The organism is Shewanella aquimarina, from assembly GCF_023349185.1.
Classification (GTDB): Bacteria; Pseudomonadota; Gammaproteobacteria; order Enterobacterales; family Shewanellaceae; genus Shewanella; species Shewanella aquimarina.
Genome location: NZ_JAKIKY010000010.1, coordinates 113,721 through 171,391, shown reverse-complemented (window position 1 = coordinate 171,391; position 57,671 = coordinate 113,721). Strand labels below are relative to the sequence as shown.

55 protein-coding genes are annotated in these 57,671 nt (G+C 52.1%); 15 read left to right on the top strand and 40 right to left on the bottom strand.

Annotated features, from left to right (window positions below; genetic code table 11):
* Window positions 1–26 precede the first annotated feature (26 nt).
* The 17 genes from glmU to ubiG form a co-directional block, all read right to left on the bottom strand.
* On the bottom strand, window positions 27–1,391 hold the full coding sequence (gene glmU, locus L2731_RS13760; protein WP_239853813.1) for a bifunctional UDP-N-acetylglucosamine diphosphorylase/glucosamine-1-phosphate N-acetyltransferase GlmU: 1,365 nt from the start codon (window positions 1,389–1,391) through the stop codon (window positions 27–29).
* 109 nt (window positions 1,392–1,500) lie between these two features.
* A complete protein-coding gene (locus tag L2731_RS13755) occupies window positions 1,501–1,854 on the bottom strand; it encodes a DsrE/DsrF/TusD sulfur relay family protein (protein WP_041509594.1) in 354 nt (117 codons plus the stop codon).
* A 166-nt stretch (window positions 1,855–2,020) separates the two neighbouring features.
* The gene (locus L2731_RS13750; protein ID WP_011867635.1) at window positions 2,021–2,449 is read right to left on the bottom strand and encodes a F0F1 ATP synthase subunit epsilon; all 429 of its coding nucleotides are present in this window, start codon (window positions 2,447–2,449) and stop codon (window positions 2,021–2,023) included.
* A gap of 33 nt (window positions 2,450–2,482) precedes the next feature.
* Window positions 2,483–3,859: a F0F1 ATP synthase subunit beta gene (gene atpD / locus L2731_RS13745; protein WP_041509595.1), complete on the bottom strand. Its 1,377-nt coding sequence runs from the start codon at window positions 3,857–3,859 to the stop codon at window positions 2,483–2,485.
* Between the two features lie 35 nt (window positions 3,860–3,894).
* Window positions 3,895–4,755, bottom strand: a complete 861-nt coding sequence (gene atpG / locus L2731_RS13740; protein WP_041509596.1) for a F0F1 ATP synthase subunit gamma — start codon at window positions 4,753–4,755, stop codon at window positions 3,895–3,897.
* Between the two features lie 49 nt (window positions 4,756–4,804).
* Window positions 4,805–6,346 (bottom strand): F0F1 ATP synthase subunit alpha, encoded by a 1,542-nt coding sequence (gene atpA / locus L2731_RS13735; RefSeq protein ID WP_041509597.1) that lies wholly within the window; start codon window positions 6,344–6,346, stop codon window positions 4,805–4,807.
* A gap of 14 nt (window positions 6,347–6,360) precedes the next feature.
* Window positions 6,361–6,894, bottom strand: a complete 534-nt coding sequence (gene atpH / locus L2731_RS13730) for a F0F1 ATP synthase subunit delta (protein ID WP_041509598.1) — start codon at window positions 6,892–6,894, stop codon at window positions 6,361–6,363.
* Between the two features lie 14 nt (window positions 6,895–6,908).
* Complete coding sequence (gene atpF, locus L2731_RS13725; protein WP_041509599.1) at window positions 6,909–7,379, bottom strand: F0F1 ATP synthase subunit B; 471 nt, start codon at window positions 7,377–7,379, stop codon at window positions 6,909–6,911.
* Window positions 7,380–7,416: 37 nt separating this feature from the next.
* Window positions 7,417–7,668, bottom strand: a complete 252-nt coding sequence (gene atpE, locus L2731_RS13720; protein WP_011639455.1) for a F0F1 ATP synthase subunit C — start codon at window positions 7,666–7,668, stop codon at window positions 7,417–7,419.
* 70 nt (window positions 7,669–7,738) lie between these two features.
* Entirely contained in the window at window positions 7,739–8,533 is a 795-nt protein-coding gene (gene atpB / locus L2731_RS13715) for a F0F1 ATP synthase subunit A (RefSeq protein ID WP_041509600.1), read from the bottom strand.
* Between the two features lie 12 nt (window positions 8,534–8,545).
* Window positions 8,546–8,929, bottom strand: a complete 384-nt coding sequence (locus tag L2731_RS13710; RefSeq protein ID WP_249253672.1) for an ATP synthase subunit I — start codon at window positions 8,927–8,929, stop codon at window positions 8,546–8,548.
* Between the two features lie 225 nt (window positions 8,930–9,154).
* A complete protein-coding gene (locus tag L2731_RS13705; RefSeq protein WP_249253670.1) occupies window positions 9,155–10,033 on the bottom strand; it encodes a ParB/RepB/Spo0J family partition protein in 879 nt (292 codons plus the stop codon).
* A gap of 10 nt (window positions 10,034–10,043) precedes the next feature.
* On the bottom strand, window positions 10,044–10,832 hold the full coding sequence (locus tag L2731_RS13700; RefSeq protein ID WP_041509601.1) for a ParA family protein: 789 nt from the start codon (window positions 10,830–10,832) through the stop codon (window positions 10,044–10,046).
* 259 nt (window positions 10,833–11,091) lie between these two features.
* The gene (gene rsmG, locus L2731_RS13695) at window positions 11,092–11,715 is read right to left on the bottom strand and encodes a 16S rRNA (guanine(527)-N(7))-methyltransferase RsmG (RefSeq protein WP_249253668.1); all 624 of its coding nucleotides are present in this window, start codon (window positions 11,713–11,715) and stop codon (window positions 11,092–11,094) included.
* Between the two features lie 102 nt (window positions 11,716–11,817).
* Window positions 11,818–13,707 carry a tRNA uridine-5-carboxymethylaminomethyl(34) synthesis enzyme MnmG gene (gene mnmG, locus L2731_RS13690; RefSeq protein ID WP_249253666.1) on the bottom strand — a complete coding sequence of 630 codons (1,890 nt, stop codon included), beginning with the start codon at window positions 13,705–13,707 and terminating at the stop codon, window positions 11,818–11,820.
* A 479-nt stretch (window positions 13,708–14,186) separates the two neighbouring features.
* The gene (gene mioC, locus L2731_RS13685; RefSeq protein WP_239882165.1) at window positions 14,187–14,627 is read right to left on the bottom strand and encodes an FMN-binding protein MioC; all 441 of its coding nucleotides are present in this window, start codon (window positions 14,625–14,627) and stop codon (window positions 14,187–14,189) included.
* Between the two features lie 246 nt (window positions 14,628–14,873).
* Window positions 14,874–15,656, bottom strand: coding sequence for a bifunctional 2-polyprenyl-6-hydroxyphenol methylase/3-demethylubiquinol 3-O-methyltransferase UbiG (ubiG, locus tag L2731_RS13680; protein ID WP_249253664.1), 783 nt, complete (start codon window positions 15,654–15,656; stop codon window positions 14,874–14,876).
* A gap of 204 nt (window positions 15,657–15,860) precedes the next feature.
* Between ubiG and L2731_RS13675 the strand changes: the two genes are divergently transcribed.
* Entirely contained in the window at window positions 15,861–16,829 is a 969-nt protein-coding gene (locus tag L2731_RS13675) for a nucleoside hydrolase (protein ID WP_249253662.1), read from the top strand.
* Window positions 16,830–16,866: 37 nt separating this feature from the next.
* On the opposite strand, the gene L2731_RS13670 is transcribed toward L2731_RS13675, so the two are convergent.
* Complete coding sequence (locus L2731_RS13670; protein WP_249253659.1) at window positions 16,867–17,508, bottom strand: LysE family translocator; 642 nt, start codon at window positions 17,506–17,508, stop codon at window positions 16,867–16,869.
* A gap of 224 nt (window positions 17,509–17,732) precedes the next feature.
* Here L2731_RS13670 and L2731_RS13665 point away from each other — a divergent pair, with 224 nt between their 5' ends.
* Window positions 17,733–18,431, top strand: coding sequence for a sulfotransferase (locus L2731_RS13665; RefSeq protein WP_249253657.1), 699 nt, complete (start codon window positions 17,733–17,735; stop codon window positions 18,429–18,431).
* Between the two features lie 93 nt (window positions 18,432–18,524).
* Entirely contained in the window at window positions 18,525–20,975 is a 2,451-nt protein-coding gene (locus L2731_RS13660; RefSeq protein ID WP_249253655.1) for a helicase-related protein, read from the top strand.
* A 400-nt stretch (window positions 20,976–21,375) separates the two neighbouring features.
* On the opposite strand, the gene mnmE is transcribed toward L2731_RS13660, so the two are convergent.
* The 5 genes from mnmE to rpmH all read right to left on the bottom strand — a co-directional run bounded on the left by mnmE (window position 21,376) and on the right by rpmH (window position 25,204).
* Window positions 21,376–22,737: a tRNA uridine-5-carboxymethylaminomethyl(34) synthesis GTPase MnmE gene (gene mnmE, locus L2731_RS13655; protein ID WP_249253653.1), complete on the bottom strand. Its 1,362-nt coding sequence runs from the start codon at window positions 22,735–22,737 to the stop codon at window positions 21,376–21,378.
* 104 nt (window positions 22,738–22,841) lie between these two features.
* Entirely contained in the window at window positions 22,842–24,470 is a 1,629-nt protein-coding gene (gene yidC / locus L2731_RS13650) for a membrane protein insertase YidC (RefSeq protein WP_249253651.1), read from the bottom strand.
* A gap of 3 nt (window positions 24,471–24,473) precedes the next feature.
* On the bottom strand, window positions 24,474–24,728 hold the full coding sequence (gene yidD / locus L2731_RS13645; RefSeq protein ID WP_011867657.1) for a membrane protein insertion efficiency factor YidD: 255 nt from the start codon (window positions 24,726–24,728) through the stop codon (window positions 24,474–24,476).
* Complete coding sequence (gene rnpA, locus L2731_RS13640; protein WP_152619114.1) at window positions 24,695–25,051, bottom strand: ribonuclease P protein component; 357 nt, start codon at window positions 25,049–25,051, stop codon at window positions 24,695–24,697. Before rnpA ends, yidD begins: the two co-directional genes overlap by 34 nt.
* A 15-nt stretch (window positions 25,052–25,066) precedes the next feature.
* Window positions 25,067–25,204, bottom strand: coding sequence for a 50S ribosomal protein L34 (gene rpmH / locus L2731_RS13635; protein WP_011867659.1), 138 nt, complete (start codon window positions 25,202–25,204; stop codon window positions 25,067–25,069).
* Between the two features lie 442 nt (window positions 25,205–25,646).
* Between rpmH and dnaA the strand changes: the two genes are divergently transcribed.
* The 4 genes from dnaA to gyrB all read left to right on the top strand — a co-directional run bounded on the left by dnaA (window position 25,647) and on the right by gyrB (window position 31,739).
* Complete coding sequence (gene dnaA, locus L2731_RS13630) at window positions 25,647–27,029, top strand: chromosomal replication initiator protein DnaA (RefSeq protein ID WP_249253649.1); 1,383 nt, start codon at window positions 25,647–25,649, stop codon at window positions 27,027–27,029.
* 20 nt (window positions 27,030–27,049) lie between these two features.
* A complete protein-coding gene (dnaN, locus tag L2731_RS13625; protein ID WP_239853839.1) occupies window positions 27,050–28,150 on the top strand; it encodes a DNA polymerase III subunit beta in 1,101 nt (366 codons plus the stop codon).
* A gap of 72 nt (window positions 28,151–28,222) precedes the next feature.
* Window positions 28,223–29,305, top strand: coding sequence for a DNA replication/repair protein RecF (gene recF / locus L2731_RS13620; protein ID WP_249253647.1), 1,083 nt, complete (start codon window positions 28,223–28,225; stop codon window positions 29,303–29,305).
* A gap of 16 nt (window positions 29,306–29,321) precedes the next feature.
* On the top strand, window positions 29,322–31,739 hold the full coding sequence (gyrB, locus tag L2731_RS13615; RefSeq protein WP_239853841.1) for a DNA topoisomerase (ATP-hydrolyzing) subunit B: 2,418 nt from the start codon (window positions 29,322–29,324) through the stop codon (window positions 31,737–31,739).
* Between the two features lie 98 nt (window positions 31,740–31,837).
* On the opposite strand, the gene pxpA is transcribed toward gyrB, so the two are convergent.
* From pxpA to glyQ, 5 genes are all read right to left on the bottom strand, one after another.
* Window positions 31,838–32,566, bottom strand: a complete 729-nt coding sequence (gene pxpA, locus L2731_RS13610) for a 5-oxoprolinase subunit PxpA (RefSeq protein WP_239853843.1) — start codon at window positions 32,564–32,566, stop codon at window positions 31,838–31,840.
* Window positions 32,556–33,488, bottom strand: coding sequence for a 5-oxoprolinase subunit C family protein (locus L2731_RS13605; protein WP_249253645.1), 933 nt, complete (start codon window positions 33,486–33,488; stop codon window positions 32,556–32,558). Before L2731_RS13605 ends, pxpA begins: the two co-directional genes overlap by 11 nt.
* A complete protein-coding gene (gene pxpB / locus L2731_RS13600) occupies window positions 33,485–34,147 on the bottom strand; it encodes a 5-oxoprolinase subunit PxpB (RefSeq protein WP_249253705.1) in 663 nt (220 codons plus the stop codon). The genes L2731_RS13605 and pxpB overlap by 4 nt, the downstream gene beginning before the upstream one ends.
* Before the next feature lie 124 nt (window positions 34,148–34,271).
* Window positions 34,272–36,341, bottom strand: coding sequence for a glycine--tRNA ligase subunit beta (glyS, locus tag L2731_RS13595; protein ID WP_249253643.1), 2,070 nt, complete (start codon window positions 36,339–36,341; stop codon window positions 34,272–34,274).
* Between the two features lie 12 nt (window positions 36,342–36,353).
* On the bottom strand, window positions 36,354–37,259 hold the full coding sequence (glyQ, locus tag L2731_RS13590; RefSeq protein WP_011863820.1) for a glycine--tRNA ligase subunit alpha: 906 nt from the start codon (window positions 37,257–37,259) through the stop codon (window positions 36,354–36,356).
* Between the two features lie 109 nt (window positions 37,260–37,368).
* Between glyQ and L2731_RS13585 the strand changes: the two genes are divergently transcribed.
* Window positions 37,369–37,938, top strand: a complete 570-nt coding sequence (locus L2731_RS13585; protein ID WP_249253641.1) for a DNA-3-methyladenine glycosylase I — start codon at window positions 37,369–37,371, stop codon at window positions 37,936–37,938.
* Between the two features lie 5 nt (window positions 37,939–37,943).
* Here L2731_RS13585 and L2731_RS13580 read toward each other — a convergent pair whose 3' ends face one another.
* The 8 genes from L2731_RS13580 to fadB all read right to left on the bottom strand — a co-directional run bounded on the left by L2731_RS13580 (window position 37,944) and on the right by fadB (window position 47,807).
* Window positions 37,944–38,618, bottom strand: a complete 675-nt coding sequence (locus tag L2731_RS13580; protein ID WP_249253639.1) for a hypothetical protein — start codon at window positions 38,616–38,618, stop codon at window positions 37,944–37,946.
* A 210-nt stretch (window positions 38,619–38,828) separates the two neighbouring features.
* A complete protein-coding gene (locus tag L2731_RS13575) occupies window positions 38,829–42,014 on the bottom strand; it encodes an amidohydrolase family protein (protein WP_249253703.1) in 3,186 nt (1,061 codons plus the stop codon).
* A gap of 343 nt (window positions 42,015–42,357) precedes the next feature.
* Complete coding sequence (locus L2731_RS13570) at window positions 42,358–42,798, bottom strand: MOSC domain-containing protein (protein ID WP_239853853.1); 441 nt, start codon at window positions 42,796–42,798, stop codon at window positions 42,358–42,360.
* 166 nt (window positions 42,799–42,964) lie between these two features.
* Window positions 42,965–43,210: a sulfurtransferase TusA gene (tusA, locus tag L2731_RS13565; RefSeq protein ID WP_041509619.1), complete on the bottom strand. Its 246-nt coding sequence runs from the start codon at window positions 43,208–43,210 to the stop codon at window positions 42,965–42,967.
* Between the two features lie 133 nt (window positions 43,211–43,343).
* Complete coding sequence (gene ybaK / locus L2731_RS13560) at window positions 43,344–43,808, bottom strand: Cys-tRNA(Pro) deacylase (RefSeq protein ID WP_239853854.1); 465 nt, start codon at window positions 43,806–43,808, stop codon at window positions 43,344–43,346.
* Entirely contained in the window at window positions 43,792–44,280 is a 489-nt protein-coding gene (locus tag L2731_RS13555; protein WP_239853855.1) for a GNAT family N-acetyltransferase, read from the bottom strand. Before L2731_RS13555 ends, ybaK begins: the two co-directional genes overlap by 17 nt.
* Window positions 44,281–44,471: 191 nt before the next feature.
* A complete protein-coding gene (gene fadA, locus L2731_RS13550) occupies window positions 44,472–45,635 on the bottom strand; it encodes an acetyl-CoA C-acyltransferase FadA (RefSeq protein ID WP_239853856.1) in 1,164 nt (387 codons plus the stop codon).
* Between the two features lie 21 nt (window positions 45,636–45,656).
* Entirely contained in the window at window positions 45,657–47,807 is a 2,151-nt protein-coding gene (gene fadB, locus L2731_RS13545) for a fatty acid oxidation complex subunit alpha FadB (RefSeq protein ID WP_239853857.1), read from the bottom strand.
* Between the two features lie 306 nt (window positions 47,808–48,113).
* Here fadB and pepQ point away from each other — a divergent pair, with 306 nt between their 5' ends.
* From pepQ to hemG (L2731_RS13525), 4 genes are all read left to right on the top strand, one after another.
* The gene (pepQ, locus tag L2731_RS13540; protein ID WP_239853858.1) at window positions 48,114–49,436 is read left to right on the top strand and encodes a Xaa-Pro dipeptidase; all 1,323 of its coding nucleotides are present in this window, start codon (window positions 48,114–48,116) and stop codon (window positions 49,434–49,436) included.
* Window positions 49,437–49,450: 14 nt separating this feature from the next.
* Window positions 49,451–50,065 (top strand): YigZ family protein, encoded by a 615-nt coding sequence (locus L2731_RS13535; RefSeq protein ID WP_249253637.1) that lies wholly within the window; start codon window positions 49,451–49,453, stop codon window positions 50,063–50,065.
* Between the two features lie 140 nt (window positions 50,066–50,205).
* On the top strand, window positions 50,206–51,663 hold the full coding sequence (locus L2731_RS13530; RefSeq protein WP_239853862.1) for a TrkH family potassium uptake protein: 1,458 nt from the start codon (window positions 50,206–50,208) through the stop codon (window positions 51,661–51,663).
* A complete protein-coding gene (gene hemG / locus L2731_RS13525) occupies window positions 51,663–52,190 on the top strand; it encodes a menaquinone-dependent protoporphyrinogen IX dehydrogenase (protein WP_239853863.1) in 528 nt (175 codons plus the stop codon). Before L2731_RS13530 ends, hemG (L2731_RS13525) begins: the two co-directional genes overlap by 1 nt.
* 21 nt (window positions 52,191–52,211) lie before the next feature.
* Here hemG (L2731_RS13525) and L2731_RS13520 read toward each other — a convergent pair whose 3' ends face one another.
* On the bottom strand, window positions 52,212–52,517 hold the full coding sequence (locus tag L2731_RS13520) for an ArsR/SmtB family transcription factor (RefSeq protein ID WP_041509627.1): 306 nt from the start codon (window positions 52,515–52,517) through the stop codon (window positions 52,212–52,214).
* Between the two features lie 272 nt (window positions 52,518–52,789).
* On the opposite strand from L2731_RS13520, the gene hemG (L2731_RS13515) reads away from it, so the two are divergent.
* A complete protein-coding gene (gene hemG / locus L2731_RS13515; protein WP_249253634.1) occupies window positions 52,790–53,323 on the top strand; it encodes a menaquinone-dependent protoporphyrinogen IX dehydrogenase in 534 nt (177 codons plus the stop codon).
* 115 nt (window positions 53,324–53,438) lie between these two features.
* On the top strand, window positions 53,439–53,978 hold the full coding sequence (locus L2731_RS13510) for a thioesterase family protein (protein WP_249253632.1): 540 nt from the start codon (window positions 53,439–53,441) through the stop codon (window positions 53,976–53,978).
* On the opposite strand, the gene L2731_RS13505 is transcribed toward L2731_RS13510, so the two are convergent.
* Both L2731_RS13505 and L2731_RS13500 read right to left on the bottom strand, forming a co-directional pair.
* Window positions 53,975–54,622, bottom strand: a complete 648-nt coding sequence (locus L2731_RS13505) for a glutathione S-transferase family protein (protein WP_249253630.1) — start codon at window positions 54,620–54,622, stop codon at window positions 53,975–53,977. The two genes, L2731_RS13510 and L2731_RS13505, sit on opposite strands and share 4 nt — an antisense overlap.
* An 81-nt stretch (window positions 54,623–54,703) precedes the next feature.
* A complete protein-coding gene (locus L2731_RS13500; RefSeq protein ID WP_249253628.1) occupies window positions 54,704–55,609 on the bottom strand; it encodes a LysR family transcriptional regulator in 906 nt (301 codons plus the stop codon).
* A 217-nt stretch (window positions 55,610–55,826) separates the two neighbouring features.
* On the opposite strand from L2731_RS13500, the gene L2731_RS13495 reads away from it, so the two are divergent.
* Window positions 55,827–56,516, top strand: coding sequence for a DNA-3-methyladenine glycosylase I (locus tag L2731_RS13495; protein WP_249253626.1), 690 nt, complete (start codon window positions 55,827–55,829; stop codon window positions 56,514–56,516).
* Between the two features lie 304 nt (window positions 56,517–56,820).
* Here L2731_RS13495 and L2731_RS13490 read toward each other — a convergent pair whose 3' ends face one another.
* On the bottom strand, window positions 56,821–57,567 hold the full coding sequence (locus tag L2731_RS13490; RefSeq protein ID WP_415837035.1) for a TorF family putative porin: 747 nt from the start codon (window positions 57,565–57,567) through the stop codon (window positions 56,821–56,823).
* Window positions 57,568–57,671: the final 104 nt, after the last annotated feature.

Genomic DNA, 57,671 nt, shown 5'->3' with positions numbered 1-57,671 from the left:
GGGTCGCTTCTTTCGCTGCAGTCAGCCTATTTCTTCTGCTTCACCGGGCGTGCCCAGCCAGTCAGATGACGCTGCTTAACGCGGGTGATCACCAGCTCATCGGCCGCCACGTCACGGGTGATGGTTGAGCCCGCACCTAAGGTGGCCCCCTTACCTATGGTGACTGGTGCCACCAGCTGAGTATCGCTGCCGACAAACACGTCGTCCTCGATTACCGTCAGGTGCTTGTTGGCACCGTCATAGTTACAGGTGATGGTTCCTGCGCCGATATTGACGCCAGCCCCTACTTGAGCGTCGCCGATATAGGCCAGATGACCCGCCTTGGAGCCTTCACCCAGCACGGCCTTCTTCATCTCGACGAAGTTGCCAATATGCGCATCACGCTTGAGCTCGGCGCCTGGACGTAGGCGGGCAAAAGGACCGGCACTGGCGGCTTCACCCACAATCGCATTTTCGATAATAGAATAAGGCTTAATCTCGGCGTTATCTGCTATTTCACAATCGATGAGAATGGCACCGGCGCCGATTGTCACGTTATTACCTATGGTGACCTTCCCCAGGAAGACCACATTGACGTCGATCATCACATCCATGCCGACCGTCACCTCGCCGCGCACGTCTATACGGGCAGGGTCGCGCAGGTTAGCCCCTTCGAGCATCAGCTTTTCGGCTGCTCGCGCCTGATAGGCACGCTCCAATTGGGCCAGCTGTACGCGATTGTTGGCCCCCTCCACCTCGATGGCCGAAGCGGGTTGCGCCGTGGTGATACTCACGCCATCACGATGAGCCATAGCCACGATGTCGGTAAGATAATATTCGCCCTGAGCATTATCCGACGACAGCTGGCTCAACCAAGCCTTTAGCTGCTTGCCCGGCGCCGCCATGATACCCGTGTTGATCTCCTTGATGCTTAACTGCTCTTCGTTAGCATCTTTCTGCTCGACAATCCCGACGACCTTACCAGCCTCGCGCACGATGCGACCATAGCCTGTAGGATCCGGCAAGTTCACGGTAAGAATAGCCAGGCCGTTATCGTCACGTGCACCCAGCAGCGCCTCCAGGGTTGAAGCCTGAATCAAAGGCACATCACCGTAGAGGATCAGCACGGTATCGTCATCGTTAATGTTGTCGTTTGCCTGTGCCACCGCATGGCCGGTGCCTAATTGCTCTGCTTGTAACACCCAGTTCAGTGCCTGCTCGCCCAGGCGGGCCTTAAGCTTATCGGCACCGTATCCGTACACCAGCTGAATCGCGTCGCTTCCCAGTTGATGTGCGGTGTCTATCACATGCTGCACCATGCTCTTGTGGGCGATGGGATGGAGAACCTTGGGAAGGTCTGAGCGCATGCGGGTCCCTTTGCCTGCGGCCAAAATAACGACGTTCAGTGCCATGAAGATATCCTTGGGTGATTACTGCTGATACAGAAGAAAATGCAAATTAAGTCGGCCGATTTTAATAGATTGCGCCAGCAAAAGCGAACACGGCACGCCTTTAAGCCGCTTAGAAGTTGATTATCTTGTCCGACTCCAGCAGCCAGAGCGCGAGGTCATCCATGGTGGCCTTCATACATCCCTCGATAACAGAGAGTTCGGTGAGGCCTCGGGCCTGCACACAGGAGGTGCAATACTTCACCTCGGCTCCCTGCGCCAGTACTATCTCTAGCATCTGCTGTAGGTTGTAACCCTCACCCGGTTGCTGCCTAGGTAACACGCCCGTCACGGCATCTGACAAGAGAAACAGTTTTACCTTAGGCATTGGGGTCTGCTCATTGAGCTGTATCGCCAGGCGTAGGGCGTTAAAGAGTTTCTCCGACCCATAGGGCGCATCGTTGACGACAATCAAGACTTGTTGCATGGCTTATCCTCCAGTGAAAACAGGAGCATCAGCCTATCATTGCAATCAATACGAAACGTCAGACCCGATCACGTAAAGGAAGCAAATAGAAGATTTAGGGAAGGAAAACAGATACAAAAAAGGCGGTCACCTCGCGGTTTCCGCCTTTTATCATCAAACAATAACCTTATCTGGCAATGTTCTTCTTGATGGTCTCTACAACGCGCAATTGAGCGATAGCCTGAGCTAATTCAATCGCTGCAGCGGCATAGTTAAAGTCTGCGCCAGCGTTAGCCATATGGGCTTCTGCACGACGCTTGGCTTCTACGGCTGCCTGCTCATCAATCTCTTCGGCACGCAATACTACGTCAGCCAATACGGATACTGAGAAAGGTTGTACTTCCAGGATACCACCCGAAAGGTAAAACACTTCCTCTTTACCATCTTGCTTGACGATGCGCGCCATGCCAGGTTTGATATGCGTAAGCAGAGGCGCGTGGCCAGGCATAACGCCTAAATCACCCTCAGCACCTGAGACTTGTAGGTGTGCTACTAGACCCGAAAAGATGCTGCTTTCTGCGCTTACAATATCAAGTTGTACTGTCATGGCTGCCATCCGTTCTCCTTAAAATATCAAGCTAATGCCTGATTATTTTTTGTTAGCTCGCTCGATAACTTCGTCGATTGAACCTGCCATGTAGAACGCTTGCTCTGGAATGTGGTCGAACTCACCTTCCAATAGACCTTTAAAGCCACGGATAGTGTCTTTAAGGGAAACGTACTTACCTGGAGAACCGGTGAATACTTCTGCTACGAAGAATGGCTGAGAAAGATATTTTTCAATCTTACGCGCACGGGCAACGGTAGTCTTATCTTCATCAGATAGTTCGTCCATACCCAGAATCGCGATGATGTCTTTCAGCTCTTTATAGCGCTGTAGTACGTTCTGTACACCACTTGCTACGTCATAGTGCTCTTGGCCAACAACCTGTGGATCTAGCTGACGTGAAGTCGAATCCAGTGGGTCAACCGCTGGGTAGATACCCAGAGAAGCAATGTTACGTGACAATACAACGGTCGCATCCAAGTGAGCGAAGGTTGTTGCTGGTGACGGATCCGTCAAGTCATCCGCAGGTACGTATACCGCCTGAACAGAGGTAATAGACCCTGTCTTGGTAGAGGTAATACGCTCCTGAAGAACACCCATCTCTTCAGCCAGTGTTGGCTGGTAACCTACCGCTGATGGCATACGGCCTAGCAGTGCAGATACTTCGGTACCCGCCAAGGTGTAACGATAGATGTTATCGACGAACAATAGTACGTCTTTACCTTCGTCACGGAACTTCTCAGCCATAGTCAGACCGGTCAGTGCCACGCGAAGACGGTTTCCTGGAGGCTCGTTCATCTGACCATAAACCATGGCCACTTTGTCGAGTACGCCAGATTCTTCCATCTCGTAGTAGAAGTCGTTACCCTCACGAGTACGCTCACCTACACCGGCGAATACTGACAAACCAGAGTGTGCTTTAGCGATGTTGTTGATCAGTTCCATCATGTTAACTGTCTTACCAACACCCGCACCACCAAACAGACCTACTTTACCACCCTTAGCAAACGGACATACAAGGTCGATTACCTTGATACCAGTCTCTAAAAGTTCAGTGGTGTTTGATTGATCTTCATATGAAGGCGCTTCACGGTGAATTTCATAACGCTCTTCTTCACCGATTTCACCCGCTTCATCAACTGGCTGACCTAGTACGTTCATGATACGGCCAAGAGTTGCACTCCCAACCGGAACAGTAATAGGTGAACCTGTGTTTACTACCTCGATACCACGACGCAGACCATCAGAAGAACCCATAGCGATGGTACGAACTACACCACCACCAAGCTGCTGCTGAACTTCCAGCACCAAGCCTTCACTTTTGATCTCTAGAGCGTCATAGACCTGAGGTACGGCATCATGTGGAAACTCAACGTCCACAACCGCGCCAATTACTTGGACAACAGTACCTGTGCTCATGATTAATCCTCTAAAACTTGTATTCGTTACCCAGCCTAAACCGCAGCGGCACCAGAAACAATTTCCGACAGTTCCTGCGTAATCGCAGCCTGACGGGCCTTGTTGTAGACCAACTGCAAGTCATCGATAAGTTCACCAGCGTTGTCTGTCGCAGCCTTCATAGCAACCATACGGGCTGCCTGCTCTGATGCGATGTTTTCAACAACACCTTGATACACTTGCGACTCCACATAACGAACCAATAAGGTTTCCAAAAGTTCTTTTGGATCTGGCTCGTATAGGTAGTCCCAGTGGTGAGCGATCTCATCATCTTCTGACTTAGGCAAAGGTAGCAGCTGTTCGATCACAGGCGTCTGGCTCATGGTGTTCACAAACTTATTGAATACCACATACAGACGGTCTAGCGTGCCTTCGTTGTATGCTTTTAGCATTACGCGTACTGTTCCGATCAGGTCAGCGAGCTTAGGAGCATCGCCGAGTCCTGACGTGTGAGCAGACACTTTTCCGCCAAAGCTGTTGAAGAATTGTACGCTGCGTGCACCGATTGGGCAGAATTCAACTTCCGCTCCAGCTTCACGCTGCTTCTTCACGTCCGCGACAACCTTCTTAAATAGGTTGACGTTAAGACCACCACAAAGACCACGGTCGGTTGACACAACAATGTAACCAACTCGCTTGGCTTCTCTCACTTCCAAATATGGATGCTTATATTCGAGAGAACCCTGCGCCACGTGACCGATCACCTTACGCATATTTTCCGCGTATGGACGGCTCGCTGCCATGCGTTCCTGCGCCTTGCGCATTTTGCTGGCTGCAACCATCTCCATCGCGGATGTGATCTTCTGAGTGTTCTGAACACTCGCGATCTTGGTTTTAATCTCTTTAGCGCCGGCCATCTTTACTCTCCAATCTGGACCTGAGGTGCCTTAAGACACCTCCGTGTCTTTACCAGGTTTGGGTTTCTACGAACTTGTCGAGGCCAGCCTTCAAACCACCTTCGATGTCGGCGTTGTAGTCGCCAGTCTCGTTGATAGTCTTCATTAGGTCAGCATGCTCGCTGTTCATGTAAGAGAGCAAAGAAGCTTCGAAATCACCGATCTTGTTCAGCTCAACGCCTTTTAGGTAACCTTTTTCAGCTGCGAAAATAGACACAGACTGGTCGGCTACGCTCATTGGCGCGTATTGCTTCTGCTTCATGAGTTCGGTAACACGCTCACCATGCTCAAGCTGAGCACGAGTTGCATCGTCAAGGTCAGATGCAAACTGAGAGAACGCTGCAAGCTCTCGATACTGTGCAAGTGCAGTACGGATACCGCCTGACAGTTTCTTGATGATCTTAGTCTGAGCCGCACCACCAACACGAGAAACCGAAATACCTGGGTTAACCGCAGGACGTAGGCCTGAGTTGAATAGGTCAGTTTCAAGGAAGATCTGACCATCGGTAATCGAAATTACGTTGGTCGGTACGAATGCAGATACGTCACCCGCTTGAGTTTCAATAATAGGCAGTGCAGTCAAAGAGCCAGTTTTGCCCTTAACTTCGCCATTAGTGAACTTCTCAACGTACTCAGCGTTAACGCGTGAAGCACGTTCAAGTAGACGAGAGTGAAGATAGAAAACATCACCTGGGTATGCTTCACGTCCTGGTGGACGCTTCAGTAGCAATGAGATCTGACGGTAAGCAACAGCTTGCTTAGAAAGATCATCATATACAATCAGCGCATCTTCACCACGATCACGGAAGTATTCACCCATTGAACAACCTGAGTACGGAGCCAGGTATTGTAGCGCCGCAGCTTCAGAAGCTGTAGCCACAACAACCACTGTGTTAGCCAGTGCGCCGTGTTCTTCAAGTTTGCGTACCACGTTAGCGATGGTAGAAGCCTTCTGGCCTACCGCTACGTATACACACTTAATGCCTGAATCTTTTTGGTTGATGATGGCATCGATCGCCAGTGCTGTCTTACCAGTCTGACGGTCACCGATGACCAGCTCACGCTGACCACGACCGATTGGGATCATAGAGTCAACGGCTTTATAACCAGTTTGTACTGGCTGATCAACCGACTTACGTTCAATAACGCCTGGTGCGATCACTTCAACAGGAGAGAAACCATCGTTGTCGATAGGTCCTTTACCGTCGATTGGTTGGCCCAGAGTGTTAACGACGCGGCCTAGTAGACCACGACCAACAGGCACTTCCAAGATACGACCAGTTGTCTTAACTTTTTGGCCTTCTGCCAGATCGGCATAAGGACCCATAACTACGGCACCGACAGAATCACGTTCTAAGTTCAACGCGATCGCATAACGGTTACCAGGCAGTTCGATCATCTCACCTTGCATTACATCGGCAAGGCCGTGAACGCGAATAATGCCGTCGCTCACTGCAACGATAGTACCTTCGTTGCGAGCTTCACTAACGACTTCGAACTGCTCGATCCGCTGTTTAATCAGATCGCTGATTTCAGTGGAATTCAGTTGCATGCTCAAACTCCCAATTACGACTGCAGCTTATCAGACAGACGGTTTAGTTTACCGCTGACCGAGCCATCTATGACCAGGTCACCTGCCGTGATGATTACACCAGCCACCAGGCTGGCATCTACGCTGCAATTCAGCTTAACTTTGCGTGTGAGACGTTTTTCTAGAGAAGCACTAATTTGTTGCTGTTGCTCTGCGCTAAGCTCAGTGGCAGAAACAACAGTTGCTTCAACCTCTTTCGCCCACTCGTTGCTGAACTCATGAAAGAGTTCATATACAGCAGGAAGTACTTCCAAACGACCGTTTTCAGCCATTACCTTTATCAGATTTTGACCTTGCTCATTGATCTGCTCACCACATACCTTAATGAAAAGGTCGGCAAGCTGGCTGCTCGCGAGAGCACCAGACAGCAGCGGCTTCATCGTCTCGTTTTCACTGACTTGAGCGGCAAAGCTAAGCATTTGTGCCCAGCTTTCTACTGCATTTTTCTCAATAGCATAGTCAAATGCTGCCTTTGCGTAAGGACGAGCGATGGTGCTTAATTCAGCCATAACTCACTCCCTAATCAAATTTCAGCAACTAGTTTGTTAACTATGTCACTGTGGGCGGCTTCATCAATCGAACGCTCAAGGATCTTCTCTGCACCGGCGATAGCCAGGGCAGCGACTTGCTTACGCAGGTCTTCTTTCACGCGATTACGTTCAGCTTCAATTTCTGCTTTACCCTGAGCGATGATTTTCGCACGCTCAGCGTCTGCTTCGGCTTTGGCCTCATCGACAATCTGAGCTTTACGCTTATTAGCTTGCTCAATGATTTCGTTAGCAGTTGCCTTAGCTTCTTTTAGTTGGTCAGTGGCTTTCGCCTGTGCCAACTCTAGGTCTTTTACAGCACGATCAGCATCAGCTAGACCGTCGGCGATCCTTTTTTGGCGCTCTTCGATGGCATTCATCAAAGGGGGCCAAACAAACTTCATGCAGAACCACACGAAGATAATAAAGGCAACCGTCTGACCGATTAGGGTAGCGTTGATATTCACAACAGCCTCCTATTTAGATTAAAGACAGAAGCGTTGATTACAGCATTGCACCCAGTGGGTTAGTAAACAGCATAAATAGTGCAATACCTACACCGATCATGGTTACCGCATCCAATAGACCAGCAACAATGAACATCTTAACTTGTAGCATAGGAGCCATTTCTGGTTGACGCGCAGCGCCTTCCAAGAACTTGCCACCTAGTAGGCCGAAACCGATAGCGGTACCTAGAGCACCCATACCAATCAGTAGAGCAACAGCGATAGCTGTCATGCCTAATACAGTTTCCATCTCTATCTCCAATATTCTAAATCTTTAGTTAGTTTGTGATTTAGCTTAAAAAAAATTTCTTCAGCAACCCTTAATGATCTTCATGCGCCATGCTGAGATATACGATCGTCAGCATCATGAAGATAAACGCCTGCAGAGTGATAACCAAAATATGGAAGATTAACCAACCTAGTTGTAGAGTCACACCTAGGGTAGATAACGCCAAGTTAGCACCATACATCAGCGCAATAAGGATGAAGATCAACTCACCTGCGTACAAGTTACCGAACAGACGCAATGCCAATGAAATAGGCTTAGCGATGAGGGTAACCGACTCTAATAGGAGGTTGACGGGTATCATTGCCTTATGGTTAAAAGGCTGTAATGTCAGTTCTTTAACAAAGCCTGAAACGCCCTTGACCTTGATGCTGTAGTAGATAATCAGCACAAACACACCGATAGCTAAGCTGAAGGTGATGTTTAGGTCGGTCGTTGGAACCACTTTCATGTATGGGATACCGGCAGCAGCTGCCAGCTCAGGAATCCAGTCAACTGGAATCATATCCATGAAGTTCATCATGAATACCCACACAAAAATCGTTAGTGCCAACGGAGCAATAACAGGATTGCGGCCATGGAAGGTTTCCTTCACGCTGCCATCGACGAATTCAACGATCATCTCGATAAAGCATTGAAGCTTACCGGGAACACCTGTCGTTGCCTTCTTGCCAACGCTGCGGAATAGCCACAAGAATAGAACACCAAGCCCAACCGAAAAGAACAACGAATCAATGTGCCATGTCCAGAAGCCTTCACCAACGTGTAAGTTGGTAAGGTGGTGCTGGATATAGCCCTGCGGTGTTAACGCTTCACCAGTTGCAGCCATGATTCATCCCACTTAACTTTGCTTGAAGTATAAAGGAGCTGTCCAATGCACTATTAGCGCCGAGATATAACAAACAAAAAGCGGCATAAAGACCACTTTTAGATTGATAAACACCAGCGAAAACATTGCTATGGTTAACAGCAACTTTACCGCTTCCCCCCAGTAAAAAGTTTTCATTACTTTTCCTGCTGAACTTGCTCCCGTATGGGAAAAAGCGAGGGTCGCGAATACAAAATTAGGGAGTACAGCAATGGCGCCACCTGCTAACGCAGACAGTCCGTACTGAGCTCCCCACACGGCGAAAAAGACAATCGAAACACCCCCAGCCATCGCCGCCTGCATCAACACCAATTTATAGGCAGACCACCGGCCACGACGTGCTAAAACCTTGCTCAATTCATCTTCTCCGCATTCTTACTTTTTGTTTCTATGACCGGACGACAAATTATCAGGCCATCTTAGAGGTACAAAAAGCTTGCGAAAGTATACCTTTTCGCACATTCAAAGCAAGTTCAAGGTAAGTAAAAATAGGGACTTTTAACGTGATCTACGCCAAAAGTCTAAAAGTGAAAGATTAACAGATGTCACAAAGTTACATAATATTACGTTAACTTGGGCTAATTAACGGATTTTCTCAATAATACCATCCAATTCAGCCAAATTTTGATAGTTAATTACCATTTTGCCCTTGCCTTTTTTGTTATGGCTAATGGAAACTTTTGCCCCTAATTTTTCAATTAATTGGCTCTCCAGGCGGGCGACATCCTGATCTTTTGCGGGTTTATCGACAATTTCAGGTGGATTTAAGGTTTTATTCACTAATCGTTCAGTTTCACGAACAGTTAGTTCTTTGGCTATCACGACTCTGGCCAGGTTGGTTTGCTCATCTCCAGGTAATGCGAGCAGGGCTCGGGCATGACCCATATCGATGTCACCATACTCGAGCATACGCTTAACTGGCTCTTCTAAGCCATTCAAACGTAAAAGATTTGATACAGTCGTGCGTGACTTACCCACGGCATCGGCGGTTTGTTGATGAGTCAGATCGAACTCTTTGATCAGACGCTCAAGTGCAATAGCCTCTTCCATCGCGTTGAGATCTTCACGCTGAATGTTCTCGATTAAGGCGATAACACCGGCGGCCTCGTCCGGTACCTGTTTGACGATGCAGGGAACCTTGTCGAGCTTGGCCAATTGTGATGCACGCCAACGACGCTCACCGGCGATGATCTCATAACCCTGGTCCGACACCTTGCGCACCACGATAGGCTGAATGATCCCCTGGGTCTTAATAGACTCTGCCAGCTCCTCAAGCGCTTCGGGTGACATATCCTTACGGGGCTGATATTTGCCTGGCTGCAGCAGATCCAGGGCAATCATCTTGAGCTCTTCATTGTTGCTCGGCTCGGCCTCTTGAGTCGGGGCCTGTTTTACCGCCGCATGGCTAGTGCTTAACAGTGCGTCTAATCCTTTGCCTAGACCACGTTTCTTGGGTGTCATCTGTTTTTCCTTAAGCTTGCTCTAACTGAGTATGCTGCTCAGCGCGTCTAATGATCTCGCCTGCCAACGCCAGGTATGCCTTGGCACCGGCGCTGGACTTATCGTAATACATAGCGGGCGCACCAAAGCTTGGCGCCTCGGCTAGCCTCACGTTACGCGGGATCACTGTGCGATAAACTTTATCGCCAAAATGCTGTTTTAACTGATCCGACACGTCGTTGGCGAGTCGGTTACGGGGATCGTACATGGTACGCAGAATCCCTTCGATGGAAAGCCCTGGGTTCACCATGGCCGCCAGCTTGCTGATGGTATCCATCAGGGCGGTCAATCCCTCCAGCGCATAATATTCACACTGCATCGGTACTAACACCGAATCGGCAGCCGACATAGCGTTAACCGTCAGCATGTTCAGCGAAGGCGGGCAATCGATGAAGATAAAATCATAGTAATCTTTGACCGGAGCCAGGGCGTTACGCAGGCGGATCTCCCGGGCAAAGAACTCCATCAACTTGATCTCGGCCGCGGTCACATCACCATTGCCGGCGATCAAATCGTATTTGCCGGCAGTGTCGCGATAGACCACCTCATCCACCGACTTTTCCTCGACCAAGAGTTCATAGGCGGTGTTTTCGACGCTGTACTTGTCTACGCCGCTCCCCATAGTCGCATTACCTTGAGGATCAAGATCGATAAGCAACACTTTTCGCTTGGTGGCAGCCAGAGAGGCCGCTAAGTTCACACAAGTTGTTGTTTTTCCGACGCCACCTTTCTGGTTGGCCACGGCTATCACTTTACCCACAATATCATCCTGTCTATCACGTTCTTCGATTAGATAGTAATACCAATCGTAATAAATAATTGATCATTCTAGCTTGTTAAAACGCTCGATAACTACATTAATATTTTTAATTGTAGAATAACTACTTATCTAAAAATCTTGCTTTGTTCTCAAGCGTTTTTCCTGCGCTATTTCTGATCAAATACTTACTGTGATTGGTATAAAACGCTTCATCAAATTGCTTGAACTGGTTAAATAATGCAACTCTTAACCCAGGGGACTAAGCCGCTTTGACCACCCGTAGCAGGTGGCGCTGTTCGTCTAGGCGAGGTACGCGCAGTTCGAAGACATCTGTCAGCTCGAATCCTTCGGGCATGTTCGCCATCTCTTCATCGCTCAATTGCCCCTTCAAGGCGTAAAAACAGCCTGTGGGCTTTGGCAGATGGTGGCACCACTGCAACATGTCCTGAATCGACGCAAAGGCGCGACTGAGCACGCCATCAAACTTCTCTTCGGGTTGATAGGCTTCGACCCGGCTCTCGACCGAACTAATATTACCTATCGCCAGCTCAAATTGAACCTGTTTTTGAAAACGAATCCGCTTGCCCAGGCTGTCGAGCAACACAAACTCTTTATCTGGATTCATGATGGCCAGCGGGATCCCTGGAAGGCCTGGCCCGGTTCCCACATCGATAAATCGCTCACCCACCAGATGAGGGCTGGCCGCCAGGCTGTCCATGATATGACGGATCAACATCTGCTCGGGATCCCGTACAGATGTCAGGTTGTAGGCCTTGTTCCACTTGGCAAGCATGGCAACAAAATCAAGCAATTGTTGCTTCTGCTTAGGGGTAGCCGTCATCTGCATGTCGGCAAGATAGCTGTCTAATTGGGCTGCTAACACTGGGGTATCCTCGATAAACAATGGGATATTATGAAGCCGAGTCGCAGGGATGGGAAGTGTTAGACCTCCCATCCCGGTCATCAAAATAGATTTTTTAGTGATTTAGGCGCTCTTTCTGAGCAGGCCACGTTTCTTCAGGTGAACTAAGAGGATCGAGATAGCCGCCGGCGTGACCCCCGAGATACGCGAGGCCTGACCTACGGTATCCGGCTTATGATCGTTAAGCTTGGCGATCACCTCGTTGGAGAGACCTGGTACCTCTTGATAGTCGAGATCTTGTGGCAGTCCGGTCTTCTCGTGGCGAATCGCCTTGTCGATCTCGTCTTGCTGACGCTGGATATAACCCGAGTATTTCACCTGGATCTGCACCTGCTCAGCGGCGCGTTGATCTTCGATGGCCGGACCAAAACCCTCTACACTCATCAGCTTGGGGTAATCCAGCTCGGGTCTGCGCAGCAGTTCCTCGAAGGTGGCTTCGCGGGTGATTGGCGTCTTAAGATGCGGGTTAAGCGCATCGACCAGTGGCGAATTAGGGTGGATCCACTGGCTACGCAGACGCTGTAATTCAAGCTCGATCGATTCACGTTTGGCATTGAACTTAGCCCAGCGATCGTCATCCACCAGTCCTAACTCGCGGCCTTTCTCGGTGAGACGCAGATCGGCATTGTCTTCACGCAGCAACAAACGGTACTCGGCGCGGCTGGTGAACATACGGTAAGGTTCTTTGGTGCCTAGGGTCGACAGATCGTCTACCAATACCCCGAGATACGCCTCGTCACGACGCGGACACCAGGCTTCTTTGCCCTGTACCTGCAATGAGGCATTCATGCCCGCCAACAGACCTTGGGCACCGGCTTCTTCGTAGCCCGTGGTACCGTTGATTTGACCGGCGAAGAATAAACCTGAAATTGCTTTGGTTTCTAAAGAGTTTTTAAGATCTCTCGGATCGAAATAATCATATTCGATGGCGTAACCCGGACGAATGATCTCGGCGTTTTCCATCCCCTGAATTGAGCGCACCAGATTCAGCTGTACATCGAAAGGCAGGCTGGTGGAGATCCCGTTAGGGTAGATCTCGTTGGTGTTCAAGCCTTCAGGTTCGATAAAGATCTGATGCGAACTCTTATCGGCGAAACGGTTGATCTTATCTTCGATAGAAGGGCAGTAGCGCGGGCCTATCCCTTCGATCACCCCTGAGTACATAGGGCTTCTGTCTAAGCCACCACGAATGATCTCATGGGTGCGCTCATTGGTATGGGTAATAAAACAGGAGATCTGCTTAGGATGATCTTTGACGTCACCGATAAAAGACATCACAGGTAAGGGGTCGTCACCTTTCTGCTCAGTCATGAGATCGAAATTAATCGTGTTGGCGTCGATACGCGGTGGCGTACCGGTTTTCAGGCGGCCAACACGAATCGGTAATTCACGTAAACGATCGGCAAGGGAGATCGATGGTGGATCGCCGGCACGCCCACCGCTGTAATTCTCCAGACCAATATGAATCTTACCGCTCAAAAATGTTCCCGCAGTCAGTACGATAGCAGGCGCCTCGAAGGCGAGTCCCATCTGAGTAACGACCCCGATAACACGATCATTCTCAACGATTAGATCGTCTACCGATTGTTGGAACAGGCGTAAATTAGGCTGATTTTGCAGGATCTGTTGGATCTTGGCGCGATAGAGGGCGCGATCCGCTTGGGCACGGGTTGCACGCACCGCAGGGCCTTTACTCGAGTTTAAGGTACGAAATTGAATACCGGCATGATCGGTTGCAGTGGCCATGGCGCCACCTAAGGCATCGATCTCCTTAACAAGGTGACCCTTACCAATACCACCAATTGCCGGGTTACAGGACATCTGGCCTAAGGTATCGATATTATGGGTTAACAATAATGTCTTGGATCCCATCCTAGCAGATGCCAATGCTGCTTCGGTTCCTGCATGACCACCGCCAACAACAATTACATCAAACCGCTCATGAAAATGCATCAGATTACCTTAAAACCTATATCGAAAATAAAAATGATACTGCCCCGAGATCGGACAGAGTTACTCATCGAGTAGCCGAGTATTTTAGCATCTGGAAAGCCATAGGTGAAAGATCAATTTAGGCCTTTCGATCGCCAAAGGATCTGGCTTATAGATCTTAAGATCTTTATATAGATCTTTTGTTATGTTTACTATTAGGATCGCGATCTTCTGTGGGTAAGTCTATTTATCATTTAAAATCAATAGATAACATCCATTCGATCCTGTGATCTGATCGCGATCTAAATGAAATAAGCTTGTGGGTAGATCCCTTACTTATCCACAATGCAGATCTTACTCGTCGATAGGGGTTGAATAATGCAGAGTTAGATCAGATCAAAATAATACCTTATCCACATATTTATCATTTAAGATCGCAATTTGTGGATAAGGTAGATCTAATCTGTGGGTGAGATCGCTTTGATTACGGGGGAGGGGATCTAAAGTTTATCTTGCCAGCTGCTCAACCATGCTTGAGCGGGCTCTTCGGGGATGGGATCATATTGCACATCGATCTGGATCTTATCCACATAGACTTGTGCACCGCAATTTTCCATCGCTTCAATCAGTTTCTCCGGGCCCTGACAAAAGGTGTCGTAACTCGAATCGCCGATGGCGCATAAGGCGTATTTGGTTCGGCTCAGATCCGGTTTTTTGCTGTCTATCTCATCGAAAAATGGCTGGATATTGTCGGGTAGATCGCCAGCGCCATGTGTCGATGAGACGATCAACCACAGGCTCTTGGGATCCAGATCGCTCAGTTCTGCCTTTAGATGTACCTGGGTTTCGTGGCCCTGATCTTCCAATTGGGCGGCTAACTCGTCGGCGACATACTCTGCGCTTCCTAGAGTGGTGCCGACAATAAGTTCAATTTTTGCCATTATATTTCCTAAATTCAAATGGTTAACTCGGCTCCTGTTGACCTGAACGTTTGCTATTCACATAGTGCAACTATGTTTCATGGCTCTCAACTTGCGCAAAACGCGCCTTGATTGAGCAAGATAAACCAGACAGATAAACAGACACTAACCAGACAGCTAATGCTGTCAGTTGCAGATTGCAGCCATCATAAGTCAATTATCGTTAGCGGTCTTCTCTGCATCGCTTATTTCGCGAGCTGAAAGGGCTTAGGCTTCTAGAAGCCCTGAAGGGGGCTTGCTGGCGTAGAGTAGATAATTGACCGCCGAATTGCTGGACAGCTTCCAGCGGCGGGTGAAGGGATTAAAGACCATTCCCTCGACAGCCTTAGTCGACAGTCCGTGGGGAGTGAGCATCTCGTCTAGCTCCTTCGGAGTAACGAAATGGTGCCAGTCGTGTGTGCCTATGGGCAGGTAGCGCATGATGTACTCGGCGCCCACTATGCCAATGATATAAGATCTCAGGGTGCGATTAAGGGTCGCCATCACTAAGAGACCGCCTGGTTTTAACAGATGGCAACAGGTGGCCACCAGCGCGGCCTGATCCTCCACATGTTCTATCACCTCGGTATTTAAGATCACATCATATTGAGGCTGATCCCCTGGCAGATCGCTGGCTAAGCAGTGGCGATAATCTATGGGAATTGACCAGCTGTTGGCGTGGCGACAGGCCAGGGTGATGTTGTGTTCGCTGGCATCTATTCCTGTGACCTGGGCGCCCTGGCTGGCTAAGGGTTCACACAAGAGGCCGACGCCGCAGCCGATATCTAAAAGCGAAAGCCCATCGAAGGGGATGTCCTGGGTGAGATCGCGGTTAAAGTGGCTGGCTATTTGATCTTCTATGGCCGTGAGGCGTGTCTGGTTAAAGCCGAGCACATGCTTAAATTTACCTCGGGGATCGCGCCACTCCTTCGCCAGGGCATCGAACTTGGCGATCTCCGTTTGGCTGTCTATCTTGGTCTTGAAGCGGCTCAGTTGGCTTTTGTCTAACATGGGCTAATGCCTTAGTCTGTGGCGATAAAGGCGGCTACTCGAGTCTAAGCATCTAGTCTAAAAACAGGAGAACCGCTATTTATCACTGCATTATAGGTGATGCTCCCTGTGACTTTGATGAGCTAAAAGCTGGATCACGTTAGTTTGTCCGGGAGCAGGCTAAGCTTGTGTCACTTTATACGTCTGTTCAAGGAAGTGAAGATCATGGTACAGAAAATTATTTTAGATACAGATCCTGGCATAGACGATGCCATGGCCATCTTGTTTGCCGAGGCGCATCCCGATATCTCCCTCGAAGCGATCACCTGCGTTTATGGTAACGCGACAATAGAAAATGCCACGGCAAATGCGCTGTTTTTAAAAAAGAAATATTCGCTTAAGGCCGATGTGGTTAAAGGTGCAGACAAACCGCTTGAGCGGCCGCCGGTCGGGGCGACAACCATAGTCCATGGTGAAACGGGATTTGGTGACTTTCATGCGCCTAAGATAGAAGATCTTAAGGCCGATCCAAGACCCGCCTATCAATACATCATAGATAGTGTGCGATCTCAGCCCGGCGAGATCACCCTGGTAGCGGTTGGGCCGCTGACTAATTTGGCCCTCGCCCTTAAGGCGGCGCCGGATATAGTGGATCTGGTGAAAGAGGTGGTGGTGATGGGCGGCGCCTTCGGTGTCAACGGCCACAGAGGTAACGTGACGCCCTATGCCGAGGCCAATATCCATGACGATCCCCATGCGGCGGATCTGGTCTTCACGGCGCGTTGGCCAACGACCATCATAGGCCTGGATGTGACGCAGCAGAGTTTCTTTACCCGCCAATATCTCGATGAACTGCACGGTGCGGCCGGGGAGCCGGGTGAATTTATCTGGAAGATTAGCCGCTTCTACCTCAAGTTTTATTCCCAGAAGTTGGGGCTGGAAGGCTGCCATGTGCATGATCCATCGGCCATCGCCTATGTGATCGATAAGAGCCTGTTTACCCTGCGAGAGGGCCCGGTACGTGTGGTCACAGATGGGCCGGCCGAAGGCCATACCATACAGAAATTTGATGGCCGCCCGTATCCCCACGATGAGTGGCAGGACAAGCCGTCTCAGCGCATCGGGGTGGCAGTGGAGGACAAGCGATTACTCGCCCTTTATTGGGACACCCTAGTGGACTATGGCAAGCGTTGATTATGGTAAGAGTGGGCTAATGCCGGCGTGAAGCGCCTTAGCCTATGCTCTGTAGCTGTGAGGCCAGTAGCCAGATGGCCAGGACGAAGAAGATAAGCCCCATGAACTTGTTCTGATTGGCTCTGAACTTCTCATTGTTAAGCAGATTCTTGCCTAAGCTGCCAACCAGGGCCACCAGCAAGAGATTGAAGCTGAGTCCCATGAGGTTGAGTAGCAATCCCAGGGCCAGCATCTGCTCCGCCGAGCTGGCTGTCAGTTGGCTGGAGACAAACTGAGGTAAAAACAACACGAAGAAGATCAGGGCCTTGGGGTTTAACAGGTTGCTGATCACCGCGCGGCGGTAGAGCTGCCTGGCTAATTTATTCTGCCCAGCAATTTCTGGTGCCTGGCTCGGGGCGGCGCGCATGCAGTCCCAGCCCATCTTCAGTAAGTAGAGGCCGCCGGCGATCCTTAACACTTCGAGTGCTACCGGGTTGAGTGCGATCAGCGCAGAGACACCCAATGCCGCCAACAGGGTCAAGATCAATCCTGAGGTGGCATTACCGAAGCTGGCATAGACGCCCACCTTTTTACCATAGCTGAGACTCGAGCTGGCGATCAGTAGCATGTCGGGCCCTGGGATCAAGAGTAGGGCGATTACCGTGGTTAAGTAGAGGGGGAGTAGTGCCAGATCTATCATGGTGCGTGTACAAATATGCCGTCTAGGGTCAAACAAGGCGCGGATTGTACAGGGTTAGTGTTAGATTAACAGTGATCTGTTAGTTAAAGCCGCTATCTCGTTGGCAGCTAAGCTTTACGCTTGATAGGTACTGTCTATGGTCGCTAGCGCCTGTTTTCCTGCCCAGCTCTTTTCATTATACTGCCCCCCTATTTCTCACGAGCTATTTGTCCCGAGCCATCTCTATGAATTCTCACCAGCCTACATCGACGGATCGTCAAGTAAGACCTGCGAGTAAAACCTTCATCATAGGATTGCCACGTACCGGCACCACCAGCGTCAGTGTTGCCATGCTAGAGATGGGACTCAAGGTGGCGCATCAGGCATTTACCAAGCAGGCTGTCATGCTCGCCGACGCGGTTTCCGATGCCCCCTGTTTCAGCGATTATCGTCAGTTGCATCGTCTCTATCCTGACGCCAAATTTGTTTATCTGGATCGGCCACTAGATGCCTGGGTGCCTTCGATGCAGATGCTACTCGGCCGAATGCTGGTGCATTTGGATGAGAAACGAGGGCGTTTTCACCCGCTGCTCAAGCGCAGTTTTGGCCATACCTTTGGCATCTATCGAGTGGCGAATCCCATGGATGCCGAGCATTTAAAGACTTGTTATCTGGCGCATAAGCAGCAGGTATTTGATTATTTTCATCAAAGTCAGGCGATGACGCAGCAGTTTTTGAGCCTGCAGCTGGATCACCCCCAGAGTTTGTCGCAATTAGCTAACTTCATCGGTGTCGATCCCCTGGTTGTCAGCCATCAGCAAGCGTTTCCCCATCTTAATCGGGGCCGAAATGTGGCCAGCTGGGATGAATATAAGCACGAGCGAAAGATAAGCAGTAACCTGGCTGGGCCAGAAAATCGTAAGTATTTCAATTACAAAGTTTAATTTGTATCAGTGATTGTTTAACTAAGGTGGTTTTCGTTTCGGGTCTGCAGTGGGTTATTATTCTGGGTGAATAATTTACCGATAACTGTTGCCATGACGAATCCATTTCTACCAATCGATACCCTCTACACCGAGTTTAAAGCTGCCTATTCAGGGCATCATCTGGTGATCGAATCCGATACGGGCTCGGGTAAGTCTACCCGACTGCCTCTGTGGTGCGCCGAACCCGACGAGCAGGGGAGGCGTCCCCGAGTATTGGTGGTGGAACCTAGGCGGGTGGCATGTTTGGCACTGGCTGAATATGTGCAAGGCCTGACGGATTTAAGGGTCGGCTACGCCATCCGTTTCGATTGCACCATAACGACCGAAACCCAAATTGCCTTCGTCACGCCGGGCATCGCCCTGCGCTGGTTGTCTGGCGACATGGCCAGCCTTGGCGATTTTGATACCGTGATGATCGATGAGTTTCATGAGCGTCGTTGGGATACCGATTTGCTTCTTGCGCTGCTTAAGGCCAGAGGGCTCCATAGGCTGATCATCACCTCGGCTACCATAGCGGGTAGGGCGATTGCTGACTATCTATCTGATAACCATGATGTTAATGCCATCAGCCTGAGGGCTGAGGGAAAGAAGTTTCACGTGGAACTAAGCTACCTGGCAAGAGAGAGTCATCATCTGCCGGATATGCGTGGGTTAGAGCAGCGCCTGATCCCCGCGTTGCAGCAAGCCCTGGCGTCGACCCAGGGAGATATATTGGTCTTTTTGCCGGGCAAGGGGGAGATCTTATCTGCGATACAGGCCAGCCGGGCGCCACTCGCCGAAGTCGATGGACATATCACTCTGCTGCCGCTACATGGTGGCATAGATGCCCTGGAACAGGCCAAGGTGCTACAGACTGGCGAGCATCGCAGGGTGATCTTTGCCACCAATATTGCCGAGACCTCCCTGACCATTCCCGGTGTGACCGCGGTGATCGACTCAGGATTGGAGCGCCGCACGCATCAGCGCAATGGTCGTACCGTCTTGTCCCTGTCTCATATTTCCAAGGCCAGTAGCAATCAGCGTATGGGCAGGGCCGGGCGCGTTCAGGCGGGTATCTGTATCCGTCTCTGGGGACGGGCGGCGCCTTTGCTGGCGAACACTCCGCCTGAGCTAAGGCGGGAGGAGCTCGTCGAGCCCATGCTGGCGGCAGCCTGTGCCGGTGCCAACTTGGCGCAGCTGGATTTTGTCGATCCTCTGCCGGAGAGGTCACTGCAATTGGCGAAGGAGAGATTAATCGCCATGGGGGCATTGGATGCTGCGGGCCGTGCCACCTACCATGGGCGGCGTCTGTTTCCGCTTCCCATAGATACGCTATTTGCCCATTTGATTAGCGTCATGCCTGACGACAACTGCCTGGATTTGATGATAGACCTGGCCGCAGCCTTGGCCACGCCGGGGCGTCTCTATCGGCTGCCCAATGATGAATATGAGCGGCACAGGCTGTCGCAATGGGAGCCTTTTGGCTGCGATGCCTATTGCTTGATCAAGCTAGTTAGGAGTAATGAGCAAGCCGATGAGATCCCGCTTAAAGATATTAATCATCAGGCGATAGCCGAGGCCAGACACTTGGCCGGGCAGATCCGCGGGGCGCTGCGGCTCACTGCTCTTTCTAAGGCTGACCTTACTGACTCACTACTTAGGCGTAACTGGCTGCTTGCGGTGATGCGTGCCCAGCCCGAACTCGCCTATATCTGTCGGCTTAAGCGTCAACAGGCGCTCGGGAATGGCTTGAGTGAAGTGCTTATTGGCCGGGAGTCTCGTTTCGGCCCAACAGACAAGGACAAGTCGTCGCCAATGGCGGCCGTGGTGTTTGATCAACATGTGACCGCAGGTCGTGGCGTGAAACAGACTATCAATCTGGCACTCTGTATGGCGCCGATAACCTTAGATACCTTGTTGCAGGCTGGACTGGGTGAAGACAGTGTCGCCGAGCAGCTGAGCCCAGATGAGGTGCGTATCGAGCGACGCTATGCAGGCAGGGTGATAGAGACGCGCCGTGAGAAGATAAAGGCGCAAGAGGTTATCCCCTCCATCATCAAGAGTATTGTCGAGAATCTGTTGTTTCCCGGTCTTGGTGAGCGTCTAGCACAGGATATTGCGGCCTGGAACATCTGGCTCGAGCTTGGTGGTTATGAGGAGGCTAAGGCCTGTGGTATCGCCTTACCTGTACCCAAGCCCCAGACATTGGAGACATTTTTGGCGCAGCGGCTGTCGAGCCTAGGCATCGAAACACTAGCCGATCTTGAGCTTATTGAGGTAGGGGATCTTGAGTTTGCGGGGATCCCCGACTGGTTGCGGCAAGACTTCGATCTGGTTTACCCAATGCAGTTGACGCTGGCGGATCTTAAACTCAGTGTCAGTTATCAGATCAAGGGGAAGTGGGTGGTGTGTGAGTACCTGAGTGGGCAGCGAAAATCTGGCCCCAAACGTTGGGAATTGCCGCGCTGGCAGGGCTGGCGGGTCAAGTATAAGAAAGCCAGTCGGGTGGTAGAGGTCAACTAGCGGTTCGATCCTTAAAGATCTTATTCAAAATTCATGACATGCTTTTGAGTATAACTTTTTACTTTCGATCCCATTGCGGGATCGAAATTTAGCAGAGTGTAAAATAAGCAAGAACAAAAATTAAATATAATCAATAAATTAGCTTTAACTAGGAGTTATGCACCAATTTTGATCGCCAAGTGAATTACTTGTTGATATCTCTGTTGATTAATTCGATCGCCATCTTGGATGTTTATGCACCAAAATGAGGAAAGATCCCGCCGGGATCTTTCTCTGCTTGTTTAAATTATCTTCTCCGTATACCGCAAAAGCCGCTGCTTTCAGCTATCGGGCTTGGGCTTCATAAATGACTGTTTGAAAAACGCTCATCTATAGTGCAATAAGAGTGCAATAAGTATGCTTACTTGCCGATACAGAATGAGCCGAAGATCTTGCCAAGGAGATCGTCTGAGGTGAACTTTCCGGTGATTTCCGAGAGCGCTAGTTGACACATGCGAAGCTCTTCTGCCAGGAGTTCACCCGCTTGATAGACCTCTAACTGTTCCTGACCGAGTGCCAGATGACTGCTGGCGAGTTCTAACGCTTCAAGGTGGCGACGACGGGCCAGGAAGCCCCCTTCGAGATTGCTCTGATAGCCCATCAGGGACTTAAGGTGCGCCTTGAGCTCCTCCACGCCCGAACCTGTCTTGGCAGACAGGCGGAATACCTTATGGCCCTGCTCGTCGGTAGCATCGAGTGCCTCGCCTGTGAGGTCGGCTTTGTTACGCACCACAGTAACCCCTAAGTTTTTGGGTAGGCGGTCAATAAAATCTGGCCAGATATCATGGGGATCGACAGCGTCCGTGGTGGTGCCATCAACCATAAAGAGTACCTGATCTGCGGTGTCTATCTCGGCCCAGGCGCGTTCTATTCCTATCTGCTCTACCGTGTCTGTGGTATCGCGTAGGCCGGCCGTGTCTATGATGTGCAGCGGCATGCCGTCGAGATGGATATGTTCGCGCAGTACGTCGCGGGTGGTACCGGCAATTTCGGTGACAATGGCCGACTCTTTACCTGCGAGGGCATTGAGCAGGCTAGATTTGCCCGCGTTGGGACGACCGGCGATCACCACCTTCATCCCTTCGCGTATGATGGCGCCTTGCTTGGCGCTGGATTGCACAGAGTCGAGTTTAGTGATGATTCTGCTGAGCGAGCCGGCAATCTTGCCATCTGAGAGGAAGTCTACCTCCTCGTCGGGAAAGTCTATTGCGGCTTCCACATAGAGACGCAGGTTGGTGACCTGCTCCACCAGCTCGTGTACCTGAGTGGAGAACTCACCCTGTAGCGAGTGAAGGGCGCTCTTGGCCGCCTGTTCGCTGGTGGCATCGATAAGATCGGCAATCGCCTCGGCCTGAGTCAGATCCAGTTTATCGTTCAAGAAGGCTTGCTCGCTGAATTCGCCAGGCTTGGCGATGCGTACACCCTCGACATCCATGACGCGTCTGATCAGCATGTCGAGTACCACCTGGCCACCGTGGCCCTGCAGCTCGAGGACATCTTCGCCGGTGAAAGAGTTAGGGCCCTTGAAGTAGAGGGCGATGCCCTGGTCTATCACGGCACCATCGGCGTCTTTGAAGTCACAGTAGTCGGCATAACGAACCTTAGGCAGATGCCCTAGTACGGCCATGGCTACGTCGCTGGTCTTGTCGCCAGAGACCCTTATGATACCTACGCCGCCGCGGCCTGGTGCGGTTGCTTGTGCCACGATAGTATCTGTCGTCATTACTGTGTTTCCTGCGCTGATGGAGTGAAAGTTGTCTTCATTAAAAAGCAAAAAGCGGTCAATACAAAGTATCCGACCGCTTTCTCATTAGTTGGAGCTAGAGGTTATTTTAACCCTTTTTTCTCCAAACCGGCATAGATGATCTTCTGCTGGGTGATGGCTACCAAGTTACCGACCAACCAGTAAAGCACCAGACCCGCTGGGAACCAGAGGAAGAAGACGGTAAAGATCATCGGCATCCACTGCATCATCTTCTGTTGCATAGGATCCATGGTCGGTGCCATAGGCTGCATCTTCTGCATCGCGAACATAGAAGCACCCATCAATAGCGGCAGTACATAGTATGGATCTTGTACCGATAGGTCGGTGATCCATAGCATGAATGGCGCGTGACGCAGCTCGTAGCTTTCCAGCAGTACCCAGTAGAGTGCGATGAAGATAGGCATCTGCAGCAAGATAGGCAGACAGCCACCCATAGGGTTCACTTTCTCTTTCTTGTACAGTTCCATCATGGCCTGACCCATCTTCTGACGGTCATCGCCGAAGCGCTCTTTCATCTCCTGCAGCTTAGGTTGCAGGTTACGCATCTTGGCCATAGAGGTGTATTGCGCCTTAGTCAGCGGGTACAACATACCACGTACGGTCAGAGTGATTAGGATGATTGCTACACCCCAGTTACCCACGAAAGACTGATAGAACATCAATAACCAGTGGATTGGGATAGCCAGCCACCATAGGAAGCCGTAATCGACTACCAGGTTCAGGGATTCAGAAATGGCCGATAGGGCCTCTTGATCCTTAGGACCTACGTAGAATTGGGCACTGATAGTCTGCTCTGTACCCGGTGCGATATCATACACGGCACCACGGAAACCGATATTGGCCAGGCCGCCAGCGCTTACGCTAGAGAAGATGGTGTTTTGATCGTTGGCTGGTGGTACCCAGGCTGATACGAAGTAGTGTTGCAGCATTGCCGCCCAACCACCAAGCGTCTTCTTGTCCAGGTTCTTGTCAGCCATATCTTCGAAGCTGTACTTCTCGTAGCGAGTATCTGCCGTTGAGAAGGCGGCGCCACGATAAGTCGGCATCATCATGCTGCTTTCGCTCTTCTTGATGCTGTGCTTGATCTGGCCATACATCTGCACCTGAAGCTGCTCTGCTGAGGTGTTGTTGATGCGGTATTCTACGCCTACATCGAACTTGCCTCTGTGCAGGGTGAACACCTTGGTATAGGTCACGCCGTTGTCGGCAACATAGCTCAGTGGGATCTCCAAGATATCCTGGCCATCGGCTAGGCTGTAGGCTTGAGATTGGCTGGTAAAGTGAGCACGGCCCTTAGCGCTGCTATCGATACCGTTGCGGCCAATAAGACCACTCTGAGAGATGTAGTAGATATCTTTGGTTTGCTGTAGCAGGACGAAAGGTTCTTCCTTGTCTTGCTCTAGCTTATGACCCACCAGCGCAGAGTAGACGATATCGCCACCCACTGGGTTAATTTTCAGGGTCAGTTGGTCAGTTGTGACACTAATGAGTTCTTTAGAGGCGGCCACTGCTTCGGGAAGAGCAGCGTCGGCATCAGGAACGTCAGCACTGTGCGCATCTGTGACGGTTGAAGCTACAACTGAAGATTCAGTGGCAACCGGTTGCGGATTTTTGTCTGTTTGCCATTGCTGCCACAGCAAAAAGCTGACAAAAAGCAGACCGATGAGCAATATATTGCGTTGAGATTCCATAGCCTATTTATTACACCTGTTATTTTTTGGAGGGACGGGATCTTCTCCGCCCGGATGTAAAGGGTGACATTTTAATACGCGTTTCCCTGCAAACCAACTCCCTTTCACAAATCCGTGCAATCGAATCGCTTCGAGCGCGTAATTGGAACATGTGGGGTGAAAACGGCACTTTGGCCCCAGTATAGGGCTGATAAAGATTTGGTAGCCTCGGATCAGCTTAGTGGCTAGCCATTGTAACGGCGACTGAGCTTGCGCCATAACTTCTCTACCAGTTTGTGCAATGCTGCATTATCCATATCCAATACGCCGTTTCTGACGAGCACGACAATATCGAGTGGCGGTAATTCGTGTTGGTGCAAACGAAAATTATCGCGGATGATACGTTTAACTCGGTTGCGCTGATTGGCTCGCTTAACATAACGCTTTGCAACAGTTAATCCAATACGAGGATGCTGTAGCTCATTAGGGATGGCGAGTAAGGTTATTTCAGCTGAAGAAGCTTTGATGGGATTGGAGAATACAGATTTGAATTGCGCGGGAGTTAACAGACGTAACTCCCGCGTAAAGGTATAGCTGGTCACTTGCATTTCTACTTATTAAGCAGAAAGACGAGCGCGACCTTTTGCACGACGACGTGCGATAACCTTACGGCCACCAACAGTAGCCATACGAGCGCGGAAGCCGTGAGAACGCTTGCGCTTCAGGTTGCTAGGTTGAAAAGTACGTTTACTCATTATGGCAATCCGTCTTTGTTAGGTGAATAAACCTTATCCCTATAAAAGAGGTAAGGGCAAAAAAGAGGCCGAATTGTAATCACTTTAGTTAAGCCCGTCAACATGCAAAACCGTCAAGTGGGTAAAATCTGCCTCTAAATCTTCCTATCTTGTCATCCTTACACACTATCTAATGTGGATAACTCTGTGAATGGCCACTACATCTTGTGGATCTAGTGATCATTAGCCAGATCGAAGGTCGCCAATTATAGATCGATCTGGATCGCTTAATAAAGCTGAGTTTACTGCTTTGTCAGATTATTTTGATCGATAAGGATCGTTTTGGATCTGTGTAAATAAATAAAGATGATCTTACTGGGGATAAATCTATTTAAAGGATAGCGATCCTAGTGATCTCGCTATAGAATACACCTCTTTTGTATGATCTTTTGGGGATAAGTACGTGGCGGTTTCACTTTGGCAGCAATGTATCGGACGACTACAGGACGAGCTTTCCGCTCAGCAATTCAGCATGTGGATCAGACCGTTACAAGCCGAAATGGACGGGGAAACTCTAGTGCTCTATGCACCGAATCGATTCGTACTCGATTGGGTGAGAGACAAGTACCTTAATACCATCAATCAGTTCTTTACCGAACAGATGGGCAGTGACGCCCCTAAACTACGTTTCGACATTGGTAGCCGCCCGGTGAGCAAACCGGCAGCGCCGGCTGCCTTGACCAAGAGCCCAGTTGCGCCCGCGGCCAGCAAGTCCCCAAGCAAGCCGTCATTTAACAGTAACGAACCTGCGGTTACGGCCAATCATAGAAGTAACATCAACCCTACCTATCAGTTTGATAACTTCGTCGAGGGTAAGTCGAACCAGCTGGGTAAGGCGGCTGCCTTGCAGGTGTCAGAAAACCCGGGGGGGGCCTATAACCCTCTGTTCCTCTACGGTGGAACGGGTCTTGGTAAGACTCACCTATTGCACGCCGTGGGTAATGGCATCATCAAGAATAAGCCCGATGCCAAGGTGGTCTATATGCACTCAGAGCGTTTCGTGCAAGACATGGTGAAGGCACTGCAGAACAATGCGATCGAAGAGTTTAAGCGCTACTACCGTAGCGTCGATGCGCTGTTTATCGATGATATTCAATTCTTTGCCAACAAAGACAGATCCCAGGAAGAGTTCTTCCACACCTTCAACGCCTTGTTAGAAGGTAATCATCAGGTGATCCTGACCTCAGATCGTTATCCTAAGGAGATCGATGGGGTGGAAGATCGTCTCAAGTCTCGCTTCGGCTGGGGTCTGACGGTAGCCATCGAGCCGCCTGAGTTAGAAACCCGTGTGGCGATCCTGATGCGTAAGGCGCAGGAGAGTGGCATTAACCTGCCTGACGAGGTGGCTTTCTTTATCGCCAAGCGTCTGAGATCAAACGTACGTGAGCTGGAAGGCGCGCTGAATAGGGTGATTGCCAACGCTAACTTTACCGGACGTCCGATCACTATCGATTTTGTGCGTGAAGCCCTAAGAGATCTCTTGGCTCTGCAGGAAAAATTGGTCACTATAGATAACATTCAGAAAACCGTAGCTGAATACTATAAGATCAAGATGGCCGACATGCTGTCGAAGCGTCGCTCACGCAGCGTCGCCAGACCGAGACAGATGGCGATGGCATTGTCGAAAGAATTAACTAACCAGAGTCTGCCTGAGATTGGCGATGCCTTTGGTGGCCGTGATCATACGACAGTGCTACACGCCTGTCGCAAAATTGCCCAGCTACGTGAAGAAAGTCATGACATTAAAGAAGATTATGCTAACTTAATCCGTACGCTATCTTCATAAACTCTGGGAAATTGAAACTGATGAAATTTTCAATTGATAGGGATGCCCTATTAAAGCCGCTTCAACTCGTGAGTGGGGCGGTGGAGAGACGACATAATTTACCAATTCTGGCAAACCTTTTAGTTGAAGTAAGTGGTCACTCACTTAAGTTGACCGGTACCGATTTAGAGGTCGAGTTAGTCGGCCAGGCACAGCTGCAAGGCGAGGTCCAAGAGGGCCGTACCACAGTACCGGCGAAGAAATTTCTCGATATCGTCAAGTCACTTCCCGATCAAGTCGAATTAAAAATTGAGCAGCAGGACAATCGCCTCTTGCTACGTTCGGGTCGCAGCCGCTTTACCCTGGCGACCCTACCGGCAGAAGAGTATCCCAATGTGGATGCCTTCCAGGCCGACATCGAATTTACCCTCAAGCAGGGCACCCTCAAGTCCCTCATCGATGCCACTCAGTTTTCCATGGCTAACCAGGATGTACGTTACTACCTGAATGGTTTGCTGCTTGAAACCGAAGGCAATGTGCTGCGCGCCATCGCGACGGACGGTCACCGTCTGGCCCTGAGCCATCGCATGGTAGAAGATTCTCTGCCCGAGAAGCAGGTGATCGTGCCGCGTAAAGGCGTGTTGGAGCTCCAGCGCCTGTTCGAGGGTGAAGATCTCGATGTCACCCTGGCTATCGGTGAGAATGCTATTCGTGCGACGACTCAGAGCGCCGTGTTTACCAGTAAGCTGGTGGATGGTCGCTTCCCGGATTATCGCCGCGTGCTGCCTAAGGGCGGTGACAAGATAGTTATCGCCAGCCGTAATCAGCTCAAGCAGGCGCTGTTGCGCGCCTCGATCCTCTCCAACGAGAAGTTCCGTGGTGTGCGCGTTCAGTTAGAACAGAATCTGATTAAGATCACCGCGAATAACCCAGAGCAGGAAGAAGCGGAAGAGATTCTCGATATCGAATATGACAACGCGCCCCTGGAGATCGGCTTTAACGTCAGTTATCTGCTGGACGTGCTCAACAACCTGCCATCGGATGATGTGCGTATCACGCTGATCGATGGTAACTCCAGTGCCCTGATCGAAAATCACGTCGAAGAAGATTCCATGTACGTCGTGATGCCGATGCGACTCTAGTCTTAAGCTGTGCACGCCCACAAGGGCGTGCCTCTTCTTAGATGGCCCCTGCGCCATTGTCATGAGTATTAGATGAGTTTATCTCGCCTTCATATCGATTCCTTTCGTAATATCGCCAGTGCCCAGTTGCAGCTCGGTGACGGCCTGAATCTAATCTATGGCCAGAACGGCAGCGGTAAGACGAGTATTCTCGAGGCGATCTTCTTTCTGGGGATGGGGCGCTCCTTTCGCAGTCACCTGTCCCAGCGGGTGATTCAGAACGATCAGGACAAGCTCACCCTATTTGCCCATCTGGAACAGGGCGAGCAGGAGACCAAGATAGGGCTGAGGCGTTATCGCTCAGGGGAAACCGAAGTCAAGATGAACGGCGATAAGGTGAAACGTCTGTCCACCTTAGCCGAAACTTTGCCCATTCAGGTGATCACTCCCGAGAGTTTTTCGCTGCTTTTTGAGGGGCCAAAATCCCGTCGTCAGTTTATCGACTGGGGAGCCTTTCATACCGACAAAGGCTTCTACACCGCTTGGGCTAATGTAAGACGAATTTTAAAGCATAGAAATCAGATGCTTAAAAGCGAAACCCCTTATCAACAAATTCAGTTTTGGGATAAGGAATTGGTGCGCTATGCCGAAATCGTGACTGAGATACGAAAGCGATATGTAGGCTCGTTAAATGAACGACTTAAGGGTATAATCGAAGAGTTTTTACCTCAGGTTGATGTTAAGGTTTCCTTTACCCGAGGCTGGGATAGTAAAACTGATTATCAGACTCTGTTGCAGGCACAATATCCCAGAGATGTAGCGGCGGGACACACGGCCAGTGGTCCTCATAAGGCCGACCTCAGATTAAGGGTCGGGACTTTGCCGGTACAGGATGCCCTATCCCGAGGGCAATTGAAGTTGCTCGTATGCGCACTGCGTATTGCACAGGGAAAGTTGCTCAAACAACAAATAGATAAAAACAGTATTTATCTGGTGGATGATCTGCCATCGGAATTGGATGCTAGGCACAGGCAACTCTTGCTGCAGCAGCTAAGCGATACGGGCGCACAAGTCTTTGTCACCGCCATCGAGCCTGCGGCAATAATGGATTCGTTAAACACGCCACCCGTTAAGGTGTTCCATGTGGAACAAGGGCGTGTAACGGTAATTGAATAACCGACGAGAGAATAATATGTCAGAGAATAGTTACGATTCTTCGAGTATTAAGGTACTAAAAGGCCTTGATGCGGTACGGAAGAGACCTGGGATGTATATTGGTGACACCGACGACGGTACGGGTCTGCATCACATGGTGTTCGAAGTGGTCGATAACTCTATCGATGAGGCGTTAGCGGGCCACTGTAATGACGTGATCATTACTATCCATGCCGACGGTTCGGTATCGGTAAAGGATGACGGACGTGGTATTCCGGTTGCTATCCACCCTGAAGAGGGGGTTTCGGCGGCTCAGGTTATTATGACGGTACTGCACGCCGGCGGTAAGTTCGACGATAACTCTTATAAAGTATCTGGTGGTCTGCACGGCGTGGGTGTTTCCGTGGTTAACGCCCTGTCTGAGAAGCTTAAGCTGACCATTCGCCGTGACGGCAAGCTGTATGAACAGTTCTACACCATGGGTGAGCCCGATGCTCCTATCGCCGAGATAGGCGAGGCTACCAACACAGGTACAGAGATCCGTTTTTGGCCAAGCGCCGAGACTTTCTCGGACACACAATTCCACTTCGATATCCTGGCTAAGCGTGTTCGCGAGCTGTCATTCCTAAACTCGGGCGTAGGTATTCGCCTGATCGACGAGCGCGACAACAAGGATGAGTTCTTCAAGTATGAGGGCGGTATCAGTGCCTTCGTCGATTACCTCAACCTGAACAAGACCCCGGTCAACAAAGAGATCTTCCACTTCGTGCAGGAGCGCGAAGACGGCATCACAGTTGAAGTAGCGATGCAGTGGAACGATGGCTTCCAGGAAAACATCTTCTGTTTCACCAACAACATTCCTCAGCGTGATGGTGGTACTCACCTTGCCGGTTTCCGTAGTGCCCTGACCCGTAACCTCAACAGTTACATGGACAAGGAAGGCTTTAATAAGAAAGGCAAGACCTCTGCCACAGGTGATGATGCTCGTGAAGGTCTGACCGCCGTTATCTCGGTGAAGGTACCGGATCCTAAGTTCAGCTCTCAGACCAAAGACAAGCTGGTATCGAGCGAAGTGAAGTCGGCTGTTGAGCAGACCATGGGTGAGAAGTTGGGTGACTACCTGCTGGAGAACCCGAACGAGGCTAAGCTGATTGTCGGCAAGATCATCGATGCGGCCCGCGCCCGTGAAGCGGCGCGTAAGGCCCGTGAGATGACCCGTCGTAAGGGCGCATTAGATTTAGGTGGTCTGCCAGGTAAACTAGCGGATTGCCAAGAGAAAGACCCTGCGCTTTCTGAAATTTACATAGTGGAGGGTGACTCTGCGGGTGGTAGTGCCAAGCAGGGTCGTAACCGTAAGAACCAGGCGATTCTGCCGCTTAAGGGTAAGATCCTTAACGTGGAGAAGGCCCGTTTCGACAAGATGCTCTCTTCACAGGAAGTGGCAACCCTGATCACTGCGTTAGGTTGTGGTATTGGCCGTGACGAATATGACCCTGATAAGACGCGTTATCACAACATCGTCATCATGACCGATGCTGACGTCGACGGCTCGCACATTCGTACCTTGCTGTTGACCTTCTTCTTCCGTCAAATGCCTGAGCTTATTGAGCGTGGCTATGTGTTTATTGCTCAGCCACCACTGTACAAGGTGAAGAAGGGTAAGCAGGAGCAGTACCTGAAAGATGATCCGGCACTGACCGAATACCTGACCAACCTGGCCCTGGACGGCGGTGAGATCCATCCGTCTCAAGACGCACCGGCCATGTCTGGCGCGCCACTCGAGAAGTTGGTTTATCAATACCGCGAAGTGGAAGCGATTTTCGATCGCCTAGAGCAACGTTTCCCTATCATGTTGACCGAGCGCATGCTGTATCAGCCTGGCTTGACCAGCGATACCCTGGCCGACGAAGCTAAGGTGAAGCAGTGGTGTGACAACTATGTGGCGGCCCTGACCGAGGCGGAATCCGGTGGCTTTATCTTTAGCGCCGAGCCTTTCCTCGACCCTGAGCGTCAGGTCTATCTGCCTAAGGTGACGGTACGTAAGCATGGTATCGATACCCACTACCTGTTCTCTTACGACTTCCTGCAGTCGAGCGATTACCAGCGCATGACGGCACTGGCCGAAGCACTGGAAGGTCTGATCGAAGAGGGTGGTTATGTGAAGCGTGGCGAGCGAGTGAAAGAAGTTTCTTCGTTCGTTGAAGCCTTAGATTGGCTGATGAACGACTCTAAGCGTGGCCTCTACATCCAGCGCTACAAGGGATTGGGTGAGATGAACCCTGAGCAGCTGTGGGAAACCACCATGGACCCTGAGTCGCGTCGCATGCTGAAGGTGACCATCGAAGATGCCATCGCCGCCGATCAACTGTTTACCTGCTTGATGGGTGATCAGGTTGAGCCGCGTCGTGACTTCATCGAGTCTAACGCCCTCAACGTGGCCAACCTGGACGTATAACAGGTTGCGAATGTGAAAAGCCCCGGTCTTCCGGGGCTTTTTTGTATGTGTACGACGCAAAGCTATCTCAGTGCTTCACGCTTACCACAGGCTTTTGGTTATCGTTCCAGGCTTGCCCTAATCGCCCTGGCAAACTCTAGTGCCTCTGGATTGTCGCCGTGAAGGCAGAGGCTGGTGGCTCGGCAGCTAACGACTTCACCGCTTAATGTCTTCACTCGTTGCTGCTTTACAATAGATTCGACCTGGGCAAGTACCCCTTGTGTGTCTTTGATGAGGGCCCCAGGCTGTGCGCGGGAGGCCAGTGTTCCATCGGCCAGGTAGCCGCGATCGGCGAAGGCCTCTTCTATCACCTCAAGGCCTGCGCGCCTCGCCTGACCCACCAAGGGGCTGCCTGCCAGTATCATCAGCTTCAAATTAGGATTAATCGCCTCGATGGCTCGAATGAGAATACCGCCCAGGACTGGATCCTGGGCCGCGTCGTTGTAAAGGGCACCGTGAGGCTTCACGTGGTGGAGTTTGACGCCCAGCTCGTTGCATACGGCTCCTAAGGCGTTAATCTGTTGTATTAGTGAGTCAAAAAGCTGTTCGGCATCCATGTCGAGAGACAGTCGTCCGAAGTTGGCCCTGTCGGGGTAGCTGGGGTGAGCGCCAACCTTCACATGATGTGCCTTGGCACGTTTAACGGTCGCCAGCATGCTCTGGTGATCGCCGGCGTGACCGCCGCAGGCGACATTGGCCGAGGTGACTAGGGCTAACAGCGCCTCATCTTGAGTACCCCCCTCGCCGAGGTCGGCGTTGAGGTCGATTTTTAGTGGCTTAACTTCCATCCATAGCCCTCGCTAGGCGGTAGAAATAGTGTTGCCATTCAAGGTTAGCATCTTCCACCTGGTTGGGGCTCACATGCTGAAAGCGGATCGCCTGAGGCGTTCTGGCCTGGGCCAGTTTCCATCTGTCGGCCTCGATAACCACCGCAATTCTTGGGTAGCCACCGCTGGTCTGCGCATCGGCCTGCAAGACGATAGGTTGACCGCCGGGTGGCACCTGGACAACACCCGGCAGCACGGCGTGGGAGCGCAGACTCAGCTGTTTGGCCGAGTCGAGTGATTCGCCGGTTAGCCTGGCGCCCATGCGATCGTTTTGGGGCGAGACGGTCCAGGCATAGTGCCAGAAGGCCTTACGATCCTGGTCGCTAAACAGACTCATCTCCGGGCCGGGCAGGGCCCGCAAGATACCGTCGTTGGCCCTGTGCACTGCGCCGACGGGGCGGCTGAAACTAGCCTTGGCTTCTAGCTTTATACTGAGGCTGTCACCGGATGCCAGCCGGCCTCCTCTATGGCCACCGAACTGTCCGGCCAGGAAGGTGCCGCTGCCGCCAAGTACCTCGGGCACTACCACGCCGCCTAAGATGGCCAGGTAACCCCACACGCCTTGTCTCGGTCCCCTCAGCGTCAGGCGTTCCCCTGGATTAATCCGTCCTCGCCAGCCATGCCACAGGGGACGATCATCTATCTTGGCCTCAAAGGTGGCGCCGCAAAGGGCGACCCAGCTTGGGGCCTCGAAGGTCAATTCATAGCTGCCGCTGGCGAGTTCGATGGCGGGGGTATTGTCCTCGTTGCCCAGCAGGCGGTTGGCGAGGATGAGCGAGTACCTGTCCATGGCGCCACCGCTCGGCACGCCGAGATGCCCCTGTCCCTGCCTGCCGAGATCTTGAATGCTGGCTAGGCCGTTTACGCTATCTAGCCGTATCATAGGCAGATCTCCACGGCCGTAAATCTTACTCTGTCACCAGGCTTGAGCAGGTTGGGATGCTCTCTCTTGGGGTCGAACAGCACTTCCTTTGTTTGACCTATGATCTGCCAGCCACCAGGGCTGGCCAGGGGGTAGATCCCCGTCTGCTCGCCGCCTATCCCCACAGAGCCTGCGGGAACCTCTAGTCTTGGGGTTGCCAGCCTGGGTGTGTGTAGCGTCTCGGGTAGGCCGTCGAGGTAGGCAAACCCAGGCTGAAAGCCGACGAAAAACACCCGGTAACAGGCCTGGCTGTGAAGCTTGATCAGCTCTTCCGGGCTCAGGCTATGGTATTTGGCGACAGTATGCAGATCCGGCCCCGCCTCACCGCCGTAGCTTACAGGGATCTCTATGGTGCGGCTGTCGAGCTCCTCAGTTGGCGCGCTGTGCCAAAGGGCGTCGAGTTTCGCCTGCAGGGCTTTTAAGTGTCTGCTCTCCCTGACGACTACCGTCAGGTTGTTCATGCCAGGAATTGCCTCTTCGACGCTCGGTAAATGGCGCAATTGTTCGGCAATCCAGCAGAGCTTGGATTGCAGCGCCCAAGAGAGTGCGGCTTGGGGGGCGGGATCGAGAACCAGGGCGCGTTCGCCCAAGGGGTAGATACTTGTCTGCAAAGTGGGCATTAACCTGTGACTGACACTAATCATCTGAGTCTACCCAGCTTGAGGCGCAATAGCCATTAATCCCATGTCCGGACATAAAAAAACGCACCCCTAGGGATGCGTTTTTTGTTTAACGAGCAGCGACTTACTGCAGCAGCGAGATATCTGCCGCGTGCAGGAATTGGGCTCTGAGCTTAGCCAGCAGCGCCAGACGGTTCTGCTTGAGGGCTTCGTCGTCGGCCATCACCATCACGTCTTCGAAGAAGGTGTCTACGCTCTCACGCAGGCTGGCTAACAAAGCCAGTGCCTGTTGGTAGTCGGCGTTGGCAAACAGTGGCTCCAGCTGTGGCTGCAGCTCGTTGAGCTTGCTGGCCAGTGCCTGTTCGGCGCTCTCTTGTAGCAGAGTCGCGTTAACTTCGCTGGCGATCTCACCCTCGACCTTGGCCAGGATGTTAGACACACGCTTGTTGGCTGCAGCCAGTGCAGAGGCCTGTTCCAGGCTTCTGAAGTGGGTAACGGCCTTGATGCGACTGTCAAAATCGGCAGGTGAAGTTGGGCGACGTGCCAATACCGCCAGGATCACATCGACGCTGATGCCTTGATCTTGGTACCAGGCGCGGAAGCGACCCATGAGGAATTCGAGCACCTGCTCGGCGGTGTCGGCATTGCTCAGGTTGGCACCATGGAGTGCCTGAGCTTTGGCAATCAGGTCAACCAGATCCAGCGGTAAGTTGTTTTCGACACAGATACGCAGGATACCGATTGCCGCGCGGCGCAGGGCGAAAGGATCCGCTGCGCCTTTTGGCGCCTGACCTATACCGAAGATACCCACTAAGGTATCGAGTTTCTCAGCCAGTGCGACCGAGATTGAGATAGCTTGAGTCGGCACTGTGTCGCCAGAGAACTTAGGCTTGTACTGTTCTTCCAGGGCTAGGGCTACCGCCTCGGTTTCACCGTCCAGGCGAGCGTAGTGCATGCCCATGGTGCCTTGCAGATCGGTAAACTCCATCACCATGTTGGTCATGAGATCTGACTTAGAGAGTAGACCCGCACGGCCTGCCTGCTCGCTGTCGGCGCCAATGCCTTGGGCGATGAAGGCGGCGAGGGCAGAGATGCGCTCGACTCTGTCTTTGATGGTACCAAGCTGCTGCTGGAATACTACGGTTTCCAGGCTGGCGAGACGAGATTCCAGGCTATGCTTCTTGTCGGTATTGAAGAAGAATTCAGCGTCGGCAAGACGTGGGCGAACCACTTTTTCGTTGCCCGCGATGATCTGCGCCGGATCCTTAGATTCGATGTTGGCCACGAAGATGAAGTGCGGTAGCAGGGTGCCTGACTTGTCGAATACCGGGAAGTACTTCTGATCGCCTTTCATGGTGTAGACCAGGGCTTCTGCCGGCACATCGAGGAACTTCTCTTCGAAGTTTGCGGTAAGCACGACTGGCCATTCGACCAAAGAGGTTACCTCTTCCAGTAGATCTTCATCTATCTCGGCGGTGCCATCAATGGTATCGGCAGCGGCCTGAGCATCGGCCTTGATCACGGCCATACGCGCCTGATAGTCGGCCATCACCTTGCCCTGGGTTTCCAGCGCGGTGAGATAGTTGTCTGCATGATCCAGTTCCAGAGTGTCGACACCCATGAAGCGATGGCCACGGATGGTGCGCGCCGATTCGATACCCAGTAGCTCACCCGGGATCAGCTCATTGCCCATCAGCATGGTCACTGTGTGTACCGGACGGATAAATTGTGTCTTGTTGCTGCCCCAACGCATAGGCTTAGGAATAGGCAGCTTGTCCAGGGCGCGCTGAGCCATCTCGGCAACCAGTGACTTAGTCTCTACACCGACAACCTTGGCCTTGTGTAGCAACCACTCGCCCTTATCTGTGGTGAGGCGTTCGGCCTGGTCGACCGTGATGCCGTTACCACGGGCCCAGCCCATGGCGGCTTTCGTTGGGTTACCCTCGGCGTCGAAAGCCTGGGCGATGGCAGGGCCACGCTTTTCAACCACCTTGTCGGCCTGGGCCGTAACCAGGGCGTTGACCTTAAGAGCCAGACGACGCGGCGCCGCGTACCAGGTAGCAGATTCATAGCTAAGTTCGGCCTTCTGCAGCTCTTCTTCGAAGTTAGCCAGGAAAGATTCGGCTAGGGTGCGCAGTGATTTTGGCGGTAACTCTTCTGTGCCTACTTCAATGAGTAAGTTTTCAAATTTCATTTTAATATACCTCTACTTACACATTGGGAAGCCGAGTGCTTCGCGGGCTTGGTAATAGGACTCAGCCACTGACTTGGCCATGGTGCGCACACGCAGGATATAGCGCTGACGCTCGGTGACCGAAATAGCATGACGGGCATCGAGTAGGTTGAAGGCGTGGGAGGCTTTCATCACCTGCTCATAGGCAGGCAAGGGCAGTGGCGTCTCGAGTGCTAGCAGCTCGTTACAGGCTTTCTCGCAGTCGTCAAACTGCTTGAACAGTACTTCAACGTTGGCGTGTTCGAAGTTGTAGGTCGATTGCTCAACCTCGTTTTGATGGAACACGTCGCCATACATGATCTTACCCATAGGGCCGTCGGTCCATACCAGATCATAGACGCTGTCGACTTCCTGGATATACATGGCCAGACGCTCTAGACCATAGGTGATCTCACCGGTTACAGGGCTACACTCCAGGCCACCAACCTGCTGGAAGTAGGTAAACTGAGACACTTCCATGCCGTTGAGCCAGACTTCCCAGCCCAGACCCCAGGCGCCCAGAGTAGGTGACTCCCAGTTGTCTTCCACGAAGCGAACGTCATGGATATTCATGTCGACGCCTAAGGCTTCGAGAGAACCCAGGTAGAGTTCCTGAATATTGCTTGGTGACGGCTTAAGTACCACCTGGAATTGGTAGTAGTGCTGCAGACGGTTAGGGTTTTCACCGTAACGACCATCGGTAGGACGACGACAAGGCTGAACATAGGCGCTACTCATCGGCTCTGGGCCAAGAGAACGCAAGAAGGTCATAGGGTGGAAAGTGCCCGCGCCTACTTCCATGTCCAGCGGTTGAACGATGGCGCAACCTTGCTGCGCCCAGTATTCCTGCAGGGTTAAGATGAAACCCTGGAATGTTTTTACGTCATGTTTCGTCGTCATGTCTACTACTGTCGGCTTGTGATAGAAAATGGTTTCGATTATACCTTGTTGAAAAAGGCTTATGTAGGTTATTTTTTACCTTAACGGCGGAAAAATAGGAAAAAACACCATGGATGTTAAGCGTTGTGGCTGGGTCGGCGAAGATCCGCTATATCAGGCGTATCATGACGAGGTTTGGGGGCGTCCCGTGTATGACGCTAAGGAACTGTTTGCCAAGCTCTGTCTGGACGGGCAGCAGGCAGGACTCTCCTGGATCACCATACTCAAGAAGCAGCAAAATTATGAGGCTGCCTTTGCGGATTTTGACCCTTACGTTATTGCTAAGTTTGATGAGCAAAAGGTAGAGGAATTACTACAAAATCCCGGCATTATTCGTAATCGGCTTAAGGTCAATTCCATTATCAAGAATGCCAAGGGATACATCGCCTTCGTGGAGCAGGGTAACGATTTCTCCGAGTTTCTCTGGAGTTTCGTCGACGGCCAGCCCAAGCTGAATCATTTTCAACGGCTGGATCAGCTGCCGGCACAGACCCCCGAGTCGGAAGCCATGTCAAAGGCATTGAAAAAGCTGGGGTTTAATTTTGTCGGCCCGACTATCTGCTATGCCTTCATGCAGGCGGTAGGCATGGTCAACGACCACACCGCCGACTGTTTCTGTTACCAAGATAAATCTAACTAAGGTGCCTAGTAACCTTTAAAGCGCATGGTGGAAGGGTCATCTGTCTGTAGGTAGATGGCCTGAAACTGTGTCTCACCCGTGTCGAGTTGGGTCTGCTTGATAAATGCGTAGTTTTTATCAAATTCACTCAATTTATCAATGCTTTGTTGGCTGATAGTGTCTGTTGTAAGGCTTAGGACGCAGATTCTGTCTCCGCAGGCATATTTTTCACTGTATATGGTCTCCGGCAAACGGGTGAGTCTGTCCGCCAGAGCCGTCTGGCGCTGTTGGCTGGTGGCATCATAGTTGTCGAGGGACTCGATGAGATCGACATAGGCTTCCAGGTCTTTATCAAATAGCTTTTTTATCTGCTCACCATCAACAACCCCCTGCGCGTCAATGATTTGCGCCACCAGCAGCTTGGCCGAGGTCTGTTTGTCGTCCTCTACCTCATTCGATTCGGGTGTATCTGTATCGATCTTATTGCCGCTGTCGGTGTCACTCATAAGGCTTACTGTTTCTACCTTGCTGCTTGTTTGGGGCTGGGTCGGAGACTGACGTTGAGCACTCCTGTCTTGGTCAGTCTGGACGATGGGGATCTTTGGCTCACCTCTTGGCTGAGCATGATCTGCCTCTAGCATCAAATAGGCGATGGCCGAGGCGGATAATAATATGAGTAGGGGGAGTTTTAGGGATTTCATTTCCAGCATCCTTTTGGTTGTGCTCTTCCAGATTGAGCTTTGGTCGATTAGCTTAGGCTAATTTGCTGGCGAGTGTAAGTGCAAGATATAAAAAAGGGTGTTCCACGTGAAACACCCTTTTTGCTTTTTAGGTCATTTTGATCTGTTTTTAAATTTTTCTGAAATTAAAATTTGTGGCTTATCTCTGCCAGATTTTAAAATTGAAAACGTTTAAATTTCGAAGAAAAACGGCTTACGTTTGCTTTTGTCACCATTGAGTTGATTCATCGACTCGGCATCGAATAGCTTACCGTTGACCATGGTGTAACTCACCTTGTCTGTTACTCGGATATCTTCTAGCGGATTGCCATCGATAACGATCAGGTCGGCCAGCTTGCCCGTCTTGATCGAACCGAGTTGATGATCCATGCCGAAGGTTTCCGCCGGATTGATGGTGGCCGTCTTTAACACCTCCATGTTATCCATACCGCCTTGGGCAAACATCCACATCTCCCAGTGTGCGGCTAAACCTTCTCGCTGGCCATGGGCACCTATGTTTGGCTTCACGCCAAGGTCGTTGAGTTCGTTTGCGACTCTGGCGACATTGAAGTGGTTATAGTGTCCGTCCGGTGCGGTAGGGCGACGCATGGAGCGCGCCTCTAGCAGATCGCTCGGCACATACTTAGACAGGCGAGGGTGAGACCAGACATCAGTCTTATCGTACCAATAGTTTTCACCCGAGATACCACCATAGGCCACCACTAGGGTTGGCGTATAGTGAACCTCTGTCTGGCTCCAGAACTGTTTGATATCGCTGTAGATGGCGGCCGCCGGCAGAGAATGCTCTACCGTGGTATGGCCGTCGGCGATCATGGTGAGGTTATGCTGCAGCAGGCTGCCGCCTTCTGGTACCACCATCATCTCAAGTTCTCTCGCGGCCGCTATCACCTGCTGACGCTGATTGCGCCTTGGCTGGTTATAGCTCTTCACGCTGAAGGCGCCAACCTTCTTGAGGCGCTCCAGATGGAACTTGGCGTCGTCTACCGAGTCGATGTGAGAGGTATAGCCGGGTAAGTTCGCCCCATAGAGAATGGTGCCCGTTGAGAAGATTCTCGGCCCGACGATATTACCCGCCTTCTGCTGCTCGGAGGCGGCGAAGATCTCAGTCGTGTCGTTAGAGGGGTCGTGAATGCTGGTCACACCCAGTGCCAGGTTGGCATACAGCTCCCAGTTCTGCTGAGGAATGATCTCATTCTCTCCTTGAGCGCCATGGGCGTGGGCATCGAACAGGCCGGGCATGATGCTCTTACCCTTGATGTCGATAACCTGGGCGCCATTAGGCACCTGAGTGTTGGCGTCGCCGACGGCGATGATCTTGTTATTCTCGACGATCACCACGCCGTTTTCGATCACCTTGTCCTCTTCCATGGTGATCACTCGACCGCCGACGAAGGCTATGGTTCCACGTGGAACATCAGCCTTCTTCTCGAAGCCAATCTGAGTGATCTTCGGTTCGATAGCCGGTGCTTTCTCGTCGGCCTGATAGTCGGCGTCGACATCCATCTGGTACAACTCCGGGCCAAGTGTCCAGTAGAGTTGCGAGCTGTCGCCGTTCCAACTGATGCTTTCACCGGCGCGAACGCTGAGCTGAGTGACAGGTAGGTTATCGGCCTTAGGACCTATCTCTATGGTCTCGCCATGCTTGGCAAATGGGGTGACCCATACCTTGAAACGCTCGGCAAAGGCTAGCTGCTCGCCGTCTGGAGAGACCCTGAATTCGGTGGCATGCTTGCTGGTGTAGTGCACTCGCTTCTGGAAACCATGTAGGTTGATCGAGGCTAGCTGAGGTGTCTCTCCATGATCCATGAAGAAGACGCGATCACTGTCGGCACCAAACTGGGGTTGAAAGCCATCGGGTGTGATCTTGCGGCTCTCTTTGCTCTTGATGTCGACAACATAGAGGCCGGGTTCCTGTGACCAGGTGCGCGGCGTGATATAACCGCCCTTAATCTTACGGTAAACCACCAGATCGCCATCGGGAGAGAAGGTGGGTTCAACATACTTGCCTGGCTCTTGGGTCAGTGTCTTGCTGCGACCGCCGCGAGCATTGATGATGCGGACGCTGCCTTGCTTGTCATCGTCCCAGGTGGTGAAGACTATCTTCTTTCCGTCACGAGACCACTGAGGGTAGAGCTCTCTTACCTCATCGTCTAAATTAGTCAGGCGGCTGACCTTGCCTTCAGGAAGACGCTTGATCCACAGCTTACCCAGTGCCTCGTAAACCACCTTATCACCGTCCGGTGATACTTGTGCCATGCGCAGCATCTTCACGTCGAAGCTGTCTTGATCGATATTCTGCTTGAAGCGCACCGAGGGTTGCACCGCGAGCTCCGTTTTCACCTTGAAGGGGATCTCTTTCACCGACTTGCTCTCAACGTCGAGGCGGTTGATCTTACCACCAGCCCAGAAGACCAGTTCTTCATTATCTGCCGTCCAGCTCATGCTTGGATAGACGCCGTGGATGGCCCAGGTTTCCTGCATGTCGCGGTCGAGCTTGTCATAAAGCTTGGTCTGTTTGCCCGACTTAAGATCCAACAAATAAAGCGTCGATTGGAAACCATCGCGCTTGATGTAGGCGAGTTTAGTGCCGTCTGGGCTAGGGGTTGGGCGAATCGCGCCGCCGGTACCTTCGATCAGTACCTCTATGTCGCCGGTCTGGGTGTCATAGCGCTTGATCTTGTAGATGCCTTTGACCGAATCCTTGGAGTAATGGAAGGTCTTACCCGGGGTGGCATCCTGACTGAAATAGACATAGCGACCATCCGGTGAGTAAGCTGGCTCGCCCAGGTCTTTCTGTTCGTTCGGGCGTTCGGTTAACTTAACCCCTGTACCGCCGGCAACATGATAGAGCCAGACTTCGCCGGCCCCCAGGCTGCGACTACCGGTAAAGTGTTTACGGCCGATGAGGTATTGAGAATCCGGGCTCCATGCTGGGCTGTTGAGCAGGCGAAAGGTTTCCTTGGTGACTGGGCGAGGATCTGTGCCATCGGCATTCATCACCCAAATATTGTCGCCGCCATCTTCATCCGAGGTGAAGGCGATGTGCTTACCGTCGGGACTATAGACGGGTTGCATCTGCCAGGCGATGCCTTGAGCCAGTGGCTTGGCTTCGCCGCCTTCGATAGGCATCTGATAGATGTCACCCAGCAGGTCGAACACTATATGTTTGCCGTCTGGGCTGACACTGACGTTCATCCAAGTGCCTTCGGTAACGTCTATCTTAACCTGTTCCAGTGGGGCCTTGGTCGGAGCATTCACCTGCCAGGCTGAGTCGGCATCTTTGTCTGCCGCCCAGCTGGGCAGGGAAAGGCTGAGGGCGATCGCCGCGCAGAGGGGCGTTAATTTTTGTTTTAGCATAGGAGTTCCCAGTTTCATTATTATCCTTGGTTGGGCGCCTTAGAGTGGCTACATAGAGAGTGTTGTATACAATCAGCCCTAGTTATCGCATAAATTCAATAACAGTAAAACCTAATTTCTGTGACATTTGGTGAATGGTGAGCATAGCCTGGGTGGCTTAAGTTGGGCTTAAATCCGGTTTAAGTTTGGCGGGCTCGAGAGGCATAGTGAATGTTGATACGACAGGGGCGTTTTGGCCTGAGTCGAAGCCTAAGTCGCAATCTATGTAGAAGCTTAAGTTAACCTGGGAGGGTAGATAGCTTGGCAGCCTGGGTGGCTGCCAGAGGGGGGCGTTTAATCCGAGCTATTCGGCTAGCTCTACGCTATCGCCGATACTGATCTCGGCATCGTTAAGCACCCTGCAGGTGACTCCGCCGCGCCAGTCGGGACGCAGGGCTGCCTCGAGTCCTGCATAAGCCATTTCCATCTTCTTGCAGGGATCGGTTTCGCCGGTGATCTCCAGTTCGAGCGAGCCGATTCGAATGATCTTGCCTAGGTCTTGCTTGCTGAAGCTGATGCCGTCTATGAGTAAGTTGGCTCTACGTGTTGTCCAGGGGAGTTCGGTATCGAGTGTCTGACAGGCATCTTGCCATTGCTGCGCCGACAGTAGGGTGACCTGACGTTTACCTGGCTTTCCAAATACATCTTGTGCGACCCCAGTGCTGGTGGTGACGAGTGCCGCCGAGGTTTCCAGCATGGATCCACCTTTGACTACCTTGTAGCTAATGCCTTGTAAACTTGCCATTTCTATCAATCCTTTTGAATGCCGAATCTCAGTGTAAACCGTGACTCGAACCGCTGGCAAGGGGAATCGGCACAGTGCCGAGCGAGTTTAGGTGGCGAGGGAAAAGGTTGGCAGATAAGGCTGCGCCGAATGCATTACAGCCTTGAATGCTAGGGAAAGTGCTGGCTTAGAGCCCTTTCTTGATCAGGTACTGATAAGGAGTAGACTCTGTCTGGCTGGCGATTAAGGTGTGATCCATAAATTCGCAGAAGCTGGGAATATCACGTGTGGTCGCTGGGTCGTCGGCAATGATCAGCAGCGTCTCTCCGTCACTCATCTTACGTACCGACTTTCGCACCATCATCACAGGCTCGGGACAACGTAGCCCTAGGGCATCGAGTTGGTGTTGGGCTTGTGCAAAAGGGTCGCTCATATCGTAAACCTTAATTGAAGTGAGACCGGATGAAATAGAGGGGGCTAATATTACGCTAGCCGGGCGGTTAAGCCAAGTCATGCCCCCTGGATTTGTGATCCTTTTAAGGACGTTTCACGTGAAACAGGCCTGATCATACCAAGGCGACGAAACGAGCCTGAGTCACCCCTTGAAGATCTGTTGGAGTGAGCTCGATATCCAGGCCACGGCGCCCGCCACTGACATAGATCTCGGGCAAGTGCTCGGCACTTACGTCGATAAAGGTGGCAAGACGTTTCTTCTGTCCTATTGGACTAACCCCGCCCAGCACATAGCCTGTACTACGTTGAACCTTATCCGGTGCTGCCATGGCCGCCTTCTTAGCCTTTGCCGCCTTGGCCAGTTGCTTAAGGTTTAACTTCTTATCTACTGGGATGATGGCGACCACAAGATTGCCACTGTCCAGTTCAGCCACTAAAGTCTTGAAGACTAACTCGGTAGCAAGATTGAGCTTCTCGGCGGCCTCCAGGCCATAGGCGCCTGCATTGGCGTCGTGTTGATATTCATGGAGACGATAGGTGATCTTGGCCTTATCGAGCATCTTAGTCGCGGGTGTCATGATTCTCTCTTATTGGCGATTTACGCATAACCTTGACCAAAAGGTCTGAGTAGGGAAGTGTAGCGATAACCCGCCAGTTGAGGCTGTGATAGAGGGCGAGGTTTTTAGCTTCCGTTTGCAGATAGAGGCTGTCGGCGCCAGAGGCTAATGCGTAATGCTCTGCGGTGGCTATCAGTCTCTTTGCAATGCCTTGTCCTCTATTAGCGGGTATTACATAGATGCCACCTAGCCACACGCTATCGACTGGATACTCGGGGTGTTCCTGATATCTGAGTTGAATTGCGCCGACGGGAAGGCCGTCGACTAAGGCGAGCCAGAGTTGCGGGATCCCCGAGAGTTGCAGATATTGGCTTAGCGTATGAGTCAACTCAGCCTGAGTGCGATTGACACCTAAGTGTCCCCACTCCTCGTGATACCAGGTAGCCACTTGTCCTATGGCCTCGGGCTTGTCGATTAACCGAATAATGTCCATATGCCTCCATCTTAATTCATGCGCCTGATGATGATATTACAGCAGTGGTGGCGAAGTTAAAGACAGAAACTATTTGAATCGCTTGAAGCGTAAAAGGCTTGCAGAGGGAAGTGTGGTCTTGGTGTTTCACGTGAAACAAAAAAGGAGCGACTCGGTCGCTCCTTTTATCAGGCTAATATTCGGGTGGCGGGTTATGCGCGCTCGAATACGGTTGCTATGCCTTGGCCCAGGCCGATGCACATGGTCGCCAGACCTAAGGTCGCATCTTTGCTTTCCATCAGGTTGATTAGCGTAGTCGAGATACGAGCACCCGAGCAGCCCAGCGGGTGACCCAGGGCGATGGCGCCACCGTTGAGGTTAACCTTCTCATCGACCAGATCCATCAAGCCCAGATCCTTCACACAAGGCAGCGACTGCGCGGCAAAGGCCTCGTTGAGTTCGATAAGGTCTATGTCATTCATGGTAAGGCCTGCACGCTGCAAGGCTTTCTGAGTGGCCGGTACAGGACCATAGCCCATGATGGCCGCGTCACAGCCGGCTACCGCCATAGAGCGGATGCGAGCGCGAATCGGCAGACCTAATGCCTTGGCTTTCTCTTCTTCCATCACCAACATGGCCGAGGCGCCGTCTGACAGTGCCGACGAGGTGCCTGCGGTGACAGTGCCGTTAGCAGGGTCGAATACCGGACGCAGTGTCGCCAATGATTCCAGTGAGGTCTCTGGACGAATCACCTCGTCATGCATTACCTTGATCAGTGCGCCATTGGCATCGTGACCTTCGATGGCGTGGATCTCGTTGGCAAAGCGGCCTTCGACCGTTGCCGCGTGGGCACGTTGGTGTGAGCGTACCGCAAACTCGTCTTGCTGTTGGCGCGTGATGCCGTGCATCTTGCCCAGCATCTCGGCGGTGAGGCCCATCATGCCCGAGGCCTTGGCGACGTTGGTGGCCAGGCCGGGGTGAAAGTCGACACCATGGTTCATCGGCACGTGGCCCATGTGTTCGACACCGCCGACGATAAAGGTATCGCCCATGCCTGTCATGATGGCGCGAGCCGCCTGATGAATGGCTTCCATGGAAGACCCACACAGACGGTTTACCGTGACGGCACCAGCTTGTTTCGGAATGCCGGCTAGCAGCGCCGCGTTACGTGCGATGTTGAAGCCCTGTTCCAGCGTCTGTTGTACACAACCCCAGATAACGTCTTCAATAGTATTAGGATCGAGTTGAGGATTGCGTACCAACAGCGCCTTCATCAGCTCGCCAGAGAGCGACTCGGCACGCACGTTTCTGAATACCCCAGCCTTAGAGCGGCCCATGGGAGTACGGATGCAATCTACAATAACTGCTTGTTTCATTATTCTATTCCTTCCGGGTGATTAGGCTGGGTAGTAACTGCCGTTGATGGCAGCCAGTTCACGCATCTTGTCGGTTACCTGATACAGGCCACCCAGGTGGGCGTACTGGTCGGCAAGGGCGACGAAGTTAGCGACACCTAAGGTGTCCAGGTAGCGGAACACACCTCCTCTGAATGGAGGGAAACCGAGTCCATAAACGAGTCCCATATCGGCTTCGGCCGGCGTGGCGATGATGCCTTCTTCCAGACAACGTACCGTCTCGATGATCATAGGGATCATGGTGCGGGCGATGATCTCGTCGCTGCTGAATTCCTTCTGCTCGCCGAATGCGTTACCTAGGAGTTCATAGCTGAGCGGGTCGACCTCTTTCTTAGGCTTACCGCGGCGATCCACCGAATATTGATAGAAGCCTTTGCCGTTCTTCTGACCGAAACGCTCGGCCTCGAACATGACATCTATGGCGTCTTTGCCTTGTTTCGCCATTCTGTCTGGGAAACCTTCGGCCATTACCGCCTGGGCGTGATGACCCGTGTCCAGACCGACTACGTCGAGCAGATATGCGGGGCCCATAGGCCAGCCAAACTGCTTCTCCATCACCTTATCGATGGCCGCAAAGTCGGCGCCATCTTCTAGCAGGCCGCTGAAGCCGGCGAAGTAGGGGAAGAGTACGCGGTTAACGAAGAAGCCAGGGCAGTCGTTGACCACGATAGGCGTCTTGCCCATCTTGGCGGCGTAAGCCACGACGGAGGCGATGGTCTCTTCAGAGCTGTTTTCGCCGCGGATAACCTCAACCAGCGGCATCTTGTGTACCGGGTTAAAGAAGTGCATGCCACAGAAACGCTCTGGCTTCTGTAGGCTCTTGGCCAGTAGGTTGATGGAGATGGTCGAGGTGTTAGAGGTGATGATGGCATCGTCGGCAACGACTTGTTCTACCTCGGCCAGTACCGTCGACTTGACCTTAGGATGTTCGACAACGGCTTCCACCACCACGTCGGCTTGCTTGAGCGCGTCATAGTCCAGGGTGGCGTGGATGTTGTTGAGTACACCCGCCATCTTGGCCGGTGTCGAGCGGCCGCGATTGATCTGTGCGGTGAGCAGCTTAGCCGCCTCATTTAGACCAAGATCCAGTGCCGCCTGATTGATATCTTTCATCACGATAGGCGTGCCCTTGCTGGCACTCTGGTAAGCGATACCGCCACCCATGATACCCGCACCCAGCACGGCGGCCGAGTCAACCGAACTTGCCTGTTTGGATGCCTTCTTGGCCTTGCCTTTCACCAACTGATCGTTGAGGAAGATGCCGATAAGCGCCTTGGCCACGTCTGTCTTGGCCAGCTTGACGAAGGCCTGATGTTCTACCTGCAGTGCCTCAGCACGTTCACTCTTGGCGGCCTGTTCGATCACCTCGACGGCGGCCATAGGTGCAGGATAGTGTTTACCGGCAACCTTGAATACCATGCCCTTGGCAGTGGCGAAAGACATCATGGCTTCCAGCTTAGGCAGGGTGAGTGGCGACAACTTACGCTGACGACGGGCCTGCCAATCTATCTTCTCGGCGATGGCATCTTGTAGCATCTGGCGCGCTGCCGTTTCTAGCATTTCGGGGGCGACAATCGCGTCGATGGCGCCAACTTTGAGGGCGGCCTCCGGGCGTTGATCTTTACCTGTGGTGATCCACTCCAGCGCGTTGTCTGCACCAATCACGCGAGGCAGACGAACGGTACCGCCGAAGCCTGGAATGATGCCTAGCTTGGTCTCCGGAAGGCCGATGCGCGCCGTGGTGTCGGCGATACGCAGATCCGTGGCTAAGATGGTTTCACAACCGCCCCCCAGGGCGAAACCCTTGATGGCCGACAGGGTGGGGAACGGCAGATCTTCGAGCTTGTTGAACACCTTGTTGGCGTCTTCTAACCAGCCCTGTAGCACGCTATCTTCTTGTGCAAAAAGTCCCAGGAATTCTGTGATGTCGGCGCCTACGATAAAGGCATCTTTGCCCGAGGTGAGCATCAGACCCTTGACCCCTTGGGTTTGTGTCAGGGCATCGAGTGCGTCGTTAAGAGAATTGAGGGTCTCTCGATCAAACTTATTGACTGAGCCCTCGGCGTTAAAACAGAGCCGAGCGATATTGTCTTCAAGTAATTCCACTTGAATCGTAGGACTTTGGTAGATCATTGCTTGCTTCCTTATTGCTTAAAGAGCGCCACCCACTATTAGAATCTTATTGCGTAGGTAAAAATCTCTATCTTACAGCAGGCCATCATTTGACCAGTTGCTGCTCAGTGTGCGTCTAAATCAGATAAATTTCAACACCCAATTTAAACACTTGTTTAATTTTGTTCGATTAGGGGGATTTTTGCCCTTATGTTAGACTCACTAGATCATAGTCGCTGTACTAAAAATAGCGCCTTTTCATTACACCTTTTCAGCTAAAGGGAGGGGTGAAAGAAGGGGCCGAAAAAGAATAACAGGAAGCCTATTATGGAAAACTTAGCCACCCTTTATCCCGCCCATATTGCCGAACTCAACCGGCGTGTCGCCGAGATCACCGCAAGAGAGCAGTTGGCCGGCTTAGTGATTCATTCGGGTCAGCCTCATCGTCAGTTTCTCGATGATCTGGATTACCCTTTTAAGGTTAATCCCCATTTCAAGGCCTGGCTTCCGGTTATCGATAATCCCCACTGCTGGCTGATAGTGAATGGTCGGGACAAGCCGCAGCTCATCTTCTATCGTCCGGTGGATTTCTGGCATAAGGTCGCGGACCTGCCCGATGATTTCTGGACGACCGAGATAGAGATTAAAGTGCTGACCAAGGCCGACAAGGTGGCGGATCTTCTGCCGGTTAACCTGCAAGAGTGGGCCTATATTGGTGAGCACCTGGATGTCGCCGATGTACTCAGCTTTGGCAGTCGCAATCCAGAAGCGGTAATGAGCTACCTGCATTATCACAGAGCCAGCAAGACAGAATATGAGCTGGCCTGCATGCGCAAGGCGAGTGAGATAGGTGTGCGTGGTCATGTGGCGGCCAAGAGCGCCTTCTATGCGGGGGCCAGCGAGTTTGAGATCCAGCAGGCCTATCTGGCCGCGACCGATATGGGTGAGAACGATGTGCCCTATGGCAACATCATAGCGCTGAACCAAAATGCGGCCATACTGCACTACACGGCGCTTGAGCATGTGTCGCCCAAGCAGCGACTCTCTTTCCTTATCGATGCCGGCGGCAGTTTCCATGGTTATGCGTCGGATATCACCCGTACCTATGCCTTTGAGAAGAACCTGTTCGGCGACCTAATCGCCGCCATGGACAAGCTACAGTTGGATATCATCGACATGATGCGTCCCGGCATGAAATATGTGGATCTGCATCTGGCGACCCACGAGAAGCTGGCGCAGCTGCTGCTGAACTTCAAGCTGGTGCAAGGCGATGTGCAGGGACTGATAGAGCAGGGGATCACCAGCGCCTTCTTCCCTCACGGCCTGGGGCATATGTTGGGCTTACAGGTGCATGATATGGGGGGCTTCCTCCACGATGAGCGCGGCACGCATATTGCGCCGCCTGATGCGCATCCGTTTCTACGTTGCACCCGTACATTGGCGGCCAACCAAGTGCTGACCATAGAGCCGGGCCTGTACATCATAGATACCCTGCTCAACGAGTTTAAGCAGGATGGCCGCGCCGAGTCGATTAACTGGGCTATGGTGGATCAGGTGCGTCCTTTCGGTGGCATTCGTATCGAAGACAACGTGATTGTCCATAGCGATCGTAACGAGAATATGACCCGTGATCTGGGTCTGCATGGTTAACAGGTAAGGCGTTTTTGAGCGAGAGTTATCCCATTCCGGCTCAGCCGATCATCATAGAAGAAGAGATAAAGCATAGCCGCTTTATCTCTTTTCTCTTTCACTGCCCGTCTGAAGAATCTCTGAAGTGTGCACTTACTAACATTAAGCTGGAGTATCCGGGAGCGAATCACTATTGCTATGCCTTTATCGCCGGTGCGCCGGGCAATAATGTGGCCATAGGCAGTAGCGATGATGGTGAGCCCTCTGGCAGCGCCGGTCGCCCTATGTTGGCGAGCCTGCAAGGTGCCGGGATAGGCGAGGTAGGCGCGGTTGTGGTGCGCTATTTTGGCGGCACCAAGCTTGGGGTCGGCGGCTTAGTGCGCGCCTACAGCTCAGGCGTTAAACAGGGGCTGGCACAGCTGGAGACAGAGGTTAAACAGATCCGATATCCTGGAAGGCTGGCGTGTGACTATCATCAGCTCAAAGATGTGGAGCACTTTCTCGAGCTTTGCGACGGCCAGATCTGCGACAAGATATTTACCGACAGGGTGAGCCTGAGTTTCGAGATGCCCAGGGCGACCCAGAATCGTTTCAATCAGGAGTTGGCGACGTTAAGCCAGGGACGCCTTAAGGCGGAGTTTTCCGACTAATTCGGGAGCGGACTAACATGTTCGCAAAGGGCTTTTTGCCTCGGGTCACAAAGTGCCAATAAATTTTATACAACTGCCGGGATAAACTATGCGAGAATGCGCCAGTGCGTCTTCGCAAACGGAATAATAAAAACGCCCTAATGCAATATAGAACCATAATAAGAATTACAGGCCTGCTCATGGGGCTGTTTTCTTTGTCGCTTCTGCCGCCAGCGCTAGTTGCCGTGATCTACAAAGATGGCGGAGGCACCGCCTTTCTGCAGGCCTTCTTTCTCAGTCTGTTGCTCGGCTTCGTGCTCTGGTATCCCAACCGACGCCACAAGAAGGATCTGCGTACCCGTGAAGGCTTCATGCTGGTGGTGCTCTTCTGGGGCGTGCTGGGCTCCATAGGTGCCGTGCCTTTTATCTTCTCTAGTCAGCCCGATCTCTCGCTCACCGACAGTTTCTTCGAGTCTTTCTCGGCGCTCACCACCACGGGGGCGACCGTGCTGGTGGGGCTGGATAGCCTGCCGAAGGCGATCCTCTTCTACCGCCACCTGTTGCAATGGCTGGGGGGCATGGGGATCATCGTGTTGGCGGTGGCCATCTTGCCCGTGCTGGGGATCGGGGGCATGCAGCTCTACCGGGCGGAGATCCCCGGGCCGGTGAAAGACAGTAAGATGACACCGCGAATCGCGGAGACCGCCAAGGCGCTCTGGTATATCTATCTGGCGCTCACCATTGCCTGTGCCATCGCCTATTGGATCGCCGGCATGGATGTGTTTGATGCCATCTGTCACTCCTTCTCGACCATCGCCATCGGCGGCTTCTCGACCCATGATGCCAGCATGGGCTATTTCGACAGCACCGCGATTAACATGGTGTGTGTGGTCTTCCTGTTGATCGCGGCGCTGAACTTCAGCCTGCACTTTGCGGCCTTTACCCGCCGTGGCATCAACCTCAAGGTTTACCTGAGAGACGCCGAGTTTAAGGCGCTTATCGTGATCCAGCTGGCGCTGACGCTGATCTGTTTCGCGACCCTCTACCATACCGGCATCTATGACAGCGCCGAGGAGACCTTCGACTTCGCCCTGTTCCAGGCGGTGTCTATCTCTACCACGGCCGGTTTTGGCACCGAAAGCTTCCACATGTGGCCGCTGTTTTTGCCCATGCTGCTGATCTTCTCCAGCTTTATCGGTGGCTGTGGTGGCTCGACCGCGGGTGGTATCAAGGTGATGCGGATGATCTTGCTGTTGCTGCAGGGCTCCCGAGAGCTCAAACGCCTGGTACATCCAAGGGGCATGTTCTCCATCCGCATTAATGGCAAGGCGCTACCGGATCGCATCATAGATGCGGTGTGGGGTTTCTTCTCTGCTTACGCCCTCGTTTTTGTGGTTTGCATGTTGATCCTGATGGCGCTGGGCATGGATAATATCACCGCCTTCAGCGCCACCGCGGCCTGTCTGAATAACCTGGGGCCTGGGCTGGGTGAGGTCGCCAGTAACTATGCCAGCATAGGCGATGGCGAGAAGTGGGTGTTGGTGGTGGCCATGCTATTCGGCCGATTGGAAGTGTTTACCTTATTGGTGTTGTTTACACCGACATTTTGGAAGAATTAATGAGTCGTACCCTAATTATCTATTCGACCGTAGACGGTCAGACGAAAGCCATCTGTGATCGGATTGCCGAGCAGTGCAAATCGGACTATCAGCTGGTGACCATGGTTAGCCTGGAAGAGGCACAGTCGGTCAACCTGTCCTATTTTGACAAGGTCCTCATAGGGGCGAGCATTCGTTACGGTAAACACAGACCCGAGCTGTTCCAGTATGTGAATCGTCACAGAGCCGTGTTAAACAGCAAGAAGAATGCCTTCTTTACCGTAAACGTGGTGGCGAGAAAGCCGGAGAAGAACACGCCGGAAACCAATCCCTACATGAAGAAGTTTCTGCAGCTGACGCTGTGGCAGCCGCAGCAGCTGGGGGTGTTTGCCGGTAAGATAGATTATCCCAAGTATCGATTCTTCGATAAGTTCATGATCCGTTTCATCATGTGGATCACCAAGGGCCCAACAGATACCTCGGGCACGTTTGAATTTACCGATTGGGATAAGGTGCAGGAGTTTGCGAAAGCCTTTAGCGAACGTTAAAGGCTTTCATCTTCCCAGGGCTTATGCGCAGTAACGCTTGTAGAGGATGGAGATCACCTCGGTGACCTGCTCGTTCTTCAGTGTGTAGTAGACGATCTGTGAGCTCTTACGGGTCGCTACCAAGTCTTCTGCGCGCAATACCGCCAGGTGTTGTGACAGCGCCGACTGGCTCAGGGGCACGTTCTCATTCAGCTGGGTCACACTCAGTTCATTGTCGAGTAGCTGGCACAAGATCATCAGTCTATAAGGGTTTGCTATTGCCTTTAGCCACTTGGCTGCGCTCTGGGCATTGGTGACCATTGCATCTACATCAATATCTTTTTGCATACGGCAACTCTCTTGTACTCTATTAATTAGATTATTCTAATTGAATGGAAAAGTGAAAGCAATGATACTCAGCCAGCCTGGGTAACTCAACGAGAGCCGACCTGTGTCCTTTTAGGATTGCTCATAATTTTGTAGTTATTTTACCCCGAGTTAAATATCCAATTGGTGGTGTATTTCACAAAAACCTTAACTAAATTGTGATCCAATTTGAGGTTTCTCTCGCGCTTTGCTGTAACAATGTGACTCTCTTTTCCAATACAGATGAGTCGTTTATGGCCTCAGTACTAATTGTTTATTACTCTCGCGGCGGTCATACGGCCAAGATAGCCCAGGCGATGGCGGCGCACCTGAACACCTTGGGACATAGCTGTGATGCTCTGCGCATTGGCGAGTTTGAGCGTATAGATTGGGAAAAATACGACTACGTCGCCGTAGGTGCCTGTGTGCTCTATGGTAGCTACCACAAGTCAGTGTTCGAATTTGTGACCCGCTATCAGGCCGAGTTGGTGGCCAAGCCAAACAGCTTCTTTAGTGTCAACGTGGTGGCCCGTAACCCAGAGAAGCGGATCCCCGAGAACAACAAGTATCTGCAGAAATTTATCGAGCTTTCTCCCTGGAAGCCTGATGATGTCAAGGTGATCGCCGGTAAGGTAGATTACCCCTCCTGGCGTTGGTATGACAGGTGGATGATCCAGCTGATCATGAAGATCACCGACGGCCCAACCGATCCCAAGGCGGTGATCGATTACACCGACTGGGAAGACGTTAAGTTATATGCTGAGCACCTGTTAACCCTCAAGGATTAGTCTCTACTCTCCGTTCATCGCGCCCTGACAACAGCCCTTGCCTTGGCGCGATCTTGCTTGTCACCTGGTCAGACCTCTGGTAGCCTTTGCCCTTCATTTAAGGGAGCCAGGTGAGATGAACCTCTATTTTCGTTTGTTTTGGTTGATGTTTTGGCGGGTGCGCCATTGCCGGAGTATCGATTTTCTGGGTACGAGTAAGATCAGTTATCGCGCCTTGCCGATGGACTGCGACATCAACCTGCATCTGACCAACTCACGTTATCCCGCCCTGATGGATCTGGCTCGCACCTATATGCTGGCCGAGATGGGGCTACTGAAACGTTTCTTGAAGCTCAAGTGGCTACCTATAGTCAACGCCGCCGAGTTTACCTATATCCGCGACATCAAACCGCTGTGTCGTTTCGATATCGAGAGCCGCCTGGTGGGGTGGGACGAGAAATATTTCTATATCGAGCAGCGCTTCGTCAGCGACGACACGCTCCACTGTATCGTGCATGTGCGTGGCGTATTCGTGAACAACCGTAAACAGGTGCCGATTCCGGATATGCTGAAGGAGGCAGGCTTCGACGGCCCAGCGCCGAGCTTGCCGCCGGAAGTCGAGAAGTGGAAAGCCTTCCTCACGCTGAAGAAAGAGCGTAATTTACCTGCCAATTAGGGGATGGGGCGAAAACCCGCCTGCACCGCGGCGCTGGTTAACTCTATCTCTTCCTGTACCTGGATCCAGGCACCTCGAGTGTTAGCCTGATTCAGGTACCTGTCGATGGGATCTAACTGGTACAGCTTGAAGCGGTTTCTGGCGTGATTCAGGCAAGGGATCAGCGCGCAATCTGCCAGGGTAAAGGCGTCGCCACAGAGCCAGTGATTCTCTCTTAACTTGTCGTTCAGCTCGCTTAGAAGCAGCATGATCTCCTTCTCTAATTGTCTCGCCTTGAGCGGATTTTCCTCTTCTCGTGCATCCATCTGCTCCAGCAGGTAGAGGGGATTATTCAGGTCGTTATCGATGAGACGGTCATACAGGCGCACCTGTAGGCGCTGTGGGTAATCCTGTGGCAGCAGCCGGGTGCCAGTGGAAAACTCATGGTCTATGTAGTCGATGATGATGCTGGATTCTGGCAAGAGCTCACCGGTACGTGTCTTGAGCAGGGGTAATTTCCCCAGGGGATATTGCTGTTTAAATTCGTTGCGGAAAAAGGGATCGCTCAGCTCTATCACCCTGGGATAGAAGTTAGCTTGTTTCTCGTATAGGGCGATCAAGACTTTCTGGGAATATCGTGACAGGGGATGGTAAAACAGTTCCATCAAATGCACCTCCCACTTGCCCAGAACCGATAAGCTAATCTTAGTCCGAAATCCTGCAACTGGCCTGCTTTTTACCTCGCCTTATACCGTCGTGTGCGGCGTCAGGCGGGCGGTCAGCAACTCGATCAGCGCCCTGACTCTGGGTGGGATCACCTCAAGGTAGGGATGCACCAGGTAGAGGGCGCCACGTCCCAGGTGATAGTCGGGTAGCAGATGCACCAGCTGCCCACTGGCAAGGTGCTGGTCTATCAAGGGGGCGGGCAGTAGGGCCACGCCCAGCCCCTGGCACACCAGGCTCAGGGTACCCTGTAGGCTGTTGCAGTTGAAGAAGGGGGTGAGCTGCAGGCGGACGCGCTCCCCCTCGCTGTTTTCAAACTGCCAGTGCCTGGGGAGCCTGTCGCCGGCTAGGCCTATCCAATGATGATGGTTGAGATTGTCCGGGTGCAATGGCGCACCATGGTGGGCCAGGTATTCCGGGCTGGCAACCAGTAACTCATCGAAGCGGCCCAGCTTGGTCTCGTTAACGCCGGGCTGACTGGCGGCGCCTATCTGAATTGCCACGTCGATCTGGTGGTCGCCCAGATCCAGTTGTCTGTCCTGTATCAGCAAGGAGAGATGCACCTTAGGGTAATCTCGATGAAACGCCTTGATGATGGGGGCGATGACCTCATAGCCTAGGGCTTGCGGAACGGCAAGCGTGATGCTGCCTTGTAGCTCGGCATCGCTGGGCTTTAGGGAGGTCTCCGCCTGTTTGGCGAGTTTGAGCAACTCGGCGCAGTAGCGGTAAAAGGATTGACCCTCCTGGGTCAGAGACAGACTGCGGGTGGTTCTGTTTAACAGGCGCGACTGACACCTGTGTTCCAGCTTCTTCAGGTGCTGACTCACCATAGAGCGGCTAATGTTTAGTGATTCGGCGGCGCGGGTTAGCGAGCCCTGTTCGACCACGCTGGCAAAGACCAACATGCGGTAGAGTTGTGATGCGTCCATAATTAACCTCACCAGCTTTAGGGCAAGCCGATAGCAATCATCTCTGGTTATTGTTTACTAATGTTGTAAAAATAGCCCAACATAAGGGTTATTTATTGTTGATGATAACCAATAAGTCAAAGTCTGATGCGTGATGGCGAGTCTGCTGGTGGGTGATCTATGGCAAGGTGAGACACGTAATCAGGGGTCAAAAAGTATTTAAGGAGCGGCCAACAGTATGGCGCGATTAGAATCATTCGACAGCATTTATCAGCGCGCCTGTGAGCGCAAAGGCGGAGAAGAGGGCCTGGCTGCCCGTCTGCCAGAGGTGCTACCTCAGGCGAAGATCGCTCAATACTCGGATGCCGAGTTGCTGTCTGAGTTGAGTAAGAAGGTGTTTCAATCTGGGTTTGTATGGCGCATCGTCGACAACAAGTGGCCCGCCTATGAGGCGGCCTTCTTTAATTTCGAGCCCCATAAGATCTTGATGTTGTCGCCGGAGCAGATTCAGCAGCGTGCCAGCGACCCCGAGCTAATACGTCATCTGAAAAAGACTATGGCGATCTATGACAACGCCCTGATGGTGCATGATATTAAGCTCGCCCACGGCAGCTTTGCCAAGTTTATTGCCGACTGGCCCAGCGAGAATATCGTTGGACTCTGGGCCGAGCTGAAACGCCTGGGCCGCCGACTGGGTGGCAATACCGGCCCCTATTTTCTGCGTACCATAGGCAAGGACACCTTTCTGCTGACCGAGGATATCAAGGGGTATTTTCAGGCCCATAAGCTGATCGACGCCGGTTTTACCTCGAAGCGGGGCTTGGCTCAGGTGCAGGAAACCTTCAACGATTGGCAGGCTCAATCGGGTCGCTCCCTGGCAGAGATCAGCCGTATTCTCGCCTGTGGCGTGGGCGACAACAGGATATAACTAAGTGATTATCCCAGAGCAGCGGGGATAAGTATTCTGACCCCCATGGATGGGGGAAATGCCAAAAAATGTCAGGAACATTTTTGGCCATGTATAAATCCCCTCTATGCTCACTGACCTTCATGGATGAAGGAAATGCCATTTGATGTCAGGAACATCAAAGGCCTTGAGCACCGGGGATATTTTTGGCCCTGTACAAATCCCCTCTTTGTCCATCCATGGACACCGGGGATAAGTATGTCCCTATACAAAAAAGCCAGCCCGAGGGCTGGCAAAACGTGCAGAGATTGGAAACTGCGAGTGCTTAGAAACTCTTGCTGACGCCGATAACGACTCGGTCATCAAAAATCTTGGTCTGTGTGCCGTACACCTTATGGCTCTCATCCACTGTGCTGCCGTGGTATCTGAGATCAAAACTGAGGCCCGCGAAAGTCTTACTTACCCCAAGGTTCCAGTGGCCCCAACCCTCGGCGCCATTACCATCGAGATCCTGATAACCTACGCTGCCCGAGAGGCTAATGCCATTTTCAAACTGATAGCTTGGATGGATGGCATAGTTGACGCCTTGCCAGCCGTCCACGCCAAACCAGTCATCGACGGTGGGTGTAACCTCTAGTTGCAGGTTGGCCTGGCCAAACTGTTTGCCTACCTTGAGCCATAACTCTGTGTAGTTAGAGTATGAGGCGCCAGGGTAGAGATAGGAGAAGAGCATTACATCATAGGTAATGCCTGAATCGCCGAAGGTGCCAGCCTTACCTATGTAGGGTGCCGTGACGATTTCCAGGTTAGGATCGGCAAACTTGATGTTTGAAGTGTAAACACCGCCGTACCAACCTTGATCATTTCCCCATCCCAGCGTGCCTTGCACAACAGGGACATCGCCATCCATGGTCTCTGACTCACCACGAAAGACATAGTCTGAGGCAAAGGTCAGCTTGCCTGTGATATTGCCACCTAACACTTGTGTGCTTTGCGGCTCGGCCATGACGCCGCCAGCGGCTAACAGGCTGCCAAGGAGTATCGAACATTTTAACTGAGTTAAGGTCTTCATCATCTTCATCTCATCTAGCTGTTGTTTGGCTGATGAGGCGACTATAAGTCCAAGTTGTGAATGGCCTTGTTGGCACAGATGAACTGATCAAATAAAGATGTGAA

Coding starts and splice junctions, on each gene's coding strand:
- tusA (WP_041509619.1), bottom strand. CDS start 43,210: ATGAGCGACCCTTTTGCACAAGCCCAACACCAACTCGATGCCCTAGGG.
- atpH (WP_041509598.1), bottom strand. CDS start 6,894: ATGGCTGAATTAAGCACCATCGCTCGTCCTTACGCAAAGGCAGCATTT.
- recF (WP_249253647.1), top strand. CDS start 28,223: ATGAGTTTATCTCGCCTTCATATCGATTCCTTTCGTAATATCGCCAGT.
- yidD (WP_011867657.1), bottom strand. CDS start 24,728: ATGGCGCAAGCTCAGTCGCCGTTACAATGGCTAGCCACTAAGCTGATC.
- yidC (WP_249253651.1), bottom strand. CDS start 24,470: ATGGAATCTCAACGCAATATATTGCTCATCGGTCTGCTTTTTGTCAGC.
- L2731_RS13530 (WP_239853862.1), top strand. CDS start 50,206: ATGCAATATAGAACCATAATAAGAATTACAGGCCTGCTCATGGGGCTG.
- L2731_RS13670 (WP_249253659.1), bottom strand. CDS start 17,508: ATGATAGATCTGGCACTACTCCCCCTCTACTTAACCACGGTAATCGCC.
- L2731_RS13570 (WP_239853853.1), bottom strand. CDS start 42,798: ATGGCAAGTTTACAAGGCATTAGCTACAAGGTAGTCAAAGGTGGATCC.
- L2731_RS13750 (WP_011867635.1), bottom strand. CDS start 2,449: ATGGCAGCCATGACAGTACAACTTGATATTGTAAGCGCAGAAAGCAGC.
- rpmH (WP_011867659.1), bottom strand. CDS start 25,204: ATGAGTAAACGTACTTTTCAACCTAGCAACCTGAAGCGCAAGCGTTCT.
- atpB (WP_041509600.1), bottom strand. CDS start 8,533: ATGGCTGCAACTGGTGAAGCGTTAACACCGCAGGGCTATATCCAGCAC.
- L2731_RS13490 (WP_415837035.1), bottom strand. CDS start 57,567: ATGAAGACCTTAACTCAGTTAAAATGTTCGATACTCCTTGGCAGCCTG.
- atpG (WP_041509596.1), bottom strand. CDS start 4,755: ATGGCCGGCGCTAAAGAGATTAAAACCAAGATCGCGAGTGTTCAGAAC.
- fadA (WP_239853856.1), bottom strand. CDS start 45,635: ATGAAACAAGCAGTTATTGTAGATTGCATCCGTACTCCCATGGGCCGC.
- mioC (WP_239882165.1), bottom strand. CDS start 14,627: ATGGCAAAAATTGAACTTATTGTCGGCACCACTCTAGGAAGCGCAGAG.
- L2731_RS13755 (WP_041509594.1), bottom strand. CDS start 1,854: ATGCAACAAGTCTTGATTGTCGTCAACGATGCGCCCTATGGGTCGGAG.
- L2731_RS13510 (WP_249253632.1), top strand. CDS start 53,439: ATGAACCTCTATTTTCGTTTGTTTTGGTTGATGTTTTGGCGGGTGCGC.
- hemG (WP_239853863.1), top strand. CDS start 51,663: ATGAGTCGTACCCTAATTATCTATTCGACCGTAGACGGTCAGACGAAA.
- ybaK (WP_239853854.1), bottom strand. CDS start 43,808: ATGACACCCGCGACTAAGATGCTCGATAAGGCCAAGATCACCTATCGT.
- L2731_RS13705 (WP_249253670.1), bottom strand. CDS start 10,033: ATGACACCCAAGAAACGTGGTCTAGGCAAAGGATTAGACGCACTGTTA.
- L2731_RS13665 (WP_249253657.1), top strand. CDS start 17,733: ATGAATTCTCACCAGCCTACATCGACGGATCGTCAAGTAAGACCTGCG.
- hemG (WP_249253634.1), top strand. CDS start 52,790: ATGGCCTCAGTACTAATTGTTTATTACTCTCGCGGCGGTCATACGGCC.
- L2731_RS13660 (WP_249253655.1), top strand. CDS start 18,525: ATGACGAATCCATTTCTACCAATCGATACCCTCTACACCGAGTTTAAA.
- L2731_RS13585 (WP_249253641.1), top strand. CDS start 37,369: ATGGATGTTAAGCGTTGTGGCTGGGTCGGCGAAGATCCGCTATATCAG.
- fadB (WP_239853857.1), bottom strand. CDS start 47,807: ATGATCTACCAAAGTCCTACGATTCAAGTGGAATTACTTGAAGACAAT.
- L2731_RS13555 (WP_239853855.1), bottom strand. CDS start 44,280: ATGGACATTATTCGGTTAATCGACAAGCCCGAGGCCATAGGACAAGTG.
- mnmG (WP_249253666.1), bottom strand. CDS start 13,707: ATGCATTTTCATGAGCGGTTTGATGTAATTGTTGTTGGCGGTGGTCAT.
- atpD (WP_041509595.1), bottom strand. CDS start 3,859: ATGAGCACAGGTACTGTTGTCCAAGTAATTGGCGCGGTTGTGGACGTT.
- L2731_RS13575 (WP_249253703.1), bottom strand. CDS start 42,014: ATGCTAAAACAAAAATTAACGCCCCTCTGCGCGGCGATCGCCCTCAGC.
- gyrB (WP_239853841.1), top strand. CDS start 29,322: ATGTCAGAGAATAGTTACGATTCTTCGAGTATTAAGGTACTAAAAGGC.
- ubiG (WP_249253664.1), bottom strand. CDS start 15,656: ATGTTAGACAAAAGCCAACTGAGCCGCTTCAAGACCAAGATAGACAGC.
- atpA (WP_041509597.1), bottom strand. CDS start 6,346: ATGCAACTGAATTCCACTGAAATCAGCGATCTGATTAAACAGCGGATC.
- pxpA (WP_239853843.1), bottom strand. CDS start 32,566: ATGGAAGTTAAGCCACTAAAAATCGACCTCAACGCCGACCTCGGCGAG.
- L2731_RS13520 (WP_041509627.1), bottom strand. CDS start 52,517: ATGCAAAAAGATATTGATGTAGATGCAATGGTCACCAATGCCCAGAGC.
- glyS (WP_249253643.1), bottom strand. CDS start 36,341: ATGAAATTTGAAAACTTACTCATTGAAGTAGGCACAGAAGAGTTACCG.
- atpE (WP_011639455.1), bottom strand. CDS start 7,668: ATGGAAACTGTATTAGGCATGACAGCTATCGCTGTTGCTCTACTGATT.
- dnaN (WP_239853839.1), top strand. CDS start 27,050: ATGAAATTTTCAATTGATAGGGATGCCCTATTAAAGCCGCTTCAACTC.
- L2731_RS13505 (WP_249253630.1), bottom strand. CDS start 54,622: ATGGAACTGTTTTACCATCCCCTGTCACGATATTCCCAGAAAGTCTTG.
- glyQ (WP_011863820.1), bottom strand. CDS start 37,259: ATGACGACGAAACATGACGTAAAAACATTCCAGGGTTTCATCTTAACC.
- pxpB (WP_249253705.1), bottom strand. CDS start 34,147: ATGCCCACTTTGCAGACAAGTATCTACCCCTTGGGCGAACGCGCCCTG.
- L2731_RS13605 (WP_249253645.1), bottom strand. CDS start 33,488: ATGATACGGCTAGATAGCGTAAACGGCCTAGCCAGCATTCAAGATCTC.
- pepQ (WP_239853858.1), top strand. CDS start 48,114: ATGGAAAACTTAGCCACCCTTTATCCCGCCCATATTGCCGAACTCAAC.
- glmU (WP_239853813.1), bottom strand. CDS start 1,391: ATGGCACTGAACGTCGTTATTTTGGCCGCAGGCAAAGGGACCCGCATG.
- L2731_RS13500 (WP_249253628.1), bottom strand. CDS start 55,609: ATGGACGCATCACAACTCTACCGCATGTTGGTCTTTGCCAGCGTGGTC.
- L2731_RS13675 (WP_249253662.1), top strand. CDS start 15,861: ATGGTACAGAAAATTATTTTAGATACAGATCCTGGCATAGACGATGCC.
- L2731_RS13495 (WP_249253626.1), top strand. CDS start 55,827: ATGGCGCGATTAGAATCATTCGACAGCATTTATCAGCGCGCCTGTGAG.
- mnmE (WP_249253653.1), bottom strand. CDS start 22,737: ATGACGACAGATACTATCGTGGCACAAGCAACCGCACCAGGCCGCGGC.
- L2731_RS13580 (WP_249253639.1), bottom strand. CDS start 38,618: ATGAAATCCCTAAAACTCCCCCTACTCATATTATTATCCGCCTCGGCC.